At 43.9% G+C, this 57218-nt stretch carries 59 protein-coding genes (1 of these 59 running past the window's edge); 30 read left to right on the top strand and 29 right to left on the bottom strand.

Annotated elements, in window-relative coordinates:
- The 8 genes from A3C46_08365 to A3C46_08330 form a co-directional block, all read left to right on the top strand.
- Window positions 1-201, top strand: the 3' end of a protein-coding gene (locus A3C46_08365) for a hypothetical protein (protein ID OGQ21395.1). It extends 2805 nt beyond the left edge of the window; only the last 201 of its 3006 coding nucleotides appear in the window; its start codon lies beyond the left edge, outside the window; it ends in the stop codon at window positions 199-201.
- Complete coding sequence (locus A3C46_08360) at window positions 201-1559, top strand: hydrogenase (GenBank protein ID OGQ21394.1); 1359 nt, start codon at window positions 201-203, stop codon at window positions 1557-1559. Before A3C46_08365 ends, A3C46_08360 begins: the two co-directional genes overlap by 1 nt.
- Window positions 1556-2065 (top strand): hypothetical protein, encoded by a 510-nt coding sequence (locus A3C46_08355; GenBank protein OGQ21393.1) that lies wholly within the window; start codon window positions 1556-1558, stop codon window positions 2063-2065. The genes A3C46_08360 and A3C46_08355 overlap by 4 nt, the downstream gene beginning before the upstream one ends.
- Window positions 2058-2810 (top strand): hypothetical protein, encoded by a 753-nt coding sequence (locus A3C46_08350; protein ID OGQ21392.1) that lies wholly within the window; start codon window positions 2058-2060, stop codon window positions 2808-2810. The genes A3C46_08355 and A3C46_08350 overlap by 8 nt, the downstream gene beginning before the upstream one ends.
- A gap of 126 nt (window positions 2811-2936) precedes the next feature.
- Window positions 2937-4112: a hypothetical protein gene (locus A3C46_08345; protein ID OGQ21391.1), complete on the top strand. Its 1176-nt coding sequence runs from the start codon at window positions 2937-2939 to the stop codon at window positions 4110-4112.
- Between the two features lie 12 nt (window positions 4113-4124).
- Entirely contained in the window at window positions 4125-4724 is a 600-nt protein-coding gene (locus A3C46_08340) for a hypothetical protein (protein OGQ21390.1), read from the top strand.
- Between the two features lie 70 nt (window positions 4725-4794).
- Window positions 4795-5316: a hypothetical protein gene (locus A3C46_08335; protein OGQ21389.1), complete on the top strand. Its 522-nt coding sequence runs from the start codon at window positions 4795-4797 to the stop codon at window positions 5314-5316.
- Window positions 5317-5411: 95 nt separating this feature from the next.
- Window positions 5412-6500 (top strand): cell filamentation protein Fic, encoded by a 1089-nt coding sequence (locus A3C46_08330; GenBank protein OGQ21388.1) that lies wholly within the window; start codon window positions 5412-5414, stop codon window positions 6498-6500.
- A gap of 26 nt (window positions 6501-6526) precedes the next feature.
- Here A3C46_08330 and A3C46_08325 read toward each other — a convergent pair whose 3' ends face one another.
- The 8 genes from A3C46_08325 to A3C46_08290 all read right to left on the bottom strand — a co-directional run bounded on the left by A3C46_08325 (window position 6527) and on the right by A3C46_08290 (window position 12812).
- Window positions 6527-7273 carry a hypothetical protein gene (locus A3C46_08325; GenBank protein OGQ21387.1) on the bottom strand — a complete coding sequence of 249 codons (747 nt, stop codon included), beginning with the start codon at window positions 7271-7273 and terminating at the stop codon, window positions 6527-6529.
- The gene (locus A3C46_08320) at window positions 7254-7877 is read right to left on the bottom strand and encodes a hypothetical protein (protein ID OGQ21386.1); all 624 of its coding nucleotides are present in this window, start codon (window positions 7875-7877) and stop codon (window positions 7254-7256) included. The genes A3C46_08325 and A3C46_08320 overlap by 20 nt, the downstream gene beginning before the upstream one ends.
- A gap of 227 nt (window positions 7878-8104) precedes the next feature.
- Window positions 8105-8662, bottom strand: a complete 558-nt coding sequence (locus A3C46_08315) for a hypothetical protein (GenBank protein ID OGQ21385.1) — start codon at window positions 8660-8662, stop codon at window positions 8105-8107.
- Complete coding sequence (locus tag A3C46_08310) at window positions 8655-8960, bottom strand: caa(3)-type oxidase subunit IV (protein OGQ21384.1); 306 nt, start codon at window positions 8958-8960, stop codon at window positions 8655-8657. The genes A3C46_08315 and A3C46_08310 overlap by 8 nt, the downstream gene beginning before the upstream one ends.
- 73 nt (window positions 8961-9033) lie before the next feature.
- A complete protein-coding gene (locus A3C46_08305; protein OGQ21383.1) occupies window positions 9034-9612 on the bottom strand; it encodes a cytochrome oxidase subunit III in 579 nt (192 codons plus the stop codon).
- A gap of 61 nt (window positions 9613-9673) precedes the next feature.
- A complete protein-coding gene (locus A3C46_08300; protein ID OGQ21382.1) occupies window positions 9674-11338 on the bottom strand; it encodes a cytochrome c oxidase subunit I in 1665 nt (554 codons plus the stop codon).
- 12 nt (window positions 11339-11350) lie between these two features.
- Window positions 11351-12043, bottom strand: a complete 693-nt coding sequence (locus A3C46_08295; protein OGQ21381.1) for a cytochrome C oxidase subunit II — start codon at window positions 12041-12043, stop codon at window positions 11351-11353.
- Between the two features lie 145 nt (window positions 12044-12188).
- Window positions 12189-12812: a hypothetical protein gene (locus tag A3C46_08290; protein ID OGQ21380.1), complete on the bottom strand. Its 624-nt coding sequence runs from the start codon at window positions 12810-12812 to the stop codon at window positions 12189-12191.
- Window positions 12813-13015: 203 nt separating this feature from the next.
- On the opposite strand from A3C46_08290, the gene A3C46_08285 reads away from it, so the two are divergent.
- The 4 genes from A3C46_08285 to A3C46_08270 are packed head-to-tail and all read left to right on the top strand — an operon-like array spanning window position 13016 to window position 15893.
- Window positions 13016-13612 carry a hypothetical protein gene (locus A3C46_08285; protein OGQ21379.1) on the top strand — a complete coding sequence of 199 codons (597 nt, stop codon included), beginning with the start codon at window positions 13016-13018 and terminating at the stop codon, window positions 13610-13612.
- Complete coding sequence (locus tag A3C46_08280) at window positions 13609-14034, top strand: hypothetical protein (protein ID OGQ21378.1); 426 nt, start codon at window positions 13609-13611, stop codon at window positions 14032-14034. Before A3C46_08285 ends, A3C46_08280 begins: the two co-directional genes overlap by 4 nt.
- A gap of 46 nt (window positions 14035-14080) precedes the next feature.
- On the top strand, window positions 14081-15064 hold the full coding sequence (locus A3C46_08275) for a hypothetical protein (GenBank protein OGQ21377.1): 984 nt from the start codon (window positions 14081-14083) through the stop codon (window positions 15062-15064).
- Window positions 15027-15893, top strand: coding sequence for a protoheme IX farnesyltransferase (locus A3C46_08270; GenBank protein OGQ21376.1), 867 nt, complete (start codon window positions 15027-15029; stop codon window positions 15891-15893). Before A3C46_08275 ends, A3C46_08270 begins: the two co-directional genes overlap by 38 nt.
- 8 nt (window positions 15894-15901) lie before the next feature.
- Here the strand turns inward: A3C46_08270 and A3C46_08265 are convergent, their stop codons facing one another.
- Genes A3C46_08265 through A3C46_08255 form a run of 3 tightly spaced genes read right to left on the bottom strand, consistent with a single transcriptional unit; the run spans window position 15902 to window position 17704 of the window.
- A complete protein-coding gene (locus A3C46_08265; protein OGQ21375.1) occupies window positions 15902-16333 on the bottom strand; it encodes a hypothetical protein in 432 nt (143 codons plus the stop codon).
- Entirely contained in the window at window positions 16330-16800 is a 471-nt protein-coding gene (locus A3C46_08260; GenBank protein OGQ21374.1) for a hypothetical protein, read from the bottom strand. The genes A3C46_08265 and A3C46_08260 overlap by 4 nt, the downstream gene beginning before the upstream one ends.
- Window positions 16801-16831: 31 nt before the next feature.
- Window positions 16832-17704 carry a hypothetical protein gene (locus A3C46_08255; protein ID OGQ21373.1) on the bottom strand — a complete coding sequence of 291 codons (873 nt, stop codon included), beginning with the start codon at window positions 17702-17704 and terminating at the stop codon, window positions 16832-16834.
- 68 nt (window positions 17705-17772) lie between these two features.
- On the opposite strand from A3C46_08255, the gene A3C46_08250 reads away from it, so the two are divergent.
- Complete coding sequence (locus tag A3C46_08250; protein ID OGQ21372.1) at window positions 17773-19314, top strand: hypothetical protein; 1542 nt, start codon at window positions 17773-17775, stop codon at window positions 19312-19314.
- A 5-nt stretch (window positions 19315-19319) separates the two neighbouring features.
- Here the strand turns inward: A3C46_08250 and A3C46_08245 are convergent, their stop codons facing one another.
- The 7 genes from A3C46_08245 to A3C46_08215 form a co-directional block, all read right to left on the bottom strand.
- Entirely contained in the window at window positions 19320-20024 is a 705-nt protein-coding gene (locus A3C46_08245) for a hypothetical protein (GenBank protein ID OGQ21371.1), read from the bottom strand.
- 86 nt (window positions 20025-20110) lie between these two features.
- Complete coding sequence (locus A3C46_08240; protein ID OGQ21370.1) at window positions 20111-21349, bottom strand: hypothetical protein; 1239 nt, start codon at window positions 21347-21349, stop codon at window positions 20111-20113.
- Window positions 21346-22329: a hypothetical protein gene (locus A3C46_08235; protein OGQ21369.1), complete on the bottom strand. Its 984-nt coding sequence runs from the start codon at window positions 22327-22329 to the stop codon at window positions 21346-21348. The genes A3C46_08240 and A3C46_08235 overlap by 4 nt, the downstream gene beginning before the upstream one ends.
- A 150-nt stretch (window positions 22330-22479) precedes the next feature.
- A complete protein-coding gene (locus A3C46_08230) occupies window positions 22480-23439 on the bottom strand; it encodes a thiamine-phosphate kinase (GenBank protein OGQ21368.1) in 960 nt (319 codons plus the stop codon).
- Entirely contained in the window at window positions 23432-25459 is a 2028-nt protein-coding gene (locus A3C46_08225; protein ID OGQ21367.1) for a hypothetical protein, read from the bottom strand. Before A3C46_08225 ends, A3C46_08230 begins: the two co-directional genes overlap by 8 nt.
- Entirely contained in the window at window positions 25456-25974 is a 519-nt protein-coding gene (locus tag A3C46_08220; protein OGQ21366.1) for a nucleotide exchange factor GrpE, read from the bottom strand. Before A3C46_08220 ends, A3C46_08225 begins: the two co-directional genes overlap by 4 nt.
- The gene (locus A3C46_08215; GenBank protein OGQ21365.1) at window positions 25971-27005 is read right to left on the bottom strand and encodes a heat-inducible transcription repressor HrcA; all 1035 of its coding nucleotides are present in this window, start codon (window positions 27003-27005) and stop codon (window positions 25971-25973) included. The genes A3C46_08220 and A3C46_08215 overlap by 4 nt, the downstream gene beginning before the upstream one ends.
- A 230-nt stretch (window positions 27006-27235) precedes the next feature.
- On the opposite strand from A3C46_08215, the gene A3C46_08210 reads away from it, so the two are divergent.
- Entirely contained in the window at window positions 27236-28108 is an 873-nt protein-coding gene (locus A3C46_08210; GenBank protein ID OGQ21364.1) for a hypothetical protein, read from the top strand.
- A gap of 392 nt (window positions 28109-28500) precedes the next feature.
- On the top strand, window positions 28501-29397 hold the full coding sequence (locus A3C46_08205; protein OGQ21363.1) for a hypothetical protein: 897 nt from the start codon (window positions 28501-28503) through the stop codon (window positions 29395-29397).
- 32 nt (window positions 29398-29429) lie between these two features.
- Here the strand turns inward: A3C46_08205 and A3C46_08200 are convergent, their stop codons facing one another.
- The 4 genes from A3C46_08200 to A3C46_08185 all read right to left on the bottom strand — a co-directional run bounded on the left by A3C46_08200 (window position 29430) and on the right by A3C46_08185 (window position 33409).
- Entirely contained in the window at window positions 29430-32015 is a 2586-nt protein-coding gene (locus A3C46_08200) for a hypothetical protein (GenBank protein ID OGQ21362.1), read from the bottom strand.
- A 132-nt stretch (window positions 32016-32147) separates the two neighbouring features.
- The gene (locus tag A3C46_08195) at window positions 32148-32459 is read right to left on the bottom strand and encodes a hypothetical protein (GenBank protein ID OGQ21361.1); all 312 of its coding nucleotides are present in this window, start codon (window positions 32457-32459) and stop codon (window positions 32148-32150) included.
- An 84-nt stretch (window positions 32460-32543) separates the two neighbouring features.
- Window positions 32544-33083, bottom strand: coding sequence for a hypothetical protein (locus A3C46_08190; GenBank protein ID OGQ21360.1), 540 nt, complete (start codon window positions 33081-33083; stop codon window positions 32544-32546).
- Window positions 33080-33409, bottom strand: a complete 330-nt coding sequence (locus A3C46_08185) for a hypothetical protein (GenBank protein OGQ21471.1) — start codon at window positions 33407-33409, stop codon at window positions 33080-33082. The genes A3C46_08190 and A3C46_08185 overlap by 4 nt, the downstream gene beginning before the upstream one ends.
- Window positions 33410-33518: 109 nt before the next feature.
- Here A3C46_08185 and A3C46_08180 point away from each other — a divergent pair, with 109 nt between their 5' ends.
- From A3C46_08180 to A3C46_08165, 4 genes are read left to right on the top strand one after another with little or no spacing between them, the layout of a single operon-like run.
- Window positions 33519-34232 carry a hypothetical protein gene (locus A3C46_08180; protein OGQ21359.1) on the top strand — a complete coding sequence of 238 codons (714 nt, stop codon included), beginning with the start codon at window positions 33519-33521 and terminating at the stop codon, window positions 34230-34232.
- Window positions 34233-34238: 6 nt separating this feature from the next.
- Complete coding sequence (locus A3C46_08175) at window positions 34239-34955, top strand: hypothetical protein (GenBank protein OGQ21358.1); 717 nt, start codon at window positions 34239-34241, stop codon at window positions 34953-34955.
- 57 nt (window positions 34956-35012) lie between these two features.
- Window positions 35013-35300 (top strand): hypothetical protein, encoded by a 288-nt coding sequence (locus A3C46_08170; GenBank protein ID OGQ21357.1) that lies wholly within the window; start codon window positions 35013-35015, stop codon window positions 35298-35300.
- Window positions 35284-35490, top strand: a complete 207-nt coding sequence (locus tag A3C46_08165; protein OGQ21356.1) for a hypothetical protein — start codon at window positions 35284-35286, stop codon at window positions 35488-35490. Before A3C46_08170 ends, A3C46_08165 begins: the two co-directional genes overlap by 17 nt.
- Here A3C46_08165 and A3C46_08160 read toward each other — a convergent pair whose 3' ends face one another.
- Both A3C46_08160 and A3C46_08155 read right to left on the bottom strand, forming a co-directional pair.
- On the bottom strand, window positions 35491-36426 hold the full coding sequence (locus tag A3C46_08160; GenBank protein ID OGQ21355.1) for a hypothetical protein: 936 nt from the start codon (window positions 36424-36426) through the stop codon (window positions 35491-35493).
- The gene (locus A3C46_08155) at window positions 36383-38065 is read right to left on the bottom strand and encodes a hypothetical protein (protein ID OGQ21354.1); all 1683 of its coding nucleotides are present in this window, start codon (window positions 38063-38065) and stop codon (window positions 36383-36385) included. Before A3C46_08155 ends, A3C46_08160 begins: the two co-directional genes overlap by 44 nt.
- A gap of 2 nt (window positions 38066-38067) precedes the next feature.
- Between A3C46_08155 and A3C46_08150 the strand changes: the two genes are divergently transcribed.
- Together A3C46_08150 and A3C46_08145 are read left to right on the top strand one after the other, a co-directional pair.
- Window positions 38068-39240, top strand: a complete 1173-nt coding sequence (locus A3C46_08150; GenBank protein ID OGQ21353.1) for an acyl-CoA dehydrogenase — start codon at window positions 38068-38070, stop codon at window positions 39238-39240.
- Between the two features lie 196 nt (window positions 39241-39436).
- Window positions 39437-40759: an L-lysine 6-transaminase gene (locus A3C46_08145; GenBank protein OGQ21470.1), complete on the top strand. Its 1323-nt coding sequence runs from the start codon at window positions 39437-39439 to the stop codon at window positions 40757-40759.
- Here A3C46_08145 and A3C46_08140 read toward each other — a convergent pair.
- Window positions 40749-42959: a hypothetical protein gene (locus A3C46_08140; protein OGQ21352.1), complete on the bottom strand. Its 2211-nt coding sequence runs from the start codon at window positions 42957-42959 to the stop codon at window positions 40749-40751. The genes A3C46_08145 and A3C46_08140 overlap by 11 nt on opposite strands.
- 309 nt (window positions 42960-43268) lie before the next feature.
- Here A3C46_08140 and A3C46_08135 point away from each other — a divergent pair, with 309 nt between their 5' ends.
- From A3C46_08135 to A3C46_08125, 3 genes are read left to right on the top strand one after another with little or no spacing between them, the layout of a single operon-like run.
- Complete coding sequence (locus A3C46_08135) at window positions 43269-43574, top strand: nucleotidyltransferase (GenBank protein ID OGQ21469.1); 306 nt, start codon at window positions 43269-43271, stop codon at window positions 43572-43574.
- Window positions 43564-43908, top strand: a complete 345-nt coding sequence (locus A3C46_08130) for a hypothetical protein (protein ID OGQ21351.1) — start codon at window positions 43564-43566, stop codon at window positions 43906-43908. Before A3C46_08135 ends, A3C46_08130 begins: the two co-directional genes overlap by 11 nt.
- Window positions 43909-43917: 9 nt before the next feature.
- The gene (locus A3C46_08125; GenBank protein OGQ21350.1) at window positions 43918-44790 is read left to right on the top strand and encodes an aldo/keto reductase; all 873 of its coding nucleotides are present in this window, start codon (window positions 43918-43920) and stop codon (window positions 44788-44790) included.
- A gap of 83 nt (window positions 44791-44873) precedes the next feature.
- On the opposite strand, the gene A3C46_08120 is transcribed toward A3C46_08125, so the two are convergent.
- A complete protein-coding gene (locus tag A3C46_08120; GenBank protein ID OGQ21349.1) occupies window positions 44874-45179 on the bottom strand; it encodes a hypothetical protein in 306 nt (101 codons plus the stop codon).
- Between the two features lie 199 nt (window positions 45180-45378).
- Between A3C46_08120 and A3C46_08115 the strand changes: the two genes are divergently transcribed.
- Window positions 45379-46710 carry a hypothetical protein gene (locus tag A3C46_08115; protein ID OGQ21348.1) on the top strand — a complete coding sequence of 444 codons (1332 nt, stop codon included), beginning with the start codon at window positions 45379-45381 and terminating at the stop codon, window positions 46708-46710.
- On the top strand, window positions 46707-48230 hold the full coding sequence (locus tag A3C46_08110; protein ID OGQ21347.1) for an aldehyde dehydrogenase: 1524 nt from the start codon (window positions 46707-46709) through the stop codon (window positions 48228-48230). The genes A3C46_08115 and A3C46_08110 overlap by 4 nt, the downstream gene beginning before the upstream one ends.
- Window positions 48231-48239: 9 nt before the next feature.
- Here the strand turns inward: A3C46_08110 and A3C46_08105 are convergent, their stop codons facing one another.
- Entirely contained in the window at window positions 48240-50534 is a 2295-nt protein-coding gene (locus tag A3C46_08105) for a hypothetical protein (protein OGQ21346.1), read from the bottom strand.
- A 357-nt stretch (window positions 50535-50891) separates the two neighbouring features.
- Window positions 50892-51425 carry a hypothetical protein gene (locus A3C46_08100; GenBank protein OGQ21345.1) on the bottom strand — a complete coding sequence of 178 codons (534 nt, stop codon included), beginning with the start codon at window positions 51423-51425 and terminating at the stop codon, window positions 50892-50894.
- Between the two features lie 224 nt (window positions 51426-51649).
- Here A3C46_08100 and A3C46_08095 point away from each other — a divergent pair, with 224 nt between their 5' ends.
- Together A3C46_08095 and A3C46_08090 are read left to right on the top strand one after the other, a co-directional pair.
- Window positions 51650-52939, top strand: a complete 1290-nt coding sequence (locus A3C46_08095) for an asparagine--tRNA ligase (protein ID OGQ21344.1) — start codon at window positions 51650-51652, stop codon at window positions 52937-52939.
- Window positions 52940-53020: 81 nt separating this feature from the next.
- Window positions 53021-54055 carry a hypothetical protein gene (locus tag A3C46_08090; protein ID OGQ21343.1) on the top strand — a complete coding sequence of 345 codons (1035 nt, stop codon included), beginning with the start codon at window positions 53021-53023 and terminating at the stop codon, window positions 54053-54055.
- Window positions 54056-54079: 24 nt separating this feature from the next.
- On the opposite strand, the gene A3C46_08085 is transcribed toward A3C46_08090, so the two are convergent.
- Window positions 54080-55390, bottom strand: coding sequence for a hypothetical protein (locus tag A3C46_08085; GenBank protein ID OGQ21342.1), 1311 nt, complete (start codon window positions 55388-55390; stop codon window positions 54080-54082).
- Window positions 55391-55489: 99 nt separating this feature from the next.
- Here A3C46_08085 and A3C46_08080 point away from each other — a divergent pair, with 99 nt between their 5' ends.
- A complete protein-coding gene (locus tag A3C46_08080) occupies window positions 55490-56341 on the top strand; it encodes a hypothetical protein (GenBank protein ID OGQ21468.1) in 852 nt (283 codons plus the stop codon).
- A complete protein-coding gene (locus A3C46_08075) occupies window positions 56320-56988 on the top strand; it encodes a hypothetical protein (GenBank protein ID OGQ21341.1) in 669 nt (222 codons plus the stop codon). Before A3C46_08080 ends, A3C46_08075 begins: the two co-directional genes overlap by 22 nt.
- Window positions 56989-57218 lie beyond the last annotated feature (230 nt).

Here is a 57218-nt window from a genome sequence, read left to right as displayed (position 1 = left end):
GGCCGAGAGCTTAAAGACGGTGAAATTCAGACCGCGTGTCAGCAAAGCTGTCCGGCGCAAGCGATTGTCTTTGGAAATTTAAATGATCCAAAGAGCGAAGTTTCAAAACGAGCGGCATCGAAACGGGGATATCATGTGCTTGCAGATCTCAATACGCGTCCATCGGTGACGTATTTATCGAAGATAAGGAATAAAGCGTAATGGATATTGTGGGAAACAAAATCGTACGACCTGAACTCGTCACCGGAAATAAAACGTATGCAGACGTTACGGAAGATGTCTGCACACCATTCGAAAGTTTTCCGACCAAACGATGGTGGATCCTTTTTAGCATCACGATGAGCATGCTCCTTTTCGGAGTGGTCGTCGTTGTGGAACTCGTGCGTCGCGGCATCGGCGTTTGGGGACTGAAACAACCGGTCGGTTGGGCATGGGATATCACGAACATGGTTTTCTGGATCGGCATCGGACATGCAGGAACGTTAATCTCCGCAATCCTTTTTCTCTTTCGTCAAAAATGGCGAACCGCGATCAATCGTTCTGCGGAAGCTATGACGATTTTCGCCGTCATGACCGCTCTTCTCTTTCCATTTCTGCACACGGGGCGTCCTTGGTATGCGATGTTTTGGCTCCTTCCCTATCCGAATCAGCGTCAGCTTTGGGTCAATTTTAATTCGCCACTGCTGTGGGATGTCTTTGCCTTCTCGACCTATTTTACGATTTCACTTCTCTTCTGGTATTTGGGTCTTGTTCCGGATCTCGCCACCGCACGAGATCGCGCGAAACATAAAATACGAAAACTCGTTTACGGTGTTCTCTCTCTCGGTTGGAGAGGCTCTGCGCGTCGATGGGTTCACTACGAAATGGTCTATATGCTTCTCGCAGGACTCTCAACCCCGCTCGTTCTCTCCGTCCACTCGGTTGTCAGTTTCGATTTTGCCGTTTCTATTCTTCCTGGTTGGCACACCACCATTTTTCCTCCGTACTTTGTTGCGGGTGCGATTTTCTCTGGTTTTGCCATGGTCATGACCCTTCTCATCATTGCACGCGAAGTGCTCAATTTTAAAAATTACATCACTGTTGATCATCTGGAAAAGATGAACAAGATTATGTTGCTGACGGGAATGATGGTTGGCTATGCGTATATCACCGAACTTTTCATCGCGTGGTACAGCGGCAATCTCTATGAACGATTTGTTTTTCTCAATCGCGTTTCCGGTCCTTTTGCGTGGGCGTATTGGACCATGATGACCTGCAACGTTCTTGTCCCTCAAATTTTCTGGTTTAAAAAGATACGTCGCAATATTGCGGTAATGTTTGTCGCTTCTATTTTTATCAACATCGGCATGTGGTTTGAGCGCTTTGTGATTATTGTCACGGGACTGCATCGCGATTTTCTCCCGTCGAGTTGGGATTATTATAAACCCACGATTTATGAAATCGGATTTCTCATCGGAAGTTTTGGACTCTTCTTCTCTCTCTTTCTCATCTTCTGCCGAGTCCTTCCGATGATTTGTATGTTTGAAGTCAAAGCAGTGTTGAAGGTGAAGAAGAAATGAAAAAAGGAATCCTCGCCATTTTTACACATCCTGAAGATCTTCTCTCTGCCGTGAAGAAGATTCGCAGTCTTCGCATCAAAAAAATCGACGTCTATTCGCCCTTTCCCGTACATGGGCTTGAAGAGGTCATGGGCCTTTCACGTTCCTGGATTCCCTACATTACCTTTGTTGTCGCGCTCACCGGAACAGCTCTCGCTTTCTCGTTTCAACTGTGGGCACTGACGATTTCATGGCCTGTTAATGTCGGCGGAAAACCGCCTCTCTCATGGCCTGCATTTATTCCGATCACCTTTGAGTTCATGGTGCTGACAAGTGGTGTCACCACCGCTTTGATGATGATTGTCATGACGCTTCTCAAAGATTTTCGTCAGCCAGTACTTGATCTGAGATTTAGCAACGATCGCTTTGGACTTTTTATTGATGAACGTGACATTCGCTTTGATGCAGCGGCCATTCACGATGTATTGAAAGATTCGAATGCTGAAGAAATGAGGACAATTGTTTAGCGTCGAGAGCCAAAAGGTGTCTGGCATCTTTGAGCGTGTTTTCAAAGCTCTCGTATGTCATTGCGAGGAGCCCCTCACATATCTTTGGGGGCGACGAAGCAATCTCCTGCAAACAGTCTTTCCGGGAGAGCGCCACGCCCTTCGGGCTTGCGATGACATGAAGATGTCAGGCACCTTTTGGTCTGCAGCACGATTTTGTATTTTGAGCTTTTTCTTTTTTTGTATTGCCTGTGACGGGCATAACAAACCGACCTATGAATACATGCCGAACATGATGGACTCGCGTTCAGTCAAAGCGCAAGAAGCACCGATGCGCACACCTGTGGCAGGGACGATTCCACAAGGATTTGCGCCTTATCCCTATAAACTTGGCGAGGGATCCATTGCTGCTGTGAACTTAAAAAATCCGTTTCCGAAAACAAAAGAAAATTTACTCAAAGGCCAAAAAGCCTTTAGCACCTATTGCATTGTCTGCCACGGTGAGCGGGGACTCGGAGATGGCACCATTGTTCCGAAATTTCCACGACCTCCCTCTCTCACCTCTGAAAAAATCATGCAGTGGGCCGATGGAGAAATTTTCCACACCATGATGGTCGGACAAAACTTGATGCCTTCGTATGCAACCCAGATGAGTCCGCAGGATCGATGGGCAATTGTAAATTATATTCGCGTTCTTCAGCGAGCAAATAATCCTCGTGAAGAAGATTTGAAAAAGTTGAATGAAGAACTTGAGGGACCGAAATAGTAGTCTGTCATTCCCGCGTAGGCGGGAATCCAGCCAGATCCCCACCTTCGTGGGGACAAGCTTCTGGATCCCTGCCTTCGCAGGGATGACCATCATACATAAAGATTCAAGAAGGATATAAATATAATGAATATTGAATTACAAAAAATCATGTGGCCCAAAAAGAGCCGTATCGTCTTGATGATTGCTATCGCCATCGGCATCATTACATTCGCCATTGGGCTGAGTGTCGACGCACAGCGTGCATGGGCAAACTTTCTCCTTGAGTATTATTTCTGGCTTTGTGTGAGCGTGGCGGGAGTCTTCTTTGTGGCACTCCAGCATATTACCGCTTCGAGCTGGTCTGCTTCCATTCGCCGTATTCCGGAAACTTTTCTTGCCTATCTCCCGGTTTCTTTTCTTCTTTTCTTGGTTTTGGCATTTGGAGGATTGCATCATCTCTACGAATGGACCCATCACGATGTCGTTGCCACGGATCACCTGTTAACTCTGAAAAAACCTTATCTCAATGAAACCTTTTTTGCGCTTCGTCAGATTCTCTTTTATCTTTTCGCTTTTGGAACTGGATATTGGATGACCAAAAATTCGCTTCGCCAAGATATCACGGGCGATCCGCATCTTACGAAACTCAACACCAAAATTGCGGCTCCCTTTTTGCTCGTCTTTGCGTGGGGATTTTCCTTCATCAGTTTTGATCTGATGATGTCCCTCTCTCCACATTGGTTTAGTACGATTTTTGGAATCTACTGTTGGGCGATTCTTTTTCTGAGCGGTCTTTCCATGATGACCATCATCGTCATCCTCCTCCATAAAGCCGGATATTTACGAGAGGTCATCAATGAAAATCACTACCACGATTTAGGAAAACTCCTTTTTGCATTTCTGGTTTTTTGGGCCTACATCGCCTTTTCACAATTTATGCTCATCTGGTACGCAAATCTCCCGGAAGAAACTATGTATATGATTCCCCGCGTGACCGGTTCCTGGAAAATCTTTTCGTTCTGCTTCATTGCCATAAAATTTGTCGTTCCTTTCTTTACGCTCATTTCGCGCAAAGCAAAACGAAACCAAAATATTTTACTTGCTGCAGCGATCTGGATTTTCTGTGCGCAGTGGATTGATATCTACTGGCTTGTGTTTCCGACCTTCTTTGATGCACCTGTTTTCGGATGGATTGAGATTGGTCTCTTTATCGGATTTGCGGGGCTCTTTTTCTTGAGTGTTGGAAGTTTCTTTACTCGAGTTTCTCCGGTTGCTGTAAAAGATCCTTATCTTGCAGAAGGACTTCATCTTCATCAATAGGATGGTAGGGTTATGAATTTATCAAAAGAACCTTCAACAAAAGTCATTATTGCAACGCTTCTTTTTTTTGTGGTCTCGCTCTCGTTCACTTATTCAAAATCGAAACACGATGCAGAAAAATTGCATGCTGAACTCGAGGCCAAAGAAGCAGCAGAAGCCGCTACAAAAACTGCTGCGCAGGAAATGATTGTAGATGATACTCCCTTTCGACAATCAACACCCGAACTCATTGCTCACGGCCAGGAACTCTTTGTGCAAAACTGCGCCTCTTGTCATGGCACAAGTGGGAGAGGAGATGGTATTGCAGGAAAAATGTTGAGTCCTCCTCCTCGCAACTTTACCTCAGGTGAATGGACAAAAGGTGGCGCCCCCTCTCAGATTTTTATGACGATTACCGAAGGAAGCCCTGGAACTGGGATGGCCTCTTTCGTAACGCTTCCGATAAAAGATCGTTGGGCGCTTGCGCATTTCGTCCGCACATTTGACTCTAAGGCTCCCAAAGAGACACCTCAAACCCTTGCAGCCAGCGGTCTTGATAAGCTCCCCAAAGGACCAAAGGAAATGCTTCCCATTGAATTCGCTCTTGAACTTCTCGTTGAAAAGGGGAGTTAAAAGAGAAAGCAACTTGTTCTTCGCCTCGCCGATATTGAATTGAACGAAACACCTGATCAAAGGAGGAGCTATGACTGTCTGTTCAAACTCCGTTGATGGAACATTAGATTCAATCAGCCGTATCTATAGCACTGGAAATGACCGCGAAATTTCAATCCATAGAGGCGAGAGTTGTATTGTACGTCATGGAACGAATGACATGCCTGAAGTCTATCAAGCATGTTCTGCATCTTTGTATGAACCCGTAGTTCTCGAGCGCGGGAATCCACTTTTCCGGATCGCTCTTGAAACGCTTCAAGAAGGAAAAAATATTGCGTCAGCAATAAAGGTACAGGTTCGAAGTGCTCTGCAAAGAGAAATACCACAACTTTTGTCACCAACCTCAGACCTTCCAAACAAGAGAGCGACGCTTTCTCTCCATGCAGTGAATAATCGTTTTTATACACTTGTCATTCAAACCGAGAAGAAAAATCTGACAAGCATTACGATCTCTTCTCAAGGTTTACCCGAATTAACTCTTAGTGATCCCAGTTATTTGAAAGCCATCAAAGATCCCATTGCCCGCGCTGTCGCCGCACTCGATCTCTTGTAAAAGTATGGTTGAAAGAAAACCAAGGAGCCAATAAGCCGATTTAATCGGCTCAAATTTTTCTTGATTATGAGCCGATTAATGTTCATAATCGGCTCATGAAATACAATTGGCAACTTCCGGATTGGCCCCATCTTCGCTATCAACTTCCTGATATTCAAGAGCTTTTATTCACTTTTGCTGAAAAGACTGGAACTGTCAGCGGCCTTCTGCGGGGCTTACCCGAAAACATGCAACAAGAGACTCTCATCGATTTCATGCTCGATGAAGCGATCAAAACCTCAGAGATTGAAGGGGAATATTTACGTCGGGCAGATGTCGTCTCTTCGCTGCGCAATCAATTGGGTTTGAATCCATCTCCAGAAAAAGTGAGCGATAAACGAGCAGAAGGGATTGCTGAACTTCTTATTGCGGTTCGTCAGTCTTTCTCAAAGCCTCTCACTCAAGCCACCCTTTTTCATTGGCACCGTATGTTGATGCAAGGTCACCGCCACGAAAAACTGATCATTGGAGGATGGCGAAAAGATCCGGAGCCTATGCAAGTCGTTTCCGGTTCTGTGGGAAAGTGGAAAGTTCATTTTGAAGCGCCACCAGCAAAAAACGTTCCTCACGAAATGGAACGTTTCATCCACTGGTTCAATGAAGCAGATCAAGTCGGTCCAGTTCGTGCAGCCATCACACATCTCTATTTTGAAAGCATTCATCCTTTTGATGATGGAAATGGGAGAATCGGACGCGCTCTTGCTGAGAAAGCTCTTTCACAGGGGTTGGGACGACCCATACTTTTAAGTTTCTCGAAGACAATTGAAGCTCATAAAAAGGATTACTATGCAGCTCTCGAAAAAGCGCAGCGATCTAATGAAATTACGGAATGGATTTTTTATTTTGTAAACACCATTATCTTAGCGCAGGAAGATGCTGAAAAAACAATCGAATTTGTTTTTCACAAAGCAGAATATTTCGATCGTTACAAAGATCAGCTAAGTGAACGCCAACTCAAAGTCATTCGCCGTATGTTGAAAGAAGGTCCTTCTGGATTTGAAGGAGGAATGACAGCGCGAAAATATGCGAGCCTTACCAAAATCTCAAAAGCAACCGCGACACGCGATCTTCAACACTTAGAAAAAATCGGAGCACTTCTTGCCACGGGAAGCGGCCGAAGTACACGTTACGAAATAAATCTCTAAATCTGCTCCAGAAAGATGCCACTTCTTTATATTTGTTCCATCATCTGCGTCAGCACAATTCTTATTTTATGATCAAGACCTAACAGTTGATGCTCCTCCAAAGAATCTCTCAGTTCATGTTCGAGATCTGCATCGGTAAGTGTTTTCAACTCAGAAGCGAGGAGCTTCCAGAATTTCTCAAGACTCATTTTTTTGGGAAGCGATTTTCCAGAGATCGATTTCGCATAATGGATATCTTCAAGACGAAGACGCAGCACATCCAAATGAGGCGATACATTCAAATGTTTAAAAATAAAATAGGCATCGTACAAATCGCGCATGAGTCGGCGCTCGTTCCACGCTGCAAGCTTATGCGCTAACATCACGTCAAATCGCATCACACGAATGATTTGAGGGGCTTGCTGAAATTGTAAGGCAACATCACCCGTCGTCATTGCTTGCGCAGCACATGTATCGGCAACATTAGCTTCAATCTGTGTTTTGAATGTGCCAAACCTGTTTTTTAACATCACATCAAACTGAACATTCGTCGAATGAAAACGATGTTTCACTTCGACTCCCTCGAGTTCACCAAGCGTCTTCATGATGAGCGGCTGTATCTCTCTTTTGGATTTAAAAGGGATGAAAACATAATCGAGATCATTCGTGTAACGCGGGCAATCGAGGAGTCTTAAAACCATCCCACCTTTGAGAATGGCATGTTCTCCCAAGCTTTTCCCTAAATGATTGATGATAAAAATACGGAGAGCCTCATCAGATTGAATCGTATCCATGTAAAACTCCTTGAACAAATGTTTTGAATTTTGGATTTTTATATTGTCGAAGATAGTGTTGTAACTTTTTTTGATCGAGACGATGCGCCTGAATATCCGAGTAGATATTGAACGCAAATTTATGTCCCTTTTGATAAAAATAGAGCGTATCTAAAAAAGCTTTTTCCGCATCGGCATACTGAATGCCATTCTTTGTCATTTCATAACCAAACCAGAGTCTGTTACCCGCAGTTGCAAAACCAAGATGCACGACTTGTCCCAAGGATGTTTTGTAAACGCGTGTTTTTCCTTTTTTCGCTGCATAAACTGTTTTTTGCGGAATGGAGCCGATCACGAGTTCTTTTGCGAGAACCGACCCAAAACTGATGGCTGAGTGTGGACAAATTTTCTGAGAGAGCCACTCGAGATCAAAATTTTGGGTGACATAAATTCCCCGACAGATGCGATATAAGATTTTTTCTTTTAAAAATGGGGTGAGTTTTTGTTGAAGCTCAACAGCTGTTCGAGTCAAAAAGAGATTGTTCAGGTCGCTGATGGCAAAAACTCCCCGATGTTGGGGAATAAGGGATTGTAAGGCGAATAATATTTTGGCATCAATATTCATGTAGACAGATATTATTATATTTTAATAATAACTGTCAACTTGAAATTTTATTTTCCTTCATCTGTCGACGATACCAGAGGAAGAAACCGCCGATCATTCCTAAGGGAAGAAAACTGAGGAGTACGGTGCTGAGATAAAAAGCATGAAGCGAGTCACCTTTCGCAGAAAAGCAGACGGGACAAGCGAAGGCGTCTGATGTAAAAAGAAAAAAGAAGATAAAGAAAATTTTAAAAGTAAACGAGTCCATAGAGTATTGGCCACACGCCAACGACAAAATACCAAAAAAATTGAGCAGCAAGAAAACTCTCTCTCGTTAAACGATCTTTTCGAAAACGGAAATACATCACCCACAAAAGAAGAATTGCGGCAACCGCATGAAGGCCATGCGCTCCAATAAGAAGATAAAAGAAACTTCCATAAACGCTTGAGGTCATCGTCAGTCCATACCCAATAAGCCTCACCCACTCAGCCCCCTGAAAGAGCACAAAAAAGAGACCGGCGGTGAGCGACAGAAAGAGAAACTTTTTCGTTTCATCTGCGACTCCTCGCGAAAATGAACGCGATGCAAGAAAAAGAAAGATGCCACTGAAGAAAAGAACTACCGTGTTAAATCCCGTCGCCATCGCAGGCAAGCGAGGTTGATTGATCGGCGGCCAATCAAGAGCTCCAGCACTCACAATAAGATAGGCGCTGATAAAAGCTGCAAAAAGCATCACTTCCGTAAAAATAAAAATGATCATTCCGAGAGCAGCGCTTGGAAGAATGGTGGTTTGTTGCTTAATCATGTTTCAACATCTGCCAATGTCGACCTTGTTCCATCATCACATCTGGAGCAACGAAGAAAAAGAGAAGGAGAAGAAAAGAGAGACACACAAGAAGAATGTACCAAACAAATTTCTTTTCAATGTTGAGATGCATAAAATGAGCTGCGACAAAAAGAGCTTTCACAACTGCAATCCCAAATGCTGTCATAAGCGTAAGCCACGGAAGACCAACAAGAGGGCCCAGCATGCTGACGCACAAAAGCACCATCAAGATGATCCAAATTTTCGTGTAACTTACATGTGTATGACCTGCTGCCACAAAACCTCCATTCCCAAATATTCATCCTTCGACAAGCTCAGGATGAACCAGGGATGTATCCTTCATCCCTGGTTCACTTCGCGATATAGAGCAACGGGAAAAGAAAGATCCAGACGATATCGACAAAGTGCCAATAGATTCCAATCGCTTCAACGCGGTGAAGGTTCTCCCCTTTTTTCACATCGCGAGAAATAATTGCCATAATGAGCATGCCTGCAAGAACGTGAAGACCGTGAAGTCCGGTCGCCGTATAATAAAAAGACCAAAAAACACTCTTGAACATGGTGAAGCCGTGCGTAATCTCGGTCGTGTATTCATAGGCTTTGACCATCATAAAAATTCCACCGCCACCAATCGTATACCAGAGATATTTATAGGCGCTCACCGTATCGCGCGCTTCAGCGGCTTTATGGGCAAGCACCACAAAGAGGCTCGAGGTTAAAAGGATAAAAGTGTTAAAGGCTCCAGCAACCGTATTGGTGTGAGCAGCTTCATACATCCAGCTTTCATGACGCAAACGAAAAAGAAGATAGCAGGCAAGGAGTCCACCAAAAATTACAATTTCAGAAGCAATCACCCACCAAACAGCAAGTCTCGCTGTTGGGATGCCACTCGCTGATCTCGTCGTTGCTATAGGTACATGCGAACTCATTGCTGACTCCTCTCGCTTTACCAATAACTGACTGTCAGTTATTGGTAATTCTCCCTGGTCATTATCCCGGAATATTCTGCGGCCAATAATCTTCTTTTCGTCCTTCGACACTATATTCATACGGTCCCCGATACACTTCAGGGAGTGTTGCAAAATTTCCATGCGGAGGAGGTGAGGGAGCAACCCATTCAAGTGTATTTGCCTTCCAGGGATTAGCCCCTGCCTTTTTTCCACGACGAAGACTTGTCACAAAATTATAAATAAACGGAATCTGAAAAAGAATCATGATCAAGAGAGAATAGGTCGCAAAAATTCTCCAATGTTGAAGCACCGCAGTATTCAGTTCTGGAAAGTTGGTGTAGTCATAAATACGACGATGATCTCCTGCCATTCCAAGTAAAAAGAGGGGAATAAAAATACAGTTAAACGGAATCACGGTTCCCCAAAAATGAACGTGGCCAAGTGTTTCATTCATCATGCGGCCAAATATTTTTGGAAACCAGTAGTAAATCCCCGCAAATACCGCAATGACGGCTATCGGAACAAAGGTATAATGAAAATGTGCTAATACAAAATAGGTGTCGTGAAAATAAATATCAGTTCCGCTTGAGCCGAGATAGAGACCCGTGATGCCTCCGATAATAAACTCCATCACAAACGCGATTCCAAAAAGCATAGGCGTTGTAAAATGAATGGAACCACCCCAAAGTGTCGCCATATAGCAAAAAATCATTTCCGCAATGGGGACAGAAATGATGAGGGTCGTTACCACAAAAATATTTGCCATGCGAGGATCAATGCCTGCAATAAATTGATGATGCGCCCAGACAAAGAAACTTAAGATTCCAACGACAAATGTGGAATAGAGAATCGTTTTATATCCAAAAAGTTTTTTGCGCGAAAACGTCGTGATGACTTCTGCAACAATCCCCATCGCTGGAAGCAGCACAACATAAACTTCAGGATGACCAAAGAACCAGAAAAGATGTTGCCAGAGAAGTGGATCCCCGCCACCGGGAACATTATAAAACGAGGTTCCAAGAAGCTGATCAAAGAGAAGCATGATGGCGCCAGCAATCAGTGGACCAACCGATGCCATAAAGAGAAGACTTGCGATCACAATCATCCAGATAACGAGAGGGATATCATACATCTTCATTCCCTTGGCGCGTGCATTCATCGTCGTTGTGACAAAATTAATTCCGCCAAGGAGAAAAGCGACAAACTCAAGCGCGACTGCAATCAGCCACAGCGGGGCACCAAAAGGAGTCATGTTGTAATTCGCATGCGCAGAAAGCGGAGGGTAAGCAGTCCATGCGCCACCAAAACCACCACCTGGAACGAAAAAGGAACTGATGAGCACAAGAGCACTCAATAAAAAAATCTGATAGGAGAGACGATTGATTTTCGGGAATACCATATCATCACACCCGATCATGAGCGGAATGAGATAATTTCCAAAAGCAGCGATCAGCACAGGCATCGCGACCCAAAAAATCATGATGGTTCCGTGATTTGTAATCAGCGAGTTATAGGCATGAGGTGTGACAAGTCCCCAACCAGGAATAGAGAGGCCAGGAAACGCAAGCTGCATGCGAAAGACATAAACAAAGAAAACTCCAATCATTGCCATAAAAAGACCGGTGAAGAAATATTGCATCCCGATCACTTTATGATCCGTCGAGAAAATATACTTACTCCAAAAACTTTGATGCGTGTGACTCATAGAAAAATCCTTTTATTTTGCAGCGACGATCGCCCCTGTCTTTGGTTGTTGCTTCATCCACGCCATGTAATCGGCTTCCGTCTCAATCGTGATTCTTGCACCCATAAGTCCATGACCGATACCACACATTTCAGCGCACTGAATATCAAACGTTCCTGTAAGGATGGGCTGAAACCATCCTGTAATCACACGACCTGGAACCGCATCCTGTTTTAAACGAAAAACCGGAACTGAAAAACTGTGGACCACATCTTTCGATTCCAGAAGAAAATGATAGGTTTTATCTTTCACCACATGAAGATCATCAATCGTGATGATATCGTCTTCAGTATCAAGCTTTCCATCAACTCCAGGGTGCACAAAGGTCCATGCCCACTGCTGTCCGATAACGCGAATTTGGAGATCAGCGGGTGGTAGCGTATTCTGTTTAATTTTTCCCCATACCGTAACAGCTCCAACAATGAGGACAATATCGCAGAGTAAAAAGAGATAATGAGGACGACTGAGCCATTTCTTCTCTGATTTTTTTGTCCCGGCAATATAGTGAGCTTTTACTCCATCCCGGCGACGAAATCGGAAAAGCATGTAAAAAATAACAAGCTCGGCTGCGATAAACCAAAAACCAGCAACATACGTAATGAGCGAAAAAAGAGAATCGACGTCATGCGCAAATGAAGAAGCTTGTGGCAGAAAATGTTCAATCATGAAAAGGCTCACTCATTTCTTAAAAAATAAAAACGATAACAATCCCGATACAAACAAAAACCGATATGGTTGTTGCAATAAAGCTTATCTTTGCAACTCCGTGTGGGTCCATGTGTTCATGTTCACTCATAAAAAACTCCTCTTGTTAACGAAGTGATTCAATATACGCAATGACATCCTTGATCATCTGTTCATTTGCCAAACTCATTGCCATGGGCGCCATTTGCGCACCTTCAGCATCCCGGGGATGAGCGCCACGAATTTTTGTTTTGTAATTCTGAATTTGCGTCAAGATGTACCAGTCATTCAAATGTGTCAGGTCCGGGGCTTTCAGGGTATCCGTCCCTTTTGCATCCATGCCATGACATGCAGCGCACGTCCCATACGCCACCTTGCCATTGACAGCATTCCCACCTTGAAGCGTTTGAGCTGGTAAACGCGGAGAAAGCGTTGCCATATATTCCGAAACATTTTCGATATCTTCGTCAGAGCGCAAATATCGCGACATCGGCCGCATCTTTAAACCAGAGACATCTTCGTGGTGGGCGCCACGTATGCCTTGCTGAAATTTTTTGAGTTGCAGGGAGAGATACCATGCTTTCTGTCCAGCAAGTTGTGGAGCGCCATAAACTTTATTCCCCTGAGCCTTTGAGCCATGGCACGCTGTACAGGCTTGAAAAAGATATTCGCCGCGTTTGAGGTCAGCAGCTTGGACCGTGGCGGCACTTAAGAGAAAGAAACTGGTCGTGAGAAGAAACCATTTTTTCATGGAGCGGACCCTAAACAATCCTCCAAAAAAATCAACTAGAGTCTTCTTATGTCATTGCGAGAAGCGTTAGCGACGAAGCAATCTCCTACGGACAGTGTTTTCGAGAGATCGCCACGCCCTTCGGGCTCGCGATGACATCATTTTAAAAATAAATTCCAGAACATCCGATTGACGCTGAAACCTCTCTTTGGTAGCGACCACTTATGACTAAAATCAATTTTTCGCTCCTTTTGCTCGGCGTTTTCGTCACTGTCGCTGTCATTGCGTTTTGGGGGAATGCTCCTCAAACTTCGCCCCTTCCCTTACAACAAGCGACACCTCTGACCTCGTTTACTCTCATTGATACAGCGGCAAAGCCTTTTTCATTTCAGCAACTCGAAGGAAAAGTTTCGGTCGTCAATTTTATTTTCACGAGTTGTCCCGATTTTTGTCCGCGACTTTCAACTGCAATGAGCCAACTTGAAAAACAATTTAAAGAGAAAGAAGTTCAGTTCATCTCTATTACCGTTGATCCTCACACCGACACTCCGCAAATACTCTCGGAGTACGCACAGCGCTTTCATGCGGATATCAACCGTTGGCATTTTCTCACCGGCGAAAGCGATGACATCAAAAAACTTCTGATCGAAGGATTTAAAATTGGAAGTCCCGCTGATCCCCTTGCGCATAGCGATCGCTTTGTCTTAGTTGACGATCAGTTGAATATTCTCAATTACTATTCCTTTAGTGATGCTGCTCAGATGGACAGACTTCCGAATGATATTTTCCACGCTCTCTCTCGCGTGACAGCAAAAAAATGATCTCGCTTGAAAATATTCCGACACTTAACGCAAGCTTAAATGCCGTTGCAGCGACGCTCCTTTTTTTCGGAAGAATAGCGATCAAACGTGGAAATATCGCACTTCATCGAAAACTCATGCTTCTTGCACTTCTTGTCTCTTCTCTCTTTCTCACGTTTTATCTTTATTATCATTTCAATGTTCAATTGATCACGCGATATACTGACACCGGTGTTCTCCGCAGCATTTACTATTTCATTCTTTTTACACACATCCCGCTTGCGGTCCTTATCATTCCCTTTATTGGACTTGCACTTTTTTACGCTCTCAAGGGACACTTCGATCGACACGCTCGCATCACGCGCATTCTCTGGCCTGTCTGGATGTACGTGTCCGTGACGGGTGTCATCATTTATATTATGTTGTATCTCCTTTCAGGTTGAACAACAGACTTTACCAATAACTGACAGTCAGTTATTGGTCGCCTCAATGAAAAAACTTCTTTCAGGAACCATTCTTCTCACCTTTGTCCTTTTTCTGTGGGGAGCGCTTGTAAGGAGCACGGGTTCTGGACTTGCTTGTCCCGATTGGCCACTCTGTCATGGACAATTTATTCCGCCGATGGAGTTGCCGATTTTTCTTGAGTGGGGACATCGAATAATTGCGACCATTGTGGGGGCTGGCGCCCTTTCTATTCTTCTTGTCGCTTTTCGAAAACGATATCGTAAAGAACTTGGGGCAATTGCTATTCTTTCGTTTGTCTTACTTCTCATTCAAGCCGGTCTCGGTGGAGCTGCTATTTTCACCGCACTTGCGCCCTATGTCGTCAGTATTCATCTCGGCGTTGGGACACTTTTTTTGACGACACTTTTGTGGATGCGACTGCGTCTTGTTGGTAATGGCGTTCCCAAACTGTTGAGGATTTTCTCGCAGGGGACCTCTGAGGGAGGCGCGTCGATGCCATATGAAATAAAAGCGCCGACTGAAACAGAGGCTGTGAGGAGCGTAACCGCAAGCAGCCGTTCCCCGAGAGAAAATGCGAAAACAGTTTGGTTCATTGGTGCCACTCTTCTCGTCTACCTCCAACTCATTCTCGGCGGCTTTGTCGCTTCGTCACATGCCGGTCTCGCATGTCCAGATTTTCCAAAATGTTTTGGAGAGTGGATTCCACCGCTTGAAGGAGCTGTCGCTCTGCACTTCTGGCACCGCATCATGGCTTACGTAATTTTCATCATGGTAACTCTTACGGTGATTCTCACGTTACAAAAAAAACCGACCAAAAAAGGAAGGATTCTCCTTTTTCTTATTTTTGGCAGTATGATGCTTCAAGTGTTGCTTGGCATCATCAATGTTCTTTTTGCTCTGCCGATGAGTGTTCGAGTGTCGCATCTCGGAATGGGAACGATACTCTACGCACTTCTTTTTATCACTGCTTATGAGGCACAACGTGTTCGCTTATTTGAATCTCACTAAACCGCGCATTAGTCTTCTCTTTGCGCTCAGTGGTTTAACCGCTCTCGTCATTGAAGGGAGTCTTCTCACAGAGCAGTCACGACTTTGGATTCTTGTCCTTGCGATCTTTATTATTGGTGGATCTGCAAATAGTTTTAATCAATACTTTGAACGTGACATCGATAAACTGATGGCACGCACAGCCCGCAAGCGCCCTCTTCCTCTGGCTCAGATAAGACCGAGAAATGCTCTTCTCTTCAGCATTCTCTCCGGTGTTCTCGGTTCCTTTTTACTTTGGAAATTTGGTGGATGGCTTGCGGCTTTTCTAGGGCTTGGCACCATTCTCTTTTACAGTTTCTATTACACACTGTGGCTCAAACCACGGACGCCCTACAACATCGTGATCGGCGGCATTGCCGGAGCAACAGGACCTCTGATCGGTTGGGCTGCAGCAACGGGAACCTTGCATTGGATCCCGTTTCTTATCTTTTTGATTATCTTTCTGTGGACGCCGCCCCACTTCTGGGCACTCGCTCTTTGCTGCAAAGAAGATTATGCAAAAGTGGGACTTCCTATGTTGCCACTTGTAGCGGGTGATGAAGCGACACGCAAACAGATTTTGCTCTATTCGCTCGTTCTCGTCCCAGTAGCTGTTTCACTTATGCTTTTTGAAAGCATCGGGCGGTTTTATGGAATTACGTCGATCATTCTGGGAGCGATTTTTATCGGCATGACCATCAATCTTTTTGTGACCAAAACAACTCCTGTTGCCTGGAAACTTTTTGGATATTCGATTGTCTATCTGCTCCTGCTGTTACTCGCCCTTATTCTGGACCATTTTTTAACATAGAATTTATTTCATTTCTGCTTTTTTAAATACCGCATCACCGCAGTGACAAAATATTCGATATCTCCCAATTCATGCTTCAGAAAACGATAGATTTGTTTGTGATCGATATCTTCATAGACATGCACAATGCGATTACGAAGACCTGCAAGATTGATAAATGCTGTCTCTTTTTCTTTTGAAAGAATTTTTCCTTTGATCAAAAGAAGAAACACATCGCGATATTCAAGCGGTTCCCCTAAGCTCTCCTCAGCAACAATATGCGATCCAATATCAAGCATCGCTTCAATCGACACTTGCAGTAAACGCTCTGCTGTCGATGTATGCAAAATATTTTGCACATACGCTTTATAAGGAAGTTTTCCCAACTGCTCCAGTTCCTTTACATTCCGACGAATTCGAAGAAGTTTTGATGAGATCGATTCTTGTTTCAGAGGTGTCATGATGCTTTCCTTAAAACAGCTTCTTGGAGAGAGAGGTGAAGCTGACGACGCAAATGTTTCGTATTCAAGTAACGTTGGATCGTCTTCAAACGAAATTGTTTGAAGCTCTTTTCATTTCGACAATAGAGAAGTTTTCCGGTTTGCAGAACATTCATCCATAAAAGTGGTGAAGCACGATTTAAGATGGCAATGTCAATATCAGTTCGCCCAAAGACTTCCTCCATTTTCTCGCGTATTTTCCCAATCAGTGAAAATGTTCCTTTGTCATTTTGAAAAAGTAAGGCGATATCAATATCGCTGAGTGGTTTCATGTTCTGCATGGAAAAAGAACCGTGAAGAAACACAAGGTCAACCGGAAGTTTTCGAAAAAAAGAACGAAGTTCCTTTTCTTGTTTCATAACCTCACAAAGACTTACATCTTTGATTTTTTCAACATCAGCATGAAATCGCATGACGATAGTGTGCAAAAGACCTCGCTAAATTGCAAGGAAGAGATCCTTACTTCTGAAAGAGGCTCTGATAGAGCTTAAGGCAAGACACTCCTTCGGAGGAAGCAATTCTTTTCACATCCTCATATTCTGGAATTTGTTTGATGATATTTCCCTTCTCATCTTTTCCGATTTTAAAACGAATTTTTCCAACCTTCGTGGCGATTGTTTTCAGCTCTCGCGTCAGTACTTTTCGCTCGACCGGATAATAGCGCACCCCAAACGTTGTCGTCTCTTTGAGGATAAGATCACAAATTTTATCCTTCTTCTCCCAGGGAGACTGACAAGAGAGAAGAATCGCGGGACGATTCTTTTTCATTTGGATGGGTTGCAATGTCACATCCACAGCACCCGCTTCAAAAAGCCGCTCTATTATATAGTCATAGAGTTGCGGATTCATGTCATCAATGGTTGCTTCAACCATAAGAACAGGAAAACCTTCACCGATAAGGACACGCAGACCATCGGCTTCTCCCACCGCTTCAATTTTTTGAAGTGGCGATTCTCCAAAATGATCGACCATACTTGCCATCAACGCAGCTCCCAATGGCGATATGGTTTCTTTTTTTGTCTTTACTTTTTTGAGAGGAATATTTTTCAAGAGAGAGATGGTTTTTGTGGAGAGTGTTCGCTGATTGCAGGGAATCGGTGAGGCCATCACCTGGTCAAGGCCACTGATACGTTCAAATAACTGTTCCAAAAGATGTTTTTCTTTTGGAGTGACGACGAGTTTCTGTTTCCGAAGTAAGTTTGTAAGATCAGTCATCAAAACATTTGCTTTTTGATGCGCCACTCGAGGGAAAGAAAAAGGGGCATTGATCAATGCTTGATGCAAGGTTTCAATTGACACTTTTGAGAGACAGTCGATATATGCAATCAGCATAGGGGGCTGTCTAATCTATCCGCAGGTAAACCACAAGATGTGCCACACAGTTCTCGCCAGAGGTGATGATGAAGAAATTTATTTTCTGGCTCGTACTTCTCTTTCTCGGAGCATGTCACTCTCAAAAAGAACCGAAGGTTAAAAATATTATTTTTGTGGTTGGTGATGGCATGGGGATGCAACAAGTTGCTCAGGCCATCACCTATCGACAATCTCTTCTGCCACACAGTCCACCACTTCACATGGAAGAGTTTCTCAAAACAGGCGCCTACAGTATCATGACAACTTCAAGCTATGACAGCCCTGTGACCGATTCCGCTTCTGCTGCAACGACTCTTGCCTGCGGTGTCAAAACACTGGTGAATGTGGTTGGCATCGGTCCCGATGGAAAAGAGTGTGAATCGGTGGTTGATGTCGCACAAAAAAAAGGAAAGGCGATCGGCATTGTCTCTGATACAAGACTCACCGATGCAACCCCTGCTGGTTTTTCCGCATCAGCGGTAAGTCGAAAACAAGAAACAAAAATGGCAGAATATATTCTTCGAGAGAGCAACATCGAAGTCTTGCTCAATGGTGGTGGTGCTGAGCTGATTCCTCAAAATACCTCTTTTGGAGATATTCCTGAGTGCCAAGGAATTGCTCCGATCATTAACCACAAAAGCCACCGCAGTGACGATATGGATCTCATTGAAGAAGCAAAAAAGAAAAATTACAGCTTTGTCTGTACTTCAGATCAGCTTGAAAAAATCGATTCTCAAAAAACAGAAAAACTTCTGGGTATTTTTAGTGATACTTATTTTCCCTATCGTCTCGATGTCGATGAAGCACCAACCATTCCTTCTCTGTCGCTCATGACGCAAAAAGCGCTCGACATTCTTTCGCGAGATAAAGACGGGTTCTTTCTTCTTGTGGAAGGAGGGCTCATTGATGTTGCAGCGCATACCAATGATGCTGCTTCACAGCTGGCTGAAACACTTGCATTTGATAAAGCGCTTGGGGTTGTGCTTGCCTATGCTGAAAAACATCGTGATACCTTGGTCCTTGTCACCGCTGATCATGAAACAGGAGGGTTTGGCATTGTCTATATGAAAGACCCAAAAACTCACGTTGTCACGTTTCCCAATGGAGCAACGTATGAAACCGATTACAAACTCCCTTCCTACAATGAAGCATTTGGTCTTCTCTTGAAACAAAAAAAATCATTTAAGGAAATGCTCTTGCCGATGGTCAATCGACTCAAAGAAAAAAATGGATATACAGAACAAAACGCAAGCAAAGATTTGATGAGAGCAATCTCTGAACATACGGCGTATACGTTAACACCCGAACAGGCGCTCTATGTGGTGACTGCTCCGCAAGATCAAAATCCTCAAAAACCTTTTGGAGATTCACCACGATTTCAATCTGGAAGCTACCACAACTACGGCGCGCGCCTTAATCACATCTTGTCTTTACAAACCCTCAACGTCTTTTCAGTAGGGACACACACCTCAGATCCAGTTTATCTTTTTATGAAAGGACCTGAGAGGGTGACAAAAAATCTTCGCGGATTTATCGATAATGCGGAGCTTGGACAGTTTATGAAAGGGACGTTGGAGAGATCGCGTTAAGATAATTATGCAGGTACCGAATCAAATGAAATCTCGGCTATTGCAGTGTGCTTCTTTGAAAGAAGTTGAAGTGCATATCGTTTATCAGGTTGCATGAAGAAACGCTCTAATCGTTTCCCATTTGAATCACGAATGATTGTCGATCCATTCTTTTGAGTAATGGTTACACGTGTAGAATCAGTTCCGATCACTTCGAGCACAACCACATCATTTTTTAATCTTTGCGTCAGCTGCACTTTAAGTTCTGTCGGTTGATTGTTTGCAGGGACTTTAATTGCGTATGTACGAAGAGATGCCTTTCCGTTCATTGTGCGACGAATAACTTTTGGTTTCACTGTTTGTTCAGCTACTACTGCAACAGGTTTGGAAGAAAAAAGCCGACGCCGAAGAGCAGACATAGAAGAAGCGTGCGAATGACCTCGCTGCCAAAGAGCATATTTCATCTCGGCAAGGCTACGCTCATATCTCCCAGAACTTCCTGTTGCATCTGAAGGACTCCTCTTTTTAGGATCTACCAGTGGAACTTTGACGAACTCAGGATGTGCAAATTCTCTTGGAGTCAAAACGGGAGAAATACTGCTGATAAGACACTGATCATCAACCTCTCCCTCAGGAGTGGGGCGACAATCGTGTGTAAAAGGACGTTCTACAACCTCTCCGATCTTCATTGGATCTACGATTCGAATAATGCCGCTCTTTTGTAATGTCATAAAACCTCCTCGTACATTGTTATTACCTCTTCATTATCGTAGAACCGAGCAAAAAGTTGTGATAAAAAAATTCCTTATTTTTCAGCTCATTTTGAGGGTTCTTTCCCCAGAATCTCCACCTCTAAAACCGCCCGATCGGTCGCTTTGCGCACAATAAATCGTAACGTGTCCGATTCAATGATGTCTCCTAGAGCAGGAATTTTTTTAGCGAGATACACCACGTAACCCGCAATCGTTTCATATTCCCCTTCGACAATACCGAGTTTCAATCGTTCATTGGCTTCTTTTAATTCCATGCGACCGTTCACAAGAAAATTCCGGTGCCCAAGACGTCGATAATGAGTTGGCACCACATCGTGTTCATCGCGAATTTCCCCCACCACCTCTTCCATGACATCTTCAATGGTCACAATGCCCGTTGCCGCTCCATACTCATCCACCACAATCGCAATCAACTCTCCCTTTTTTTTCATGGAAATAAAAAGTTCGTCTAACGACATCTCTTCAGGCACATAATAGGGAGGATGCATCAGTTCACGGACAGATTTGCTCGCATCTTCAAATAAAAAATCTGTGTTATGCAGCACACCGAGAATATTAAAAAATTTTCCAGAATACACCGGAACCTTAGTGAATCCCTTCTCTTCGATAAAAGCTATTGCTTCCTCGCGCGTGGCTGAAGCAGGAAGAGCCGCCACATCGACAAGGGGTGTTTTAATGTTGCCAACTCTGGTTTCAGCCAGATCAAAAATGCGTGAGATAAGCGTTCGTTCGACCTCTTTTACATCTGTGGTCTCTTTCTCACTTGCTTCGAGCATGGCTTCTAACGCTTCTCGGGAAACACTCACTTCACTCTCTTCTCGTTTGACCCGTGACAAAAGTGCATCCGTGAATTTTGCTAAAACCCAAACAACAGGACTGAAAATCGTTGAAATCGTCAAAAGAATTGGACTGACCACGAACACAAGTTGATTCGCATAGTATTGATAAAGACTTTTTGGAATGAGCTCACCGACAATAAGAGTGAATGGAAAAATGAGAAGAGCAAATCCTGTATAATCAGGACCATAATGATCAATAATATAAAGTGTGGTAACGACAGAAGCAGTGACCGTACAAATATTGGTTCCGAGAAGTGTGATTGAAAAGAATTTTGCAGGATTGGCCGTTAAACTTTCAACTGCTTTTGCAAATCGCGAACCTTTCTTCGACGCCGTCCTAATCTTTAAACGATCAGCATTGACGACCGCCATTTCGCTTCCGGAAAAAAAACCCTCACCAAGAATACAAATGACAAGAACAATAATAAGAAACAAGAAACTCATTCTTTCATCTCCCCAAAAAGCTCCACGAGCACATCATGCATCGTCACAATACCAATAAGTCGGTGTTTTTCATTTACCACAATTGCCATATGCACACGGTATTCCTGAAATTTACGAAGTAACGGCTCAAGGGCTTCATCTCCTTTGACAAAAATAGGAGTATGAAGAAGAGAACGAATATCCTCTGTTTTAGATTGCTGTTGTTTTTGATGAAATCCAAAGAGATCACGCACATGCAAAATACCGATCACGTGATTCCGATCTTTTTCGTAAATCGGAATACGACTGAAATTGGTCGCGCGAATTTCTTCGAGCATCCGTTCATACGAAATATCGACGGGAAGCATGAAAAGATGTTCTTGCGAGGTCATGATGTCGCGTACCACTTTTTCGGTGAATTCAAAAACCTGATGAATGAGTTGTCGCTCTTCTTCGACGAGTTCTCCTTCTGCTTTTCCAATATCGACAAGCCGACGAAATTCTTGTTCCATAATCATGGGCTCAGTTGCTTCAGGTTTCCCGCCAAACAAACGAATGCCTGCATCTGCACAGGAGCTCAAAATCAAACGAAAGGGAGAGACCAGACGATGGAAAAGTTTTAAAGGGATAATCACGAGGGGTGCAAGTTGGCGCGCCAATTGCTGCGCAATGGTTTTCGGAATAATTTCTCCTAATGTCAAAATAATCGGCGTGATAATCATAACGGCCAAGAGTGTTTGTATTTTAATGTTCCCTGGATAGAGTTCTCTGACAAGCGCCGCGCCAATAATCGAAAGCCACACATTGCTCAGTTCATTTCCCAATAAAATAGTTCCTAAAATTTCGCGCGGTTTTCGGAGATATTTCACCACTTCTCTTTTTGCTGAGGACTTGGATTGTTCAAATTGATGTCGTTCAAGAGCAGAGAGTGAAAAAAGCGCTGTTTCGGCGCCTGAAAAAAATGCGGAGAGAAAAAGCAAAAGAAGAAAATAAAATTCCAAACTGCCTCCTAAAGTCTGTAAAGAATAATTATGTCATTGCGAGAAGTCCCCCACGAATCTTGGGGGACGACGAAGCAATCTCCTGTAGACAATGTTTTCAGGAGATCGCCACGCCCTCCGGGCTCGCGATGACATCTTTGAAAGCAAATTCTAATCAAAGTGGTCATAACCTTTGTGAGAAAGAGAGATCATAGCTCCCTTTTCATCGAATGCAACAACGCGCCCCTGTTCACAAATAGTGCCAATGCGGGCATAGGAGTATTTTTTTTCAAACTCCGCGCTTTTTTTTACATCCACCGTAAAACAGAGCTGATAATCTTCACCGCCAGTAAGTATCGTTTCGATGGGATCGAGATCACAAAGGCGACACACTGCTTCAAAGTTGTGGGCACGAGGAATATTTTTCACTTCAATTTCAAAGCCAACTCCACTTGCTTTTGCAATTCGTTCCAGATCGAGAAAAAGACCGTCGCTCACATCAATCATACTTGTCACCATTCCGCTTTTTCGTAGCTGAATTCCTGCCTGAAGTTGAGCTGAAGGGAGTTGATGAGCGCGAAGAAATGGATGAGCTTTCGGATGATCAACCTTCTTTTCAAGACATCGAAGCCCAAGAGCAGAACTTCCGAGGGGTCCTGTCACATAGATGCCATCTCCGCAAGAAGCGCCACTGCGCAGGAGAGCTTCTCCAGACGGAACCGTTCCTAAAACGGTGATGGAAATAACAAGATGAGACAAACTTTTACAAGTATCTCCTCCCATAAGACTCACCTGATACATTTTTTCCGTCTTTCGAAAACCCTCTGCCATGGACGTGATCGCATCGATGCTTATATTTTTGGGAATTCCAAGAGAAAGGGTATAAAAACGTGCCTCGCCTCCCATGGCAGCGATATCGCTGAGATTGACGGCGAGTGCTTTTGCGGCAAGGGATGTAAAATCTGTGGTGTGACAACGAAAATGAACCTCCTCAAGAAGGATATCACTGCTGACTAATAAGTCTTCACCGCTTCTCTTTATCACCGCGCAATCATCGCCAATGCCAACAGCAAGAGAAGCAGGTTGCGTGGCCCCCTTTGCAATCAGACCAATCACGTGTTCTTCATTCATAAACAATGGGAGAAATCTCTCCTTCCGTCACCGTTAATAACGTCAGACGGCGATGGATATCTCCATCTTGATCCACATACATACGTCCTGTGGCTCCTTGAAAATCGGTGAGTCGCGCAAGTCGTTCTTGAAGAGAGGCTCGCTCAAGCGCTGCTCCTTCTTGAATGCTGACAAAAAGCATACGCATGGAATCGTATCCGAGCGCTTCGAGAAGCGTCGGTTCCGTTGCGTATCCTTCATAAAAACGTTTCGTAAAATTTTGTGATTCATATTCGGTAGATTTTTTGACAAAACCTCCGACAAAAATAGCTCCATGAATATACGTTCCTCCCCGCTCAACCAGATCCGGATTATCCCAACGAGCGGTTCCCAAGTAGGTCACGCGCTCCATACCGAGCATCGAAAGAGTTGGCGCTAAAAATCCGACCACATGCGGAGCATCAGGAATAAAAAGAGCATCGTACGTCGCATCGATCCCACGAAGCTGTTCAGCAAAATCCATACGATGAGGAAGATACGAACGACTTCCCACAATGCTTGCTCCTTGACGCTCTACTTCTGTTCGAAAAAGGAGATCAAATTCTTTTCCCAAAGGATTTTCAGGATAAAGCACAAAAAATCGAGTCATCTGTTTTTTTCCGATAACATAATCGAGAAGCGTTTTGACTTGTGACATCGGCGTAATCGAATTTCGAAAAATATATTTTCCAATTTGGGGAATTCCTTCTTTTTGCGAAAGCGCAATCATCGGCACGCCCAGCGTTTCGCTTTTTTTTGCCGCTTCTTCGACCTCCTGAGAAGTGAGAGGACCGATAATAGCCTGAACATCAAGCGATGCCAGTTCTTCGACTGCACGAACAGCTACTTCAGCCTCGCCTTTGGAATCGCGCACGATCAACTCGACTCCTCCTGGTCCAACACAAGGCTCAAAAATTCCGGCAGCACACTCAATTCCATGAAGCACCGATTCTCCGTACACGCGATATTTTCCGGAAAGAGGAACGATCACGCCAATCTTAATAGGTCGATCGCCAATACGTCCTCCCACTTCAGCAAAAAAAAGTTTCGCTGATGGATACATTTCATGTTGCGGATATGTTTGCAGATACGCGGAAAGAATTTCATGAGCTTTTTTTTGATCCCCTTCGAAAGAGAGAACTTTTGCGAATTTATAAAAAACATAGCCTCCCGATTTTTTTCCTTTATACGTATCGAGCGGCAGTGCACTCACCTCTGCTGCAGTGACAGCTCCGTCATCCATCCAACTGAAAACTCGCTGTTTTGCTTCTTCGTGTGTGACCAGCGTCAAACGAGAGAGGTCTTCTTGAGAAGAGACCTCTGCGTAATCATCGAGTAAAAAAAGAGCAAAGCGAACAGCGTTTGGTTGAACTCCCTCCATGCGATCGAATGCCATCAACGCTAACGAATCACTTTGTAAACGAAGAAGAATATTTGCATGTGCTCGATTTATTTTTTCAAGTTCTGCAATTGTTTCCTGATCGCGTCGCACATGATAAAGCGAAGTGGCTGCTTTGAAATGAGCTTTCGGTGCAAGATCTGGTTGTTGAATGTGAGCAGTTGCCAAACGATAAAACGGAAGCGCTTCTTCATAGTTGCCTTGAGTAAATCGGATTTCAGCCCGTTGAAAGTGGGCACGATCAGTTAATTCCGTGTAAGGAAATTGTTCGATAAGCTGCGCATACTGCTCATCCGCTTCTGCGAAGGCACGGCGCATGAACTGTTCTTCAGCGAGATTAAAAGCGCGCTGGATCTCAGGCGTGACACGATGAGGATAGCCTGCTGTCGTTGTCTTGGCGCAACCGTTTATAAAAGAAAAAAATAACACTATAGCCAACGCGTGAGGAAAAGCTCGTAGAGGGTATCGCGGAAGCGATTTTCTCAAACGGGATAAGATCAACAAAATCGCTGAGCGTAAGCGACCGATGCGGGCTGACCCGCAGCGGGACGCGGCCCTCGAGAGCTTTTGCGAGATAGCGTTGGCTTTGGCATTTTTATTCATTCTTTTTTAGAAACAGTGACCATCGCGGGCCGAAGCAAACGATCACCTAAGCGATAGCCTTTACGATGAACAGAAATCACGGTGTCAGGATCAACCTCATCACTCATCACGGTAGAGACGGCTTCATGTTCTTCAGGATTAAAAGGTTGATGCAACGCTTCCACTTCACGCAGATCAAATTTTGAAAGAGCTGCGAAAAGGTCTTTCATGACAAGATTTACTCCTTCACCAATATTTTTTGCTTCGTCACTCGACTCCGGAGTCACATGGTCGAGCACACGACCGAGACCATCAAGCGCTGGCAAGAGTACTTTGAGAAGATCTTCATTTGCATACTTTGTTCGCTCTGCAATTTCTTTTGAAGTTCTTTTTTTATAATTTTCAAAATCTGCCATGACCCGAAGCAATTTTTCATAGTGCTTCTTCGCTTCTTGTTCTGCAGCATGCAGATCAGCAGTGAATTGTTCTTCTTCAGCACCATCTTTTTCAATTTCTTTTTCTTTCGTCTCTTTCATGAACGAACATCTCCATTCAAGTAATCACTTACAAGTTTTGAGGTAAAATCGACAACAGAAACAATACGAGAATAATCCATGCGCGTGGGCCCAATAACTCCCAAGGTTCCGACCACGTGACCCCCTTTGCGATAAGAGGCAGAGATAACGCTGAGCGGCACGCCCTCTTCTTGGGCGCGCGAGCCGACAAAAATCTTCACTCCTTCGCCTTCATGACAACGATCGAGAAGTTTTAAAATCCTCTGTTTCTCCTCAAGCTTCGCCATTAACTTTTTGAGTTCTTCGAGTTCTGAAAACTCAGGATGCTCCACCAAATGCTCTTCCCCTTCGATCACTACTTCTTTTGCAGGAACAGAGGCAAAAAGTTTTTCTGAAAAGAGAAAAGCTTGACGAAGAAGATGATCGTAGTCGGCTCGCTCACTTTCGAGTTCTTGAGAAATTTTTTGGCGCGCTTCTGAGAGATTGAGACCAGAAAAAGTTCGATTACAAAAATTATTTATTTTTTCGAGATCTAAAAATGTAAAATCTTCATCCACTTCAATGAGCTGATTTTGAACCAGTCCATTTTGCGCCACAAAAATACCGAGAAGTCTTCCGCGCGAGAGTCGCAAAAACTCAACCTGCTTTAGTTCAATCTCTTGCCAACCCGGCATCACGACCAGTCCGATATAGCGCGACATCGACGACAACGCGCCTGAAGTACGATGGAGAAATTGTTCAATCCCCCCTTTTTGAAAACATTGCTGTCGAATAGATTCTTTTTCGACATCAGAGAGATCGTGGATATGGAGAAGGCTCTCCACATAATACTGAAAAGCAGCTTCCGTGGGAATACGACCCGCTGACGTATGCGGCTGCTCCAGCAGCCCCATTTCCGTCAAATCAGCCATCACATTGCGAATCGTTGCGGGCGAAAGATTTCCTGAATGGCGTTTGGCAAGCGAACGTGAACCGACAGGTTCCGCGCTGGTTATATAGTCGGAGATGAGGAGCTGCAAAATCTCGCGATATCTTTCTGGTAGTGAATTCATAGTCGTAATCCAATTCCAAACAGATCAAGATCCGGGTGACGCCGGAGCGTGTTCCGGGAGGTCTCCGTCTTTAGCGGAGGGCCGGAACACCGCAGGCGGCAGGACCCGTATCAAATAAGAAACGTTTAGAATTGGATTACTAACAATTCGACACAAGCATTGTCAACGTCTTGAAATAACCAAACTTTTTGATTTACTTCCCGATTTTGTTCATACATGGAAGAAAAATTATGTCGTCGCCTATTTCCTTTCGCCTGACGTTCGGTTTTTTTCTTCGACAAACATGCGCTATCACCTTCGGCGCACTCCTCACGGCAATCTCGATCAATCTCTTTCTCGTTCCACTTCAGTTTGTCACCGGCGGCATTAGTGGTTTAGCGCTGCTTATTCATTATGTGGCTCCTATTCCTATCTGGGCATGGATCCTTCTCTTCAATGCTCCGGTCTTTGTTGCCGGTTTTCTCATCCTCGGGCGCGGTTTTCTCGTAGCAAGTTTTTACGGAACGCTCGCACTCACGCTCTTTGTCTATCTGACGGAACCGTTGGCACAGCTTAAAATCATGGCGGATCCGATGCTCGCGGCAATTTTTGGTGGAGTCGTGAGCGGAGTTGGGATCGGAATAACGCTTCGCTTAAATGGATCTCTCGGCGGCACGGACATTATCGGCGCCATTGTCAAAAAACTTTGGTCCATCAATGTGGGAACCACAATTTTTACCTCTAATGCTCTTATCATTATCGCTGCCGGTTTTATTTTCGGCACTGAAGTCGCTGCGTTTGCTCTCATTAATATTTTTGTCGAAGCTCTTTTGATCGATAAAACCATGAAAGGTTTTGATACGAGTCAAGCGCTCATGATCATTTCTTCAAAGCCTGAGGAAATTGCGGATTATATTATGAAGCATATCAACCGAGGCGTCACTTTTTTGCAGGGCGAAGGGGCTTATCAAGGTCGGCACGTCAAAGTTCTTTATTGTGTTGTTTCACTTCGGCAAGTAGCGCGCGTCAAACTTTTTGTAAAACAAATCGATCCTGCAGCGTTTATGACCATTGAAAATGTCATTGAAGTTATGGGCGAAGGTTTTCGACCCAGTCCGTTTTAAAGGAATACTGTCATGAAGAAAAAGTTGACCTTCACGATCAAGACATCAAGATATTAAAAACTGCTCATTCTCGATAATTAAATTTCTCGTATTTTCTTCTTTTTCTGCAAAGCTAAAATATCTTCCAAGGCAATAGTCTCTTCATGGCGACGTTCGTGATAGGCTTCAAGATCAAGAGTATCTTCAAGATTTTCGAGGGCTTGTTCGAGAGATGAAGTTGTTTTGAACATAGCTGAACAATACTTTTTTTCATGAAAAATAAAGAAAAATATTGCTGATGACCAATAACTAACTGTCAGTTATTGGTAATCTCTTTTCCAAAAGGGTCTGTAAAAAAGAAGCAACAACTTTTTAGTATCACCGATAATAGAAATGAGAAAAGAGGTAGGATTATGACTAAATTGACCTCCCGATGTCAGTTGACTGATTTTCCTCAAGATCCCGCATTTCAAGACTTAGTGTATCTCCTTACTCTCAGTGCAGAATTGACGCAATTACCAGATGAGAAGAATCGCAAAAGAGCTGAAGCATTATTTGATATCGCTGAACACCGATTTGATGATGCAGTCATTCAGCGTGCATTGACGCTCATCCAACAAGGGTGCATTCAAAATATAAAACCAAAAAATGATATACCACAACAATCTGTTCGACAGAGCAATCTATCTTCACAGGATGAGGTTGAAGTGAAAAAAGAAGAGCAGACGACGGTGTATGAATCTTCAGCGCTCGACAACATACTTTGGTGGTTGGCAGAACAAGATTTCTCTTTTTTACTCCCCTCCTTGTTTACGGTGCAGTTTGGTCCTCGCATCTCGAGCAGAACAACTGAAACAGAACAAAAACAATCTCCAGATATTTACGCTGGTCTTGATCTCACTTGGCATCTTCTTGAAGTGGATGCATTGAGCTTGGGCCCAAAACTTTATACGGGACTTGGCCAGGGAACCGCAAGTTTGTGGGAAGCTGGGGCTGGCGTAGCAGCTTCTTATACGATCGCCAAGACACTTACGATTTCAGCACATGGAGAATTTGTTTATGTAAGTCGAACCTTTTGGGATCCTGAAAGCCAAACAACCATGCGAACAGGCTCTTTTCTTCGTTACGGCTTGAGCGCTGAGCAGAAATTGCAAGACGGTTTTTCTCTTGGGGGAGGAATCTATCTTTATCACCCCATGGATGTTCAATACCTGTATCGTGGCGATGGTTTCAATCTTTTTCCATATCCAACCAGCTTCGGTAATCTTCGCGCAATGTCAATTACCATCAGTACAAGTTACAGTTTGTGATTACCAATAACTGACTGTCAGTTATTGGTAATCTAACGGGAAATGTCGTACATCTCGATTCCGCCGGCTGGGGAACTGAGAAAGAGCATGGAAGGAACATCAGAAAAAGAAGCAACATCATTAAATCCACATTGAGAGCATGTGCTGGCGAGAGAAGTACTTCCATTTGTATTCACCTCATACATTGAAAAACGAGAAGAAGCACCGTATGGAGTCGTCACAAAAAGTTTTGTTCCCACAAAACTTGTGCGCGCATAATAAAGTCGATCAAGCGTAGAATTTTCTGATCGAGAAATAGAGACACTCTGACTCACGCGCGAAAGATTTTCAGCATCAACAAGATGAACATCAGATCCTTCAAGAGAGACACAACGACGACCTTCCACCACATCGCATGAAGCACTCACAAATGTCGTTGCTTCGTATCGACGTTGGAAAATCGGACGAGCAGCGACATTGGCTTCCATATCAGCTCGATAAAATCCATCTGCAGCCATAAAGGTGATCGTATATTTTGCACCTGTTGGGATCACGCGAACAAATTTTCCATTTTCAAAATCAATGGACCCAGGTGACGAAACTGTGTCTGAAACCGAGACAAGCGAAGGCCTTCCTGTTGCTATTTCATACATGCCGACTTGATGATACCAACGTCCATCTTCATAACCTTCAAAAAGCACAAAAAGATGCGAAGAGATTAATTCTATATCGGCTATATTTCTGATCCGTAAAACATCTTCCGAAGATTTTCCGGTAATCGAAGGAAAGCCATCGAAATGGCCATTCCCTCCTTCGCGCGTCACGACGAGTTCTCCACGCGCTTCATGCTCTTGATTCGTAACGACCAGATGAAAAGATGGTTTTGGTTGCTCACCACTCGCACGATCTGACCAGACATAGGCAACACGATCACCTTTGAGAGCAGCATGCGAAATCAATGCGTCCGGTTTATTCGGTATATCAAAACGATGACGTTCATACGGAGTCTGCAAGTAAAGCATGCCACCCTGTTTATTCATGAGATCAATCGCGAGCATAGAAGAGGGCGCAGCCCCTTCAATTTTTGTCCGTAGAGATCCGGTATCAAGTTTTTTAACGAAATCATCAGAGCCTGAGATCATGAGCGAACTCATTCCGGTACCATCCTCTCGCTCTGCGGACGTCAACGCTGCAGCGATAAAAGTTCCGCGAGAGTTCTGATAAGCAATCACGTTGGTTGGAATTCCCGCGGCAAGACCTTGCGCTGCGTCGAGCTGATTACTGACACTCCATCGCTCTTTGTCGGTGATGGGATCTATTCCCTTTGTCAGGGTCGAAAGAAAATTCGGAGCACGAAGGACCACTTGCGAACCGAGTGCCGTTACTTGAAATGTCAGCGGCGCCGCTTCTTCTTCATGATACGCTGTGGAAAGCGGGATCCATTCAAAATGTGCAGGGCGTGTGAGGTCTTGAAAGTTTCGATAAAAATAGAGGCCACCGACAATGGCATTCACCCCTGCTGTGGTTTTGAGTGTGGTGAGCTCTCCTTTATTGGCGGCATCCGCAAGACAAAGAATTTTTTCCGCAAGCTCACCTTGATTACATTTTTCCACAACGAACTCGTCAATTGTTTTTTTATCGTAGGCAATTCCAACCACATACAATTCTTCATTGGTCGCCACGATACCGGTCGGCATAAATCGATCATATCCAATGTCACTTTTATCCAGTGTTTCAAAGCCAACAGTCAAGAGACCGTGTGATTTCATATCGACCGCGCGAACAATGCCACCCTCTTTGCCATCAATCATACTCTGAAAAAGAGGAGCAAAAACTTCAGCAAACGTTGGTGAAAGTTTTTTCGGCGCTGTTTTGCGAAGCGAGAGCACGACCGCAAAATCGCCTGCAATCGCAACATCAAGGGGACGATAGTTTGTGCTGTCGTGCACCATCGCGGCAGAAGAAGAGAGGATGTCGTAACAGTTTTCGTTTTTGCCGATATTTTCTGAAGTTGTTGTCACGACATAACCATCGCGGGTGACGATATAAAGCGATTCATTTTTCTCTTGTTGTTTCGTCGCCAGAGCAAGTGCCCCTAAAGGAAAGGAGCGCAGCTCTTCAGGTTGAAGTTTTCCAAGTCCGTTTTCTTTTATGCGTACGAAACCGACTGCATTTTCAGTGCTCACCAAAAGTCGATCGGGCTCAGAGCGAAGCGCAAGCAAATCGGTCACGCTTCCGGATCGTTCAAAAGGGAGCGCACCTTGAAGACCGTTTTCATCTCCATAGCGAAGCGAAGCGCCGCCACCCCAGATCAGGAGATCGTCTCCTTGCGCAACGGCTCGTATCTGTCCTCCCATGCTTCCGCGAAAATTCCCAGAAAGAGGTGAAACCTCGAGCTTTTTTGTGCGCGTTTCATTCGTGGCACCGTCAGTGATTGTATATTCGATGTCAGAAGTGACACAGGCTTTGCCAAAAACCCCTGGCTGCACAACTCCTGAGAGCTGCGCAGTTTCAGTTCCACTCCCACTGTCGCCACAGGCAAGAAGAGAAAAACTGAGGAGACAAGTTCCCAGAAAGCAGAGAACTTGACTCTGTCGCAGAAATCTAAATAATTCAATAATTTCAATGAGATGAAACATTCTTCCTCATTTGTGAGAGCTCATCGTTGAGCCCTGTCAGAAGAAGAAAAAGCACGATTCGTGCCAGAATAATGAGAGTTTAACCTTGAGCAACTTCTCCTGGGAGTGTCGACAATAGAGTGAATTCACTTTTCATGAATACGGTGTCATTCCTGCGAAAGCAGGAATCCAGGTGTTTATCAATTTTTCTGGATCCCCGCTTTCGCGAGGATGACAAGAGAGAAATTTTCCTTCATTCTCATCGTTCATCGAAATTTTACTCAAAACGTTAAAAGTCAAGACTTGACCCCTTTTCCGCTTATGGTGAAGAGTGTCGACTGGCACTTGATATTCTTTACTTCCACCTTCAAGGAAGAGCGTACGATAAAACCTCTGCAGATGATGTCTCACTTGAAAAAAAGATTCGCATTGTCGCTCAGCATGCGACGACTCGTTTTCAAGCAAATCTTCCCCTCTTTCCTGGACTTGAACAGCGCTACGAAGAGTTTTTTGGAAAAAAATCTTTTTCGTTTGAGAGTCAATAATTTTTTAAGTTTTTAACAGCCGCTCAAATTCCTTGAACTGTTCCTCTCCGCCTTCAGTATTGCACCATTTTTTAATTTTCTTGAGATCGTGAGGATGACGTTTGGCAACAAGTACGGCCTGATCGAGACATTCCCGTGCTTTAAAATGAATAAAAGAAGCAAGTCGATCACGAATACAATCAGTCGGTGACAGAATCTTTATTTTTTGACCATCAACCAGATGTTCGTCGGGTTTAATGTTGATATCATTACCAATCCCAAGAGGTGGAGAAACAAATTCTAGAAAAAAATGTTTACACTGCGAATGCACAAAATGACTCGCTTGTTGATGGAAACCAATTTTTTTTAAGATTTCAATAAAGTTTGGAACTGTATAAGTCGTCACCACAAAATCGAGATCACCCGACTGGTACGCTCCTTCTGTATAAACAGAAACAACCGAACCACCTACAAGAACTGTATCAACACCATGCTTTGCAAAATGCCATGCAACATACTTCCAAAGCTCTTCGGCTGTGCATGTCTTCCATCGCGGTTTTTTCATAACGGTTTTCCTTTTCTGCGAGGACGTCGACGAATCGAAAATATTTTTTCTCGCTCATGAAATGGAATACTTTCATAGGCAATGCGCAAAAGTTCGCGAACCGGTTTGACAAAGGGAGACTTGGGATTAAAAGCATAGACACGAGAACGTCCCAAAGTTTTAGAAATGAGCACTCCTGCTTCTTCAAAACGTTCAAGTTGGTTTTTGATGGGGGTAATCGCTGTTTGCAAACTTTCAGCAATCGCAGAAGCATGCAGTTCTCCATAATGATAGAGAAAAAGAAGAATATATTCGGCACTCTTATTTCCAAAAATTTTCTCAAGCATGCCAAAAGAATAGACTAAAATATAGTCGATATCAACTCCTTTTGAGTTCTTCAAGGTCACCGCAACTTTTCCTTATTTCGCCCGATAATACTGCTACGAGGCGTTCTTTATGCTTACAGCAGCGGTCCTTGGCATTTCTGCATTTATCACCTCCGGTATTTCAACCATAACCGGCATGGGAGGAAGCATTATTTTTCTCGCCATTATGCTTGTCCTCCTTCCCCCGCACATTGCGATCCCCCTTCATGCAGCCGTTCAAATCATCAGTAATGGGTCGCGTATTTCCCTTTTTTGGCGAAGCATCTGCTGGAAAACATGTCTCATCCTTTGCATCCCTGCAGTGGTGGGCATTGTGATCGGTCGTCAATTCGTCACCGCGCTGAACCCTAACGTCATACGCATCATGTTAGCTCTCTTCATTCTTTTCTCAGTCTATTTCCCCACATCGAAAAATCGAGAAACGTGGCCACGATGGTCATTTGCAATTGCAGGTGGTATCGGTGGCACCATCACGATGCTCATCGGCGCTATTGATCCGATTATCGCTCCCTTTTTCCTTCATTCGCGCTTGCGAAAGGAAGAACTTATTGCAACCAAAGCATGTTGTCAGGCGATTATCCATTTCATGAAAATTATTGGCTTTGGAACCCTCGGTTTTACATTTCAAGAACATGTTGGGATGATCACTTTCTTGGGACTCCTCGTCATTGTGGGAAGCTATGTCGGACAACATCTTTTGCAACGAATCTCGGAGCGGCATTTTGTGATCGCATTCAAAACTCTTCTCACCTTAACCGCGTTGCAACTTATTTTTATAACGTAAATCATTATGACTGATTACTATTGTCGCATTGTCAAAGGGGTTCGTATCTGCCGCGAAGTAACGCCTTCTGTCGAACCAAAAAAAACAGAGATTCCTGAAGAACCAAAAAATCCATGGCACTTTTTATATGGTCTTCAAGCTGGCGTAGGGCTTGAGAATGTGAAACTTGATTACGGTTTTGGTATCATTAACAACGCTGAACGTTACAAGCTTGGAATTCAGTTTGGTGTGGAATATGGAAATGAAACGTTTCGCCCTCACCTCCTAATAGAACCTGGATATGAATATGCACAATATCGATTTTCATTTCGATTTGGAGATTTTGCACTCCGCGCAGCAGATGCATCGCTCTCTCACCTTCTCGTAGGACAGCCGGAAACAAAAAAAGAAGGACTTCATGTTCCCCTTTTCGTTGGTTCCACCATTATGTTTTTTGATTATCTCGGCATCAGTCTGGATCTCGGATATGCCTTCAGTGTTGGAACCAACGTTTCAAGCGGAAACTACCCTTCTTCCTTTCTCCCTCCCAAAGAATATATCTCTCATGATTTCATAGGACGATTTTCTGTTGTTTTTGATGCAGTTTATCTTCGTTTGATACTCGGCATTGAAGGATTCATCGGCACTCAAAAAGTTTCATTTCTTCCGCCACAAAACGAAGCATTTTCAAAAGATGGTCCCCATCTCGGCACCACATTCACGATTACGTTTCAAGGACCGTAAAACGTCGCGGAAATAATTCTTGAAACAACTTTAAGAGTTTGTTACTTTGTAGCTACAATGTTGTTTTCATGGGATCCGAAAAAAGCTGAATACAATCTTAAGAAACATGGTGTTTCCTTTGAGATTGCTCAATCTATTTTTGATGATCCCCTTCATCTTTCAATGCTCGATCAAAAGAGCAAAGAGGAGGAGCGATGGGTAACAATTGGGAAATCCATTCATTGTGATATGTTAGTTGTAATCCATACATATAAGATCATAGAGGCGGGGATCGAAATGATACGTATTATTTCGGCTCGCAGGGCAACAAGAAAGGAGCAAAAACAATATGAAGAAGGAATATAATTTTTCGAAAGGAATACGTGGGAAATTTTATCGTCCTCGTAAAATCCAAAAAACAATTCGTCTAGATCAAGATGTTCTGCAATTCTATCAACGCATGGCTGCAGCAAATGGAATTCCTTATCAATCGCTCATTAATCTGACGCTTCGAAAATTCCTTGCGGAAAAAGGTGAGCTTGTTCTGAAACCGTAGTTAGGAAACGATACACGTGAGTCGCGGACCCATCGATATGGTGATCGTTTTTGTGGGTGGCTCAGGAAAATCGCCGTCGACCATATACGAAATTGGTTCTGAAAATTGGAAAATCACTTCCTTTGCAATCACGTTTTCGACTTTCTCTGATTGCATCGGTTTCATAAAAAATGTGCGAGGCACAAGACGAAGAAGTTCTCGCGGCGTACACGAAGCAGCAACCATTTGAAAGGCATCTTCAAGCCGACGTGCCTGATGCAGCGGACGACATTGAAAACAGAGATTCTCAACTGTTCCTCCAAAAATCATCGTATATTCAGAAAACGAAAGCTCTTTTCCATCCGCAAAAATTTTTCCTTCAATGGGTTCGAAAATTTCTTCAACAGCATTTCCTTTAATAACAGCGAGCCAGAGATAATAAAGAAGTAAATACGCCGCACGAAATGGCGTCGGTTCCCCAGGGATACTCTCGTAATGTTTAATAAAGTTTGTGACTGCTACCATGCCAAAAAGAAAACCATACGAGTGATTCACTTTCACCAAATTCAATTTCGTTTCGGTGAAAGGTTCACTGCGATGATATTTCACAATCATATTCGAAAGAATTTTTTCAGGTGTACCACGAATCCCGATCGTATTGGCAACATTGTTCATCGTTCCACCGCGCAAAAACGCAATCTTCGGAAGCTTCGCTTTTCCATAAACATCAACAAATACACTCAATGTTTTGTGAAGTGTTCCATCTCCACCAGAAATGCCTAAAATCTCAATCTCCCGATCACGAAACTCATGGGCAAGCTTCTTCACATCATCGAGCGTTTTTGTTTCATGACATGATCCTTTGTCTCCAACAATAAAACCAAAACGTTTTACGCGATCGGGATTATTGCGATTACTGCGTGAGTGCGGGTTGAGAATGACGCCGATGCCGGCCATGTTTCTCTCCTTCTTTTTCTTCTTTTTTTGTCGTTAGTTGAAACTCTTCAAAGAGCGGATTGAAATATCCTCGCTCTTTTTGAAAAACACCTTCAAGTCCTTCCCCTTTTTCTTCATTGCATATCATGCCCCCAAATATTCCTTCTGAAAATGATTTCATGAGCCCCACTTGCTGAATTTTTCGAAGCAGCTTCCAGCTATTCTCTAAAAGGGTATGAGCACGTCGCGCAATCTTTCCATTGGGACTCATCGTGATTTCATCGCCTCCTCCGGACATTCCTTCCAGAAGAGAACCTGCACAGGAGAGCATCTCCGATCGATCTCGAGGATGATCACCATTCGTTGGAAGCGTCACGATATTTTGCTCGGTCAATAAAGCTATCAGATGATACACCGCAAGCGTACTTGCACGAAGAGAAGGAGAGAGAGAAGTGTAGGAGGAGAGCGAAAGATAATGAAGGGGATGACGAAGATAGAGTTCTCGCATCACTTGAGCATGTGCAAACTCATGAAGCATCCCTTCTTTGACCGAAGGGTTGAGCGAAAAAGCATGTGTCAGAGAAAAGAGTTCTGGAGAAATCTGTGCCTCTTCATTGAAGGCTTCATGTAAAAATGAAAGCACGATCTGTTGATAGCCTGATCGCGCGATATCAACTGCAGAGAGAAACCGATCATCTCGCGTCATGAGCAACACTCCTGCACGCGCGAGAAGACGACGTTGAAAATGATGATCAATCAAAGCTCGCTTCATATTGATCTCAAACATCAAAATATCGGTCAGGGGATCAGCAACGACCATATCAACTCCACTTTTCACTGCCATGACCGCAAACTCAGGAGAGAAAAGATGAGAACTTTCGACACCAAGTTTTCCTTTTTCTTTTTTTGTTCCCAAACGCGTCAGCTCTTGCGCTAATTTTTCTGTCGGTTCTTCAAAAGGTTTTTTCTTTCCCTGAGCAATCAATGTCACCAAAGGAATGCGCAATTTAAAAGCATCGTTCACTGCACTGTGAACTTTTTCTATTCGTTCAACGGGAATGATAAGCTGCGTAAGAGGTTGTCCAAGAGGAAACGTGTTCCCACGCTCATCTCTCTGACGCTTCAGATCATCAAGCGAACGCAGAGCCTGAAGTACATGCTCTCGAAGAACACTGCGTGCCTGCTCAACTGAGATCCCAGCAACGGCATCAAATTTGATTTTTTTCGCGACCACCTGTTCACAAGCTGACTGAGGAGAGAGATTTGCATGCACCATCACGCGCCCAAGCCAAAGGCACGCCCCTGATCGAAGACGATCGCGGCCAAGGATTTCCACAAAAGAAAAAGCGAAGCTTCGCTTTTTCTTCTCTCCTGAAATGCCGATGAGAGATAAACAGGCTGCTTCTATGGAAGTAGAAGAGTGGTGACTCACATAACGGAGAACAGGAGCCATAATGCTCTGTGCTAAATTGCGACATTGATCGACTTTATCTCGATCAAGATTGAGTTTCCGATACATGAGTTTGCTCCCATTATCGAAAGCTTGCGAAGAAGGCAAGTTTGGGAATTTCGCTTGAATTGCTTCCCAATATGTTTCACAACCGCGCAAGGGTAAATGAGTAAACCCTCGCGCGGTTTTGAATAATTCATAAAGGGGCACTTATGGCTCAACTTTCTTGTCTCGATTATTTCAATATCAGCGATCTCCTCTCTGAAGATGAGATCATGATTCAAAATGCTGCACGTGCATTTGTCGACAGCGAAGTGTTGCCGATCATTGAAAAGCATCATCGAAATGCAACGTCTCCAACAGAACTCATTTCCAAGATGGCTTCTCTTGGGTTTTTCGGTTCCAATCTTCCCACAGAATATGGATGTGCTGGATTAAATAATGTTGCCTATGGTCTTCTCATGCAGGAACTTGAACGAGGTGATTCGGGACTCCGCAGTTTCTGTTCTGTGCAGGGGTCGCTTGTCATGTTCCCGATTTATGAATTTGGTTCAGATGCACAGAAAAAAAAATGGCTTCCTGAACTTGCCAGTGGAAAGAAGATTGGTTGTTTTGGACTTACGGAACCAGATTTTGGTTCTAATCCCGGCGGCATGATCACGCGCGCACGCCAAAAAGGAAAGGACTGGGTCCTTTCTGGGGCAAAAATGTGGATCACCAACGGTACCATTGCTGATGTCGCGATAGTTTGGGCAAAGGATGATCAAGGTGAAATTTTAGGATTTCTTGTGGAAAAAGGGATGAAGGGATTTAGCGCACCAGAGATGAAAGGAAAGTTTTCGCTGCGCGCATCGATGACCTCGGAACTCGTGCTCGAAGATGTGCTCATTCCCGAAGAAAATCGGTTACCAAAAGCAAAAGGGCTGAAAGCCCCACTCAAATGTCTCAATCAAGCGCGTTACGGTATTGCTTGGGGAGCCCTTGGAACCGCAATCGCCTGCTATGAAGCAGCGCTCAACTATTCGAAGTCGCGCATTCAATTCGATCGACCTATTGCAGGATTTCAACTGACGCAGAAAAAACTTGTCGAGATGCTAACCGAAATTACCAAAGGTCAATTGCTCGCACTTCAACTTGGTCGTTTGAAAGACAGTCGAAAAATTCGCCACACCCATATTTCGATGGGGAAAATGAACAATGTCAACATCGCACGTAACATTGCTCGTACCGCTCGCGAAATTTTAGGCGCAAATGGAATTCTCGACGAATACCCTGTGATCCGCCACATGCTGAATATGGAAAGTGTCTATACCTACGAAGGAACGCATGAGATGCATACCTTAATTATTGGGGCTGACATCACAGGAATTGAAGCGTATCGATAAAAATTTTCGAAAGCCCCGAGCGGTTTTCTCGAAGGGGACCTTTGAGGTCAGCGTGTCAATGCTTATTACAAACGCTGACCGAAACAGAGACCGCGAGGAGCGTAACCGCAGCGGCGTTCCCCGGAGAGAGAACCGGAGGGGCGAGAAAGTTCACCACTCGCGTGGCGTTTATTAAAACTTAGGAGATACCATGACCATGACATCAAATGACGTTCACGCAACACTGAAAAAACATATTCTCGCTGAAGGATATGATTTTGTCTGCGATCTGGAAAAATCGCACGGTTGTTATTTGTACGATTCTAAAGGCAAACGCGAATTTCTCGACATGTTTAGTTTTTTCGCTTCGCTTCCGGTCGGCTTTAATCATCCCAAAATTTCAAATCCCACATTTATAACGAAGCTCGGAAAAACAGCGATCAATAAAGTCTCCAATCCCGATGTCTACACGGTCGAATTTGCCGAAACCGTCGATGCCTTTGGCCGCTATGCCATTCCAAAAGAACTTCCTCATCTTTTTTTGATCGATAGCGGAACACTCGCAATCGAAAATGCACTGAAAGTTGCTTTTGACTGGAAGGTCAAAAAGAATTTTGCTCGTGGATCGAAAGATGAAAAAGGAAGACAAGTCATACATTTCAAAAATGCATTTCATGGACGCAGCGGTTACACTCTTTCTCTGACCAACACCGCTGATCCGAGAAAATATCAGTATTTCCCGCGTTTTGATTGGCCACGTATTGATCCTCCTTCACTCACGTTTGAAGGTGGAAAACCAAATACGGCTGCGGCTGCTTCATTAGAAGAGAGAGCTCTTGAGCAAATTCACAGCGCGATCAAAAAAAATCCAGATGATATTGCTGCTCTTCTCATCGAACCGATTCAAGCCGAAGGAGGCGACAATCATTTTCGTGCTGAATTTCTCAAAGAACTGCGAACACTTTGCGATCAACATGAGATCATGCTGATTTTTGATGAAGTCCAAACCGGTTTTGGTTTGACCGGAAAGTTTTGGGCTTATGAACACTTTCATGTTGTCCCAGATGCTCTTGCCTTTGGAAAAAAATCGCAGGTGTGTGGTATTTTAGTTGGAAGACGCGTTGATGAAATAGAAAAAAATGTCTTCGTTGAGCAAAGCCGTATCAATTCAACGTTTGGTGGTAACCTCGTCGATATGGTGCGTGTCGCCAAAATTTTGGAAATCATTCATACAGAAAAATTGATTCAACATGCTGCGACAGTTGGAAAACATCTGCTTTCTCGACTTGTGGAACTTGAACGCGAATCTGATATTACCAATGCACGTGGCTTAGGTTTAATGTGTGCGATCGACTTCCCATCTCCAGAAACTCGCGACCAAGTTCGAAAGAAATGTTATGAAAAAGGAATGATTATTCTTGCGTGTGGTACTCGTTCTCTTCGCTTCCGTCCAACGCTGACAGTAACGACCAAAGAAATCGATAAAGCCATCGACATTCTTCGTGAGACATTAAAGACAGAGAATTTATTTATTTCGTAATGCAGAAACGTAAACCAAATTGTCCATTGGCTTCCTGACGATCAAAGGTAACTCCAACCTGGCCATAAAAACTTGCGGCAAAATGGGGAATGAGATGAAGTCCCATCTCTGCGCTTCCGGTCACAAATGGTTCATTTTGAAAGCCGAAATAATACCCCACTCCGACATCAGCGGTGATAAATCCTCCTTTTCCATAATGACCGAAAAGAGCACTTAGTGAAAAATCAAACGTCGGTTCTCCAACATTTTTACCAGTACCATCCTGGGCCATTCCCGCCTCAAGTTTCACTCCCAAGTCTACCAGATCGTGAAGAGGGAGAAGAGATGACAAACGCCCAGAGACAGACTGTCTGACACCAATATCCTGGACCGTAAAACTGGTTAACGATATCGGTTTGGTTCTTACATTTAACGAAATTCCATAAGTAAAAAAAGGAGTCGGTGGTTTTGGAAGAGTTAGCTGAACTTCTGCACTTTTCTCTTCTGATGGCATCTGTTCCATAAGCTTCACAAGCTGTTTAATCAATTCATAAGCACGATCGTGCGTCAGAGGATCAAAAGAATTTTCAGATGCTGTTTTGTTATAGATATTCAAAGCCAGGCTCAAAAGATCATTATAATCATGTTGTGGAACCTTTGGAAGAAGTGTTGCCGCCGCAAGAACCGCTCCTTCGAGGAGCAATATATTATCTGTTTTCGTTACCACCTCAGACAGTGCATGAATTCCCTGATGAACTTCTTCTGGTGAAACATCAAAGGTAGCAATCATGCGTGCATATCCAATCATAGCGTTACGACGGTAGAGTTCACTTTTTTCAGAAGCTGCAAAGTGCTCTCGAGTCTGAGGGATAAAATTTTCCGAGGGAACTTTTTTATCTAAGATAACTTTTTCATGTACTGCATGAAGCAGGGTCGCTCTTGCTAAATCGTCGAACGTTCCCATAAGAGGAGAGTCTTGCTGGAGATTCTTCAGAAGCTTGCTCAATGCTTGAACCTCCTTTATCAATTCTTCGGGCTCCATCTGTAAGGTCATTGCGACATAAGAACGTTGAAGATGATAACTCATGTAGCCCGCTCGCTCAGGATCAATATCGATTTCTCCTGTCCCAATTTTCTGTCCGTATTCCACTATCAATTCTCGAAGCGCCTGAGCTTCACGTGCTGCTTCTGCAGGTGTTAATTCAGTCGCAAGTTTACGAGCATAAAAAGAGGCAAAAAGAAGTCCTATCTCATCTTTCTGAAGGAGAGACTTTCGAATCTGCTCGAGACGCTGTGCTGGAGTAAGGTAAAGCGCAGCTATTTCTTCGAAGAGATGTTTTTTATCATGAATCGTAAATTGTCTTCCCTGCGCATCAATGACCATCACTGAAGGCCAACTCTTAAAACCGTATTTTTCCGAAAGTTCCGTATTCTCTGTTTTCACAAAATGATAAATCCCACCACCATCCTGCGCAAATTTTGTATAAAGCGGATCATATTCAATACAAGGTTTACAATCTTTCAGAGAAAAATAAACAATTCGAAGCTCTCCCGGTTTTAGCTTCGAATATGAATCCAACTCTTCTCCCGTCTCAAAATGTTCAACCGTTGAAGAAAAGCTCGATGTTCCATTAAGTTTGTAACCAGCTGTCATCACCATCTTTGGCGTTGAACTATGCACATGAGGATAAGCACGTTGATAGCGCGCAAGCCACGAACCAGGCTCAGACGACCAAAAGTATGGTGCAAACTCAGGACAGATATCTGTTTCATTATTATGACTTAACGAAAGAATAAGCGATCGTTGATCGTCAGCAAAAAGAGCAGTGAGATCGCCGCTTAAACACTGATCCATAATAACGGTTCGATTTCCAAAAGAGAGCTGATCGAGTTGTTGAAGTAAATGGAAAGTATCGCAGTCGTCGTTCAAACAAATCGTCGATTGTTTTTCGAACTTCGCTCCATGACCAGTAATATAGAAAACAACCTCATCGTCATCATCAATTTTCTGACGAAGATCGGTGAGAAGCGCTTCTACATCTTTTTTTGCCGTTGAAATATAGTGGTCATGTGGTTTTTTCGGAGGCTGGACTGAAACGACAAAGGTTTCTGTTTCCGGTGACTCGAGGACGTTAAGCGATGCGTCGACATTTTCAAGATGCCACTCTTCATCACCATTATTGATGACAACCGCTATTTTTTTGACAATACCGTCGCCCATAAAAACCTCTTTCCTGAATATTATCGGTCAAAAAAGAAACTAGTTGCTCAAGAGCTTGAAAAGCATCTCTAAATAAGTATTGCTTAATTCTTAATTAAGTAATATATAATAGGCATGTCTGAAAAAAGCAAAAAAAGGGCTGGAAGGCCCCTTCGAGGAGAAAAGAAACGAGTTCGCACATCGTTTACGCTTCCTCCGCAACATATTGCATGGCTTCAGCAAAAGGCGGAGCAACTGCACAAGAGTCAAAGTGAACTTTTAGATCAACTCATTCATGAAGCGATACAACATGAATCCGCCTCCGATACGATTTCACGTTTTCGCTTTCCCCTTTCCCAAGAAGCTCTCGTTCATTTTTGCAGAAAACATGGCATTGAAAAGCTGATGCTTTTTGGTTCAATCTTAGGAAAAGATTTTAACGATCAAAGTGATATTGATATTCTCATTGAATTCGAAAAAGAGAGAAAACCAAATCTTTTTGAAATGGTCGTTCTCGAACAAGAGCTTTCCACACTTCTCAATGGGAAAAAAATCGATCTCAAAACAAAAAATGAAATCAGTCACTATTTTCGCGATGAAGTCTTGAAAGAAGCGCACACTCTTTATGCCGCGTAATCCTGACATGATTCGCATTCAGCATATGCTCGACGCAGCACTGGAAGCTTGCTCTTTTATCAGAAACAAAACTCAACAAGATCTTAAAGAGAATCGTCAGCTCCTTCTTTCACTGATCAAAGAAATTGAAATGATCGGAGAGGCTGCAAACAAGCTCACGCTTGTATTCCGCAAAAAATATGCTTCTGTTCCATGGAATATTATCATTGCCACGCGCAATCGTTTGATTCATGGATACTTTGATATTGATGTTGAGATTGTGTGGAATACGATTCAGGATCAGCTTCCAATTTTGATTGGACAACTCAAAAGTATTCTCAAAAAAATTTCATAAGGAGATAGCATGCAAACCACAAAACTTGGAAATACCGAAATTGCTATCAGTCGCATTGGCCTTGGCGCCATGCCGCTCTCGCTTGCAAATCGACCTTCTGAAGAACAAGCGATCAGCGTGATTCATCGGGCGTTGCAATTAGGTGTAACACTGATCGATACTGCAGATTCCTATTGCAAAGATGAAAATGATAAACATCATAACGAAATACTCATCGCCAAAGCACTTTCAACATATCGAGGAAATACAGATGACATTATCGTCGCGACCAAAGGTGGTCTCATGCGGCCAAGCGGTGATTGGACGGTCAATGGAAATCCCGATCATCTTCGAAAAACTATCAACGAAAGTTATGAAGCGCTCGGTGGAACACATCCCATTCCACTCTGGCAATGGCACGCACCTGATGATCGTTATCCCATTCGTCAAAGTTTAAAACCGGTGAAAGAAGCAGTTGATCAAAAACTCATTCGCTTTGTAGGACTCTCAAATGTTTCTGTCGACGAAATCAAACAAGCACAAACAATGTTCCCCATCGTTTCGATTCAAAATCAGTATAATCCGTGGTGTCGAAATCCAGAACGCGATGGTGTTTTGCAATACTGCGAAGATCAGAAGCTCACCTTCCTTCCTTGGAGTCCACTTGGAGGAAGTCGTCGCGTGAAACTCATTGGTAATTTTAAAGAACTTGCAAAAGTCGCTAGGGAAAGAGACGCAAGCCCCCATTGTTTAGTGCTTGCATGGCTGATGGCCAAATCTCCCTGTATTGTTCCGATCCCAGGAGCCACACGCATTCAAAGTCTTGAGGATTCACTCGCCGCGGAAAAAATAAATCTCAGTGCATCAGAAATTTCCGCGATCGAAAAAGATTTCCCGGGATAAGGCAATAAAACCAGGAATTTTCCCAAATAAGTGCACGGCGCTTCATTTATTTTTTACTTGGTGGGGGAAGCAGTGGTAGATCTTCAATCTGGAATTAATTCTCCCCAGGGCGTAGTTGCTGTGCGACCTGATGAATTGAATATACCTATTTGAGCCTGTACAACTCTTCTCAAAACTTCGTCCGGAAGAGGTTCAAAGGAAATATTGCTGGTCAGAAGCCTCTGCTGTATTTGAGTCACTTGCGTTAAAATATCATCTTGTGTTTGAATGGATGTTAGGTTTTTGGCATCCTCATTAGCTAAAATAATCTTTTCGTCTATTTCGCGAAAGAGAAATACATGATCTGGTCGATGGCATGATTTGCACTGGTCGTTACCTCCTGAAAACATAATGGCCTCCTTTTGATGATACTTTGAAATGCGTAATAGGGTTATCCGTTGAAATCAAGAAATGTTGCTTGCTAAAAAACTTGAATGGATGTGCACTAGAAATAGGAGATGAAGCTCCTAAATTTAGGAGATATATCTCCCAAAAATAATCCCATTTTTTTCTTGCAAATTTCTAATATTTCGATAATCCTCATTACAAATGAGGATTTATTATAATCTAAAAACATATAATAATATCAATATATTATTTGATGATCCGGCCATCAAAAATGAGCTTGATTTATGGGGAAAAGAAGGTTTATTGAAATATTCCTCAATACCAATAAGTATTTTTGAAACTTCTTTTGGAACCATTTCACTTCTTTACGGTCCAAGGCAGGTTGGAAAAACATCGAGTTTAAAGCTCTTTTTAAGTCAGATGAAAGATTCAGAGACTCTTATTTATACTGATTGTTCGGTGATCCTCGATAAAAAAGATCTCTATCAGCATCTCTCTTCCTCTCTTCAGGGAAAGACAACGCTCGTTCTGGATGAGGTACAATCGATAACAGATTGGCACCTTGCGCTTCGTACCCTCTATTCTGAAGGGAAACTTCAAACCGTTCGCGTCTGGTGTACAGGAAGCGAAGCAAGATATTTATTGGAAAGTGGCGAGAGACTTCCCGGACGAAAAGGAGAAGGAAAAAATATTTTTTTACGACCCTGGAATTTCCGGGAATTTATGGATTTCTTCTATCCCGATCTCGCGCTGCCATATCGCGATGTCAATTATCATCATTTTAATCAAAGCTGGTTGCAGGAACAAAACATCTCTTGGGAAAAAGCCTGGAATGAATATTTGACAACAGGAGGTATTCCACAGGTTGTCGGTTTTTATAAACAGCGACAGAACATCCCGGATTATGTGTGGAACGTTTACCGCGACTGGCTTCTGGGAACATGGTCCAAAGTGCGCACTCCGGAACGATCTCTGTCCGCCTTGTGTCGGCGCATCATGGAAACCATGAACAGCCGTGTTGATTATGAAGTCTTAAGGAAAGGAACGGATATTCAAAGTGCCAATACCGTGAAAACACTTATGGATATGCAAGAAGATCATTTTTCTCTACGAGTTTTACCAAAAATGGATATTCATCGAAAAACATTTGTCCCGTCAAAACAAAAGAAGATGTATCCTCTCGATCCCTTTGTTGCGCGCGTCTTTTCCTCGCTTGGATTTCAGATCCGTCGAACCTTTGAAGAGAGTTTGCCTTCGTTCAATCTGGATGAATGTGCCTTTGTAGCTCAAACCCTTCGATATGCTGACGATATGGAAACGAGCTATCTCTACAGTCAAACGTCTAAAGCCGAGATTGATGTTTACGTTGACGAATGCGCATTTGAATTAAAATCCCATGGTCGACCATCGCAAAAGCAGATGGAACTGTTAAAAGCATGTCCACAATATTTTATTGTCCAAAAAGACAAGCTGCCGCTTACGGCGTATCTGGTTGCAGAAAAGAGATGGGAGTCTGATAGGAGGGATCTATGAATACTCTTCTCAAAGAACTTGGAATCAATCAAAAAAACCATGGAGCGTTTGCAGGAAGTTGGGTTAAAACCTCAGGGGCAGAGCTTCTCTCGAAAACTCCTATTGATGGCTCTCCACTTGCTTCTATAACTCAGGCCACAAAAAAAGATTACAAAAAAATTATAGAAACGGCGCAAGCCGAGTTCAAACGGTGGCGGATGGTACCAGCGCCACAGCGCGGTGAACTCATTCGCCAAATCGGAAATAAACTTCGAGAGAAAAAAGCTCTTCTGGGGAAATTGGTCAGCGTAGAAATGGGGAAAATTCTTTCTGAAGGTGAGGGTGAAGTTCAGGAGATGATCGACATCGCTGATTTTGCGGTCGGTCTTTCACGTCAACTTTACGGTTTCACGATGCACAGTGAGCGTCCACTGCATCGCATGTATGAACAGTGGCATCCCCTGGGACCAGTTGGAGTCATCTCTGCATTTAACTTTCCGGTTGCTGTGTGGGCATGGAATGCTTTCATCGCGGCAATTTGCGGCGACACTGTCATTTGGAAACCTTCGCACAAAACTCCTCTTTGCGCGATCGCCGTGCAACACATTATCAATGAAGTCATGATGGATTCCGGTTACCCCGGCGTTTTCAATCTCGTGATCGGAACGAATGAAGAAATCGGGGAAACACTTATTGCTGACCGTAGAGTCCCATTGATCTCTGCAACTGGTTCTTGTCGTATGGGACGTTATGTCGGCGAAGTCGTTGCACGACGACTTGGTCGTTCTCTTTTAGAACTCGGAGGAAATAACGCTATCATCGTCATGAATGACGCGAACCTCGATCTTGCCACTCGCGCGATTACCTTTGGTGCCGTTGGAACCGCAGGACAACGCTGTACTTCCACACGACGACTTTTGATGCAGAAAAAAATCGCAAAATATCTCACATCACGACTTCAAAAAGCTTACCAACAAGTTCGTATTGGAAATCCTCTTGAGAAAAATACGCTCATGGGACCGTTAATCGATCTCGATGCTGTGGGACAATATACAAAAGCGCTTGAAATCATTCGAACTCAAGGTGGAGAAATTCTTTTTGGCGGAAAAAAACTTGAAGGAAAAAATTATCCTGGCGGAGGTTATGTCGAACCAACGCTCGTGAAAGCACATCACACAATGGAGATCATCAAAGAAGAAACCTTTGCTCCGATTCTCTATCTTTTGGAATTCGACAAACTTGAAGAGGCCATTGAGATCCACAATGATGTTCCACAAGGACTCTCTTCCGCGATGTTCACCACCAATGTGATCAATAGCGAAACATTTTTAAGTCATGCGGGATCAGATTGCGGCATTGCCAATATTAATATCGGAACAAGTGGCGCTGAAATTGGGGGAGCCTTTGGCGGCGAGAAAGAGACTGGCGGAGGCCGCGAATCCGGCTCTGACAGTTGGAAAGCCTACATGCGCCGTCAGACCAATACGATCAACTGGTCTACGGACTTACCGCTGGCGCAGGGGATAACGTTCGACGTTTAGCGTGGAGTTTTATTGCGCTTCCCCAATAACTCTTCGCAACCAAATGCCAACTCCGGTTGCAATAACAAACATCTCCGTAGAAACATTTCCTTGTTCTGCTAATCTTAGAACTTCCTCTATGTTCCGTAATGCGAGCCCATATCTTTTCACGTCAATCGCAAGCTCTGCCCTTAACATCTGTACAGTTCCGGGTTGAGCGTGTTCGATTAACTTCTCCCAGATTTCAGGAGTGTCAAGCATTCTCGCAACAAGCGCTGGATCCAGCATCCTACGTTCATATCCCAATTGAATCAATGCTTCGTTAAATGTCCTCGCGATAGAGGAAGCAAGTTCAAGGTTCGTCGTTTCGAGAAAAGCAATATGCATCGCTTCAAAAAGAGGCTCAATGGAAGCGAGTGGTATTCCTTGGTTAAATAAAGCTTTTCCTTCGAAACAAAGTGTTTTTGCCACTCCAATTTGATCTCCTAAAGCTGCATAAGCATTCCGTGCGCGTCGCAACATCATAACATCTCCCGTTGCATATCCAACAATTTCATTGATCATTGCCTCGGTTTGAACAATTGGTTGTCTCAATGCTTCTGGTATTTCACGACCTTTATAGAAACGTACAATTGCTGCTTGAGTTGCTTCCCAAGCTCTCCTGGCCTCTTGTGGCCGACGAAGATCACAAAGGGCTTGTATTTGTGCTTGTCGTGCGGCCAAGCTCACAGCTTCACCGTTTGCTTCAAGGAACTCTTCAGCTATTCTTCCATATCTTAATGCTCCTTCAAGATCTCCTGCCAAATAGAGTGCCTTCGCATATTGAAGAAAATAATTCCCTTTGACCTGATGTGATGCTCGTTCAATGGCGTTGAGACCGTCCCGCAAGACGACAACAGCTTCACGTATTTGACCCTGAAGGAAAAGAAGTTCTGCGCGCGTCAGTAAATATTGAGCAAAAATTCCTCCTCCTGTCTCTTTAGCAGCCGGAGCAATATGATCGAGGATTTCCACAGCAATATCAGCCAACCCTCGGTCAAGAAGTTCGTGCGCATAAAGAATACCGTTATTCGCAATCACATTCGTCTGTTCTGATTTGACCGCATGTTCATAGGCTCGTTTCCAAGCAGCGAAAGCGGCTTCGCCATTGCCTTCAAGAGCATAGCGCTCTGCGAGAACTTTCGCCGTTTGACAGGCAAAAAAATGTTGTCCACCTTCTGCACCAACTCGTTCCGCTTCTTCAAGAAGAACAATCGCTTCCGCAACTTTCCCTTCTCGAAAAAAAATTTCTCCTCTTAAAGTATATACAGTAAATATTTCAGATGGAGTTTTCGAATTTGATTCAAGTTCAGCAAGCATCGCTTTTGCTTCATCGAGACGACCATGTGCAAGGTGATCTTTAAATGCTTCTAATAACTCTCTTGTAAAAGGAAATAAATCTTCATGACCAATATTCGTCTTTTTTAAAGTCGATTCTCCATTGATTTTATTTCCTTTGAGTACACTTGCACGTAAGCCTGCGGTCGCGAGTCCTAATCCACCGGTAAATGTTCCCCATTCACGTTCTGTCTGTGGCGCCGGCTTTCCAATCCATCCTTGTGTCATTCCATAAACCAGAGATGAAAGACCAAATTGATAGGCAAGTCCTGACGCGAGTTCTTCCGTTACTTCTAAAAGACGAACAACGGTTTGCGATATAGAATCGACAAGGGCAAATGGAACACGAGCAAAGTGACTTTCAAAAACTTCTGTTCGCTTCCAATTATTCGTATAACATTTGCTCAGAGAAGGATCGAGATCATGAAAGGAATTGGTGCATCCAAGTGAGCGATAGATCACCCTTCCCGGAAGAAGAAAAAGTTCGCGCGGAACATCGATAACAATGCCAGCGAAAAAAGCCCCGACATCAATACCCCATACAGAAAAAATTTCTTCTTCAGGCATGTTTTCCAAAGAGAGATCCAACAATTCCGGGAAACTGATGGCTGCGCCACTTATCATGCTTGCCACGGCAATTGTCTCTCCTCCTGGAAAGAGTTGAGAAAACATTGGTAGAGTATCAATATTTTCCACATCGCGCTGAAGTTCCTCAAGAGGAAGCGGTTGAAAACGTGACAATCCCAGTCGTATTCTGACCTTATCGATAAGCGCATGGGAAGCGAGAAAAAGTTGAAGCGATTCAAGCGGTGGCAGATCAAGCTCTTCTGAAAGAGCCATCGCAGTTGTCGCGAGCATGTCGATTTCTTCCGAAGAGAGTTGACGATCTCCGTCAACATTCAATCGAAAAATCAAATGGTTCGCATTCTTTGAGAGTAAAGTTGTCATCAAAAAACCTTATCAAAGCCCCCTCTCCTTTTCTTTATCGACTAAAAACAAGGAATGTTGCGATTTATATTTTGCTCTTGATTTTGAATTTGTCATTCTGAGGGTAGTGAAGAATCCCGAGAATGACACGGGATCCTTCACTCTATTCGCCCGCGCGGGGTGAACCCGACGCTCGCTAACGTCAGGGGGGGGATCCTGCTCTCCCCCTGACAACCCCCATCTGAACTCCACCCCGCGCGCAGAGGACCATGCCCTTGGGCATGGGTGAATGCGGCTGTTGCGCGCGAAGCGCGTGATGTTCAAGTGCCACGCGCTTGCGCGTGGGTATCTACTCAGGATGACCGCAAAAAAATCAATTTAGTGGATTGTTTCGATTGATCTCTCAACTGAAAGACTCGGTTTGAATCGCTGTGCCAGCGCAAATCCGCCGAAGAGAACGGTACTATAAAAGAGATCTCCGACAAGGGAGTTGTGGAAAAAGGGGATGGCCGCGACATAGCAAGTGATAAGTCCTGCGAGTGTTTTCGGATAGGTTTCATACATGAGCCAAACACTGAAATTGGTGATCAAAAAGAAAAGAATGGAAGAACCGAGCATCGCACTCGCGGTGCGAATGAGCGTCATTTGTTTACGGAGTGAAAGTCCAATCAAAATGATCAAAGCAAAAGAAGCGTAGACAAATAAAATCGTCGGATGAAATCCGATAATGAGATCACTGAAGATCATCACCACAAAAGGAACCAGAAAAGCGTGCCAACGTTTTTCAAAATAGACGCCGCCAAAAAGGGCCATCGCCGTAATCGGTGCAAAATTCGGAGGATGTGGAAGTAATCGCGTTGCCGCAGCCAGCAGAATCATTGTCGCCAGAACTCGAAATCGTAATGTGAACATAATTTTTCTCCTTGAGAATAAGAGGTTATTTCAAAAGAGATAATTAATTGGGGGTGACGCCGGAATGCCGCAGGCGGCAGGACCCGCAAACAATAAATATTTTGAAATAACCTCTCATTTCTGAAAACCTGATTTATGCTGAAAGCTCAAGGGGAAAATTGAGTGCTTCATCTTTACACTCTTTTATAAGCCTGCTAGCAATAGCGCTTTCTTTCGGAGCTACTATGGATGTTTTGATCACCCATCTTTCACAACATGTTGGCAAAACAGTCACGATCAAGGGATGGGTCTATAATTTTCGCTCTTCTGGAAAAATTACCTTTCTTCAGCTTCGCGATGGAAGTGGCTTCACGCAAGGCATTGTCGTACAAAAAGAGGTTCCTGAAAAAATCTGGACTGATGCCAACCGTCTGACACTTGAGTCGTCTGTCATTGTCAGTGGTGAAGTCACAAAACATCCCAAAAAAGAAGAATACGAAGTACAAGTGCGTGATCTGAAAATTGTCCACATCGCAGAAGAATATCCGATTGGAAAAAAAGAACATGGACCTGATTTTCTGCTCGATCAACGTCACCTTTGGCTTCGCTCACCAAAGCAATGGGCAATCCAGCGTGTGCGCAATACCATTATCTATGCAACGTACGAATGGTTTGAAAAAAATCATTTTATTAAAATCGACGCTCCGATTTTAACCCCAGCTGCATGCGAAGGAACGACCACTCTCTTTGAAGTTCCCTATTTTGACTTGGGCAAAGCCTATCTCTCCCAATCAGGGCAGCTCTATATCGAAGCTGCAATAGCAGCGCACGGGCGCGTGTTTGATTTTGGTCCGACGTTTCGAGCTGAGAAGTCGAAGACTCGACGACATTTGACTGAGTTCTGGATGATGGATGCGGAAATGGCATTTGTAGAACATCAGGGAAACATGGAGATTCAAGAGCAACTCATTTCACATATCGTCAAACGATGTCTTGAAAAAAACAAATCAGAGTTTGAAATGCTCGAACGCAACACTCAGCCGCTTGAAGATGTCACTCCTCCTTTCCCACGCATGACACATACGGATGTTGTCAAAAAATTACGCGCACAGGGGAGTGAAATTTCGCACGAAAGCGATCTTGGTGCAGCTGATGAAACGATGCTCACCGAGAAAATGACCAAACCTCTTTTTGTCGAAAAATATCCTGCAAACGTGAAAGCGTTTTACATGAAGCGTGATCCAAAAGATTCGAACTATGTGCTTTGTGCTGACATGTTAGCTCCTGAAGGATTTGGTGAAATTATTGGCGGCAGTCAGCGTGAAGATGATTATGAAATGCTTGCAGCGCGCATCAAAGAACACGGTCTTCCACGCGAAGCGTTTGAATGGTATCTTGATCTGCGCAAATATGGCTCTGTTCCCCACTCTGGTTTTGGCTATGGTCTTGAACGTCTCACCGGCTGGATCTGCGGAACACATCACATTCGTGAAACCATTCCGTTTCCGAGAATGATTATGCGTTTGACTCCATAACCCATTGAAATATAAATATTCTCTTGAATATGAGTTATACGTTGATTTTTGAAAATACCCTATGTTAACGTATAACTAACCATGCGACTCGATCTTGCTACCAGGACCCTTTTTTCTGAATTCCAAGAGACCTGTTTTGCCCGTGCATCATTAGAACCAAAACTAAATGCCATTCCTCGCTATGTCAAAAAAACCATTAAAGGAAAAATATACTGGTACACCCAGTCTTACGAAGATGGTCAGACAAAACAAATCTACGTTGGACCAGCTGATCCCAAAAAAAACTCTTTGATCGAACAATCGCGACAAGAGCGACGTGAAATAACAAAACTTCTTAAAGTGCACCGTGAACGTGAGGACCGTCAGGCTTCGATGCTCGTAAGGGGCGGAATCCCAAAACTTGATGCAAGAATGGCCAATGTTGTTCAGTGTCTTTCAGAAGCAAATATCATTGATGGAAGCGGTGTTCTTGTTGGATCTCTTGCATTTCAAACATATACGGGAATGCTTGGAGCCATCTTTGATAATGCCACCCTCAAGACAAACGATGTTGATATTGTCTTTGATCCAACAATCGAGATTCTTCCACAAGAACCGTTCAATCTTCGTCACTATCTCACCAAATATGGATTTCCTTTTCGAGAAATTCCGCAACTGATCCACTCTGACCCTGCAAGTTCTTATATTGATCCGCACGGCATTCGCATCGATCTCCTCACTCCTCAGCGTGGTCGTCCAAAAGGAATTATCACCATACCAAAACTTATCGACAGCGAAGTTCTCGCTCTCTCTTTTCTCGATTTTTTAATCGAAGATATTGTCCGGGCTCTTCTGATGGGACCTCGTGGCGGAATTCCGGTGACTGTTCCTCATCCGGCACGATTTGCCATTCATAAGTTGATTGTAGCCACCAGAAGATCGATCACGGACCAAGCAAAACGCACCAAAGATCTTCATCAAGCATCTCAACTTATTGCCCTGCTTGGAGAAGAAGATAGCACATCTTTAAAAAGAGCTTGGAAAGAAGCTGAGAGGCGAGGGAAAAAATGGAAACAAGCTCTTCGATCTTCAGCAGTTCATCTCGATCAAGAAATTTTAAAATACTTACCACGTTAAATTCTGATACGACGAGTTGTAAAATCACTGCTCCAAGAAACTGACGAGTTTGTCGTGATGTGTGCGAGCGTCTTCAAAACCGAGATCGAGGAGCGCTTTGAGATAATCTGGGCGGAAACTAATATAGGAAAGAAAATCGGTGCTCCCCGCAGGATCGATATCGAGAATGCGCATCATCACGCGCTCAAACGTGGTGAGCCGTGTGCGCCGACGCATCTGATAGTAACGATTAAAAAGTTCGGCAATATCTTCTGAGGGAAGCATGCGAAGCGCAGTAATGCGCTTGAGTCCACGATCGGCAATATCTCCTCGAATATTTTCTCGCTGAAGCATGTGATTCAAATCTTCAAGATAACGGTCACCATAAAGTTTTATCGACCAATCGACAATGCGGTTGATGCGTTCCAATTGTTCGATGTCATATTGCGTACGATCCAGAAAAATAGAGTTCATGACACGACCCACAATTTGTCCCAGCGGAGGTTGCACCCCTTTTTCTCCATGCTCTGGCAAATGCTCACCCCGAGCAAGTTTGTGGTGAAGACCAATAATGAGAATCGAATCAGCTCCGAGTTGAATGGCCGGAGACATCGGGGTATTCAGACGTAAACCGCCATCAATATACGCCACGCCATCGACAAGCACGGAGGGAAAAACAACGGGGATAGCACAAGATGCCATCACATGAAGAGCTGTGACCTGTGTCATGTGCGTGAGATATTCGCCGGTGTATTCGATCTGTGGTTGTTTCTCGATGAAGAGTTCCATTTTTCCGGTAAAAACATTGGTCGCCACAATCGAAAGAGCTTTCACTAGACCGTTGGCAATATTTTTTGAAATCATTTGCCATGGAATAATTCTCTCCAAAAAAGGAAGGAGTGGAGAGGTATCTAAAAATCCGTGAAAATGATTGGATCGTCGCGCGCCCATAAAAAGATTCGTCACGACACCACGACCTGTTTTGGAGAGAAAGCCGAGTAACGCCTGAGGATCGCGACGATACACATCTTCTTCGCGTACGCGTTCCCATAAATGTCGAATCTCTTTTCCTTGGGCTTCAGGATCGTGCGCCATGGCGGTCATAAAACAACTATTGATCGCGCCGATAGAAGAGCCGCATTGAATATCAAAATGCCGCTCCCTGACATGAGCTGGAAGCATGGTTCGAATATAATGAATGACCCCTGCTTCATAGGCGCCACGCGCGCCCCCACCAGAAAGCACAATTGCAAGACGTTTTTGACTCATACCCTCACATGTGAATGATTTAAGAAAAGGAAGCAACGAAAAATCTTTATGAACTTCATCTTGATTCGTTGACCCTCTTGAGGGCATGATAGCGTGATGCACGATTTTCACCACCACACTGAAGATGGGAAACGCCATGTTGAATGTATCGCCGTCGGCGAACGCACGGACGATCCAGTCGCTCACATGAAAAAACAGCGTTTTCTGATTTCCATTGCCATTACCGCAATGACCATGATTCTCGAAGCTCTCGGCGGATGGTGGACGGGGTCCTTGGCTCTCATTTCCGATGCAGGACACATGTTCACCCATCTCTTTGCGCTCACCATCAGCTATACAGCGGTCATCCTCTCCATGAAACCGGCAACGGAAGAGAGAAGTTTTGGACTCTATCGCGCTGAAATTCTCGCAGCACTTGTCAATGGCATGACCATTCTTCTCATTGTCTTTTGGATCATCTACGAAGCCTACAAACGTTTCATCACTCCAGAAGCTATACAATCGACACCCATGTTTGTGATCGCGGTCATCGGGCTTGTGGTCAATGGAGTAACGGCGCTGATCCTCCATCGTATCGTGGAAGATGACATCAATGCCAAAGGAGCATTTCTGCATGTCCTTTCTGATCTTGGTTCATCAGTGGGTGTGGTGATTGCCGCTCTGATCATTCATTTCACTGGATGGACCGCAGCTGATCCCATTGCTTCTGTTCTTATCGCACTTGTCATTGCCTATTGGTCGTTTGGACTCATTCGCGATGCTGTGCATGTCCTCTTGCAATCAACGCCCAAAAATCTTTCGCCCGAAACCATCAGAAAAACGCTCATACAGAAAATTCCTGAAATTCAGAACGTTCATCATATACATATCTGGGAACTGACAAAAAATATGTATGTCATGACCGCTCATCTTGATTTAGCTGACATGCCTCTCTCGGTTGCAGATTCTCTTCGTCACCGTGCACAAGATATTCTTCACGATCGTTTCCATATTACGCATGCAGATCTGCAGCTCCAATGCCGGCAAAACCAAACATAATTTTCGAAGATGCCTCACTGATGGTGATTGAAAAGCCTGCTGGCGTTCCTTGTCTTCCGGAAAAAGATGGCGTTTCGCCAACGCTTGTTGATCTTCTGAAGCTTACGAATTCTCCATTGCCCGATTTCGGTCTCGTTCATCGACTTGATAATGACACTTCTGGTCTTCTCATCATTGCAAAAACAAAAGATGCTTATGAAAATTTGCGTGAACAATTTTCAAAAGGGAAAATCCATAAAGAATATCTGGCGCTTGTTGTTGGAAATCCTCCCAAGCAAGGTGAGATAGAGCGTCCGATTGTGCATCACCCTCGAAAAAAGAAAAAGATGATCCTTTCTCACAAGGGACGCCCTGCACATACGGAATATCGAACTCTCAAACGTTATGGTGATCATACGTTGTTGGAAATAAACATCTCAACTGGAGTTCGACACCAAATTCGCGTTCATCTTGCCTCTGATGGCTATCCACTTGCAGGAGACCGACTCTATCAAAATCCGAAAAGGAGAGCTGAAGAGACGTTGAAGCTTGATCATCATCTCTTGCATGCCTCTCGACTCGTTTTCAAACATCCAGAGTCAGGTGAAACATGTGAGTTTACCAGTGCGTTGCCTCTTTCCTTTGAAAAAATTCTGAAAACTCTTTAAGGTCTACTCATAAAGTTGTCATCGCGAGCTCGAAGAGCGTGGCGATCTCCTGAAAACACTATCTGCAGGAGATTGCTTCGTCGTCCCCCAAGATTCGTGGGGGACTCCTCGCAATGACATAATAAGACTTTGCAAGTAGATACCCACGCGCAAGCGCGTGGCACTTGAACATCACGCGCTTCGCGCGCAACAGCCGCATTCACCCATGCCCAAGGGCATGGTCCTCTGCG

Source organism: Deltaproteobacteria bacterium RIFCSPHIGHO2_02_FULL_44_16, assembly GCA_001798185.1.
Classification (GTDB): Bacteria; UBA10199; UBA10199; order 2-02-FULL-44-16; family 2-02-FULL-44-16; genus 2-02-FULL-44-16.
Note: the sequence above shows the minus strand (reverse complement) of the source record. Positions and strands in the feature narration are given on the sequence as shown.

What these genes read in the sequence shown, in the direction of transcription:
- A3C46_08360 (OGQ21394.1), top strand. Translation starts at nt 201, where the DNA reads ATGGATATTGTGGGAAACAAAATCGTACGACCTGAACTCGTCACCGGA.
- A3C46_08355 (OGQ21393.1), top strand. Translation starts at nt 1,556, where the DNA reads ATGAAAAAAGGAATCCTCGCCATTTTTACACATCCTGAAGATCTTCTC.
- A3C46_08345 (OGQ21391.1), top strand. Translation starts at nt 2,937, where the DNA reads ATGAATATTGAATTACAAAAAATCATGTGGCCCAAAAAGAGCCGTATC.
- A3C46_08340 (OGQ21390.1), top strand. Translation starts at nt 4,125, where the DNA reads ATGAATTTATCAAAAGAACCTTCAACAAAAGTCATTATTGCAACGCTT.
- A3C46_08335 (OGQ21389.1), top strand. Translation starts at nt 4,795, where the DNA reads ATGACTGTCTGTTCAAACTCCGTTGATGGAACATTAGATTCAATCAGC.
- A3C46_08330 (OGQ21388.1), top strand. Translation starts at nt 5,412, where the DNA reads ATGAAATACAATTGGCAACTTCCGGATTGGCCCCATCTTCGCTATCAA.
- A3C46_08325 (OGQ21387.1), bottom strand. Translation starts at nt 7,273, where the DNA reads ATGGATACGATTCAATCTGATGAGGCTCTCCGTATTTTTATCATCAAT.
- A3C46_08320 (OGQ21386.1), bottom strand. Translation starts at nt 7,877, where the DNA reads ATGAATATTGATGCCAAAATATTATTCGCCTTACAATCCCTTATTCCC.
- A3C46_08315 (OGQ21385.1), bottom strand. Translation starts at nt 8,662, where the DNA reads ATGATTAAGCAACAAACCACCATTCTTCCAAGCGCTGCTCTCGGAATG.
- A3C46_08305 (OGQ21383.1), bottom strand. Translation starts at nt 9,612, where the DNA reads ATGAGTTCGCATGTACCTATAGCAACGACGAGATCAGCGAGTGGCATC.
- A3C46_08300 (OGQ21382.1), bottom strand. Translation starts at nt 11,338, where the DNA reads ATGAGTCACACGCATCAAAGTTTTTGGAGTAAGTATATTTTCTCGACG.
- A3C46_08295 (OGQ21381.1), bottom strand. Translation starts at nt 12,043, where the DNA reads ATGATTGAACATTTTCTGCCACAAGCTTCTTCATTTGCGCATGACGTC.
- A3C46_08290 (OGQ21380.1), bottom strand. Translation starts at nt 12,812, where the DNA reads ATGAAAAAATGGTTTCTTCTCACGACCAGTTTCTTTCTCTTAAGTGCC.
- A3C46_08285 (OGQ21379.1), top strand. Translation starts at nt 13,016, where the DNA reads ATGACTAAAATCAATTTTTCGCTCCTTTTGCTCGGCGTTTTCGTCACT.
- A3C46_08280 (OGQ21378.1), top strand. Translation starts at nt 13,609, where the DNA reads ATGATCTCGCTTGAAAATATTCCGACACTTAACGCAAGCTTAAATGCC.
- A3C46_08275 (OGQ21377.1), top strand. Translation starts at nt 14,081, where the DNA reads ATGAAAAAACTTCTTTCAGGAACCATTCTTCTCACCTTTGTCCTTTTT.
- A3C46_08270 (OGQ21376.1), top strand. Translation starts at nt 15,027, where the DNA reads ATGAGGCACAACGTGTTCGCTTATTTGAATCTCACTAAACCGCGCATT.
- A3C46_08265 (OGQ21375.1), bottom strand. Translation starts at nt 16,333, where the DNA reads ATGACACCTCTGAAACAAGAATCGATCTCATCAAAACTTCTTCGAATT.
- A3C46_08255 (OGQ21373.1), bottom strand. Translation starts at nt 17,704, where the DNA reads ATGCTGATTGCATATATCGACTGTCTCTCAAAAGTGTCAATTGAAACC.
- A3C46_08250 (OGQ21372.1), top strand. Translation starts at nt 17,773, where the DNA reads ATGAAGAAATTTATTTTCTGGCTCGTACTTCTCTTTCTCGGAGCATGT.
- A3C46_08245 (OGQ21371.1), bottom strand. Translation starts at nt 20,024, where the DNA reads ATGACATTACAAAAGAGCGGCATTATTCGAATCGTAGATCCAATGAAG.
- A3C46_08240 (OGQ21370.1), bottom strand. Translation starts at nt 21,349, where the DNA reads ATGAGTTTCTTGTTTCTTATTATTGTTCTTGTCATTTGTATTCTTGGT.
- A3C46_08230 (OGQ21368.1), bottom strand. Translation starts at nt 23,439, where the DNA reads ATGAATGAAGAACACGTGATTGGTCTGATTGCAAAGGGGGCCACGCAA.
- A3C46_08225 (OGQ21367.1), bottom strand. Translation starts at nt 25,459, where the DNA reads ATGAATAAAAATGCCAAAGCCAACGCTATCTCGCAAAAGCTCTCGAGG.
- A3C46_08220 (OGQ21366.1), bottom strand. Translation starts at nt 25,974, where the DNA reads ATGAAAGAGACGAAAGAAAAAGAAATTGAAAAAGATGGTGCTGAAGAA.
- A3C46_08215 (OGQ21365.1), bottom strand. Translation starts at nt 27,005, where the DNA reads ATGAATTCACTACCAGAAAGATATCGCGAGATTTTGCAGCTCCTCATC.
- A3C46_08210 (OGQ21364.1), top strand. Translation starts at nt 27,236, where the DNA reads ATGTCGTCGCCTATTTCCTTTCGCCTGACGTTCGGTTTTTTTCTTCGA.
- A3C46_08205 (OGQ21363.1), top strand. Translation starts at nt 28,501, where the DNA reads ATGACTAAATTGACCTCCCGATGTCAGTTGACTGATTTTCCTCAAGAT.
- A3C46_08200 (OGQ21362.1), bottom strand. Translation starts at nt 32,015, where the DNA reads ATGTTTCATCTCATTGAAATTATTGAATTATTTAGATTTCTGCGACAG.
- A3C46_08190 (OGQ21360.1), bottom strand. Translation starts at nt 33,083, where the DNA reads ATGAAAAAACCGCGATGGAAGACATGCACAGCCGAAGAGCTTTGGAAG.
- A3C46_08185 (OGQ21471.1), bottom strand. Translation starts at nt 33,409, where the DNA reads ATGCTTGAGAAAATTTTTGGAAATAAGAGTGCCGAATATATTCTTCTT.
- A3C46_08180 (OGQ21359.1), top strand. Translation starts at nt 33,519, where the DNA reads ATGCTTACAGCAGCGGTCCTTGGCATTTCTGCATTTATCACCTCCGGT.
- A3C46_08175 (OGQ21358.1), top strand. Translation starts at nt 34,239, where the DNA reads ATGACTGATTACTATTGTCGCATTGTCAAAGGGGTTCGTATCTGCCGC.
- A3C46_08170 (OGQ21357.1), top strand. Translation starts at nt 35,013, where the DNA reads ATGTTGTTTTCATGGGATCCGAAAAAAGCTGAATACAATCTTAAGAAA.
- A3C46_08165 (OGQ21356.1), top strand. Translation starts at nt 35,284, where the DNA reads ATGAAGAAGGAATATAATTTTTCGAAAGGAATACGTGGGAAATTTTAT.
- A3C46_08160 (OGQ21355.1), bottom strand. Translation starts at nt 36,426, where the DNA reads ATGGCCGGCATCGGCGTCATTCTCAACCCGCACTCACGCAGTAATCGC.
- A3C46_08150 (OGQ21353.1), top strand. Translation starts at nt 38,068, where the DNA reads ATGGCTCAACTTTCTTGTCTCGATTATTTCAATATCAGCGATCTCCTC.
- A3C46_08145 (OGQ21470.1), top strand. Translation starts at nt 39,437, where the DNA reads ATGACATCAAATGACGTTCACGCAACACTGAAAAAACATATTCTCGCT.
- A3C46_08140 (OGQ21352.1), bottom strand. Translation starts at nt 42,959, where the DNA reads ATGGGCGACGGTATTGTCAAAAAAATAGCGGTTGTCATCAATAATGGT.
- A3C46_08130 (OGQ21351.1), top strand. Translation starts at nt 43,564, where the DNA reads ATGCCGCGTAATCCTGACATGATTCGCATTCAGCATATGCTCGACGCA.
- A3C46_08125 (OGQ21350.1), top strand. Translation starts at nt 43,918, where the DNA reads ATGCAAACCACAAAACTTGGAAATACCGAAATTGCTATCAGTCGCATT.
- A3C46_08120 (OGQ21349.1), bottom strand. Translation starts at nt 45,179, where the DNA reads ATGTTTTCAGGAGGTAACGACCAGTGCAAATCATGCCATCGACCAGAT.
- A3C46_08115 (OGQ21348.1), top strand. Translation starts at nt 45,379, where the DNA reads ATGAGGATTTATTATAATCTAAAAACATATAATAATATCAATATATTA.
- A3C46_08110 (OGQ21347.1), top strand. Translation starts at nt 46,707, where the DNA reads ATGAATACTCTTCTCAAAGAACTTGGAATCAATCAAAAAAACCATGGA.
- A3C46_08105 (OGQ21346.1), bottom strand. Translation starts at nt 50,534, where the DNA reads ATGACAACTTTACTCTCAAAGAATGCGAACCATTTGATTTTTCGATTG.
- A3C46_08100 (OGQ21345.1), bottom strand. Translation starts at nt 51,425, where the DNA reads ATGTTCACATTACGATTTCGAGTTCTGGCGACAATGATTCTGCTGGCT.
- A3C46_08095 (OGQ21344.1), top strand. Translation starts at nt 51,650, where the DNA reads ATGGATGTTTTGATCACCCATCTTTCACAACATGTTGGCAAAACAGTC.
- A3C46_08090 (OGQ21343.1), top strand. Translation starts at nt 53,021, where the DNA reads ATGCGACTCGATCTTGCTACCAGGACCCTTTTTTCTGAATTCCAAGAG.
- A3C46_08085 (OGQ21342.1), bottom strand. Translation starts at nt 55,390, where the DNA reads ATGCCCTCAAGAGGGTCAACGAATCAAGATGAAGTTCATAAAGATTTT.
- A3C46_08080 (OGQ21468.1), top strand. Translation starts at nt 55,490, where the DNA reads ATGAAAAAACAGCGTTTTCTGATTTCCATTGCCATTACCGCAATGACC.
- A3C46_08075 (OGQ21341.1), top strand. Translation starts at nt 56,320, where the DNA reads ATGCCGGCAAAACCAAACATAATTTTCGAAGATGCCTCACTGATGGTG.